Source organism: Stenotrophomonas sp. 22692, assembly GCF_052045015.1.
GTDB lineage: Bacteria > Pseudomonadota > Gammaproteobacteria > Xanthomonadales > Xanthomonadaceae > Stenotrophomonas > Stenotrophomonas geniculata.
Genome location: NZ_JBQEMR010000020.1, coordinates 1 through 54,509, shown reverse-complemented (window position 1 = coordinate 54,509; position 54,509 = coordinate 1). Strand labels below are relative to the sequence as shown.

Here is a 54,509-nt window from a genome sequence, read left to right as displayed (position 1 = left end):
AAGCGCCTGCAGATCGCCGAGGTTGGTCTCGAAGGTGGTCAACAGGCGATTGATGCTGGTCGACAACGTACGCACAAAGCCCTGCTTTCCCTCCAGCGCGATGCGCCCGTGCAGGTCGCCATGTGCGGCGGCGTCGACCAGTGCGGCCACTTCGGTTTCCAACAGGGTTTCCAGCGCACGGCTGCGCCACTCCACCGCCACACCAAGGAACTGACCTTCGTCGATGATGGCGTTGGCAATCAGCTGGTAGCGCACCCCTGCATGGCCGATCTCGCGCTCCTCGCGCTGGCGCACACCGGCCAGGCTGGCCAGTGCCGGATGCAGGCGTACCGCATCGCTGCCCACCAGATCTTCAAGCCGGAGTGCAAGCTGCTCCAGCAGCGCCGGATTGGCGTACGCCACCAGGCCTTCGGCATCGATCACCATCAAGCCGGTCTGCGCACTGTCCAATGCCTGGCGCACCCGGGTATTGCCGCGCGCCACGGCACGCTCGGTCTCGATGCGCGCACGCAGGCGCTGCTGCATGTCGACCAGGCGCTGGGCCAGCTGGCCGATCTCATCATTGGCGTTGTAGACGCGCAGGGTGGTGTCGAGGCGGTCGTCAGCGATATCGCTGGCGAAACGCAGGGTGTCCTGGATCGGCTGGCGCACCGCACGCAGCACCAGCATCAGGCTGGTGATCAGCACGCCGGCCACCAGCAGCAGGGTCAGTGCGAACAGCACGCTCATCGTGCGTGCGCCGGCCTGCTGGCGCGCCTGCGCCGTGGCCAGCGCCGCCACCTGCGCCTGCTGGAAGGCGGCCAGCGCCGGTGCTACGCCCGCGGCGGTATCCAGCAGCGACTGCGCTTCCACATCCAGGCCGACGCGGGCAGCGGTATACCCCAGCAATGCGGCCTGATACGCCTCCATCCCGGTGCGCAGGGTGTCCTGCGCATCTGCGGGAAGGCCCGCCAGCGCGAGGTCGAACGGCAGCTTTTCCTCGCTGGCGCGGTCGGCGTGAGTGGAGTCACCGTCGAGCAGCAGCAGTGCCTCCTGCCTTCGCATCTTCTGCAGTGACAACGCCAACGACGGCCGCTGCAGCGCATCCACCTGTACCTGCAGGGTATCGGCGGCCTGCTGCAGCTGCGCGGCGAGGCCGGCATCACCACGACCCATCTCGTCGACACGTTCGAACAGGGCGGCCACACCCTGCGAGAACGCGTCGGCGGCTTCGGTCAGCGCCTGCAGGGCCTTGCGCCGGCCAGCATCCATCGGCGTCGCGCGCAGCGCCTGCAGATCGGCCTGCAATGCCTTCTGCGTGGCCAACAGCTGCGCGCGGTCGGCATCATCGAAACTGCGTGCATACTGGGTCTGCAGGCGACGCGCTTCGGCCACCCGCGTGGACAGGCTGGCGGCCAGATCGCTGCCGCGCTGGTAGCTGGCCTGGCTGCGCGCAGCCAGTGCGTTGGCATGGCCGGTCCAGGCGTAGACAGCGGCGATCGCGACCAGGCCCAGGCCGCAGACCCACAGGGTCGCCTTGAGCTTGTTGGCCACGCTGAGCCGATGCGGCTGCAGCCAGCGCAGCAGGCCGGGGGACGCCGAGTGCAACGCGGCAAGGCGCGTGCGCAGGGACCGGAGGTGGGGGACAACGGCCGACATGACAGACTCCAGGCGGAAAGACGCACCTGTATCGGCCGGATTCAGGGCAACTTTAGCGCCTTCTTCGTCCGGGTCCCCCCGTCGCGGGTGGACGCGGCCTTTGTACCGGGTGCAAGCGACGGGGGCATGACACGGGCGCCGCGCTTGACCTCAACCCCGGTTGGGGGAGCACAGTGGACGTCCCTCCCCCGCCCGGTGCCTCCATGACGACGCTCGATGTCCCCCGCTACCTGCAACGCCTGCAGCTGGATGCGCCGCCACCGCGGACCCTGGCCGGCCTGACCCTGCTGCAGCAGCGCCACAACGCACTGCTGCCCTTCGAGACCCTCAGCTGCCTGCTGCGCGACGCGGTGCCGATCGACCTGGACAGCGTGCAACGCAAGCTGCTTGACGACCGCCGCGGTGGTTACTGCTTCGAACTCAATGGCGGCCTGCTGGCCCTGCTGCAGGCACTGGGCTTTGATGCGCAGCCGCTGAGTGCGCGCGTGCTGCTGGCAGCGCATGACGGCGAACTGACCGCGCGTACCCATCTGCTGCTGCGCGTGCATGTGGATGGGGACGACTGGCTGGTGGATGCCGGATTCGGCAGCCTGACCCCGACCGTACCGCTGCACCTGCACGATGCGCAGCCGCAGGCCACGCCGCATGAGCGCTATCTGCTGCAGCGTCTGCCTGACGAGGGCGACTTCGTGCTGTCAGCCGAATCCAGCGACGGCTGGCGGGCGATGTACCGCTTCGATCTGCAGGCGCCTGCACCGATCGACAACGTGGTGGGCAACTGGTACGTATGCACCCACCCCGATTCCAGCTTCCCGGGCCAGCTACGCGTGTCGCTGACCGGACCGGACTGGCGCCGCACCATCGGCAGCGGCAACTACACCGAGTACCGCCCCGGGCAGGCGCCGGACAAGCGCCCGCTGCATGATGTGGGTGATGTGCGTGACGTGCTGCAGCAGCGCTTCGGCATGCAGCTGCCGGACGACCCTCGACTGGACCCGGCCATCAATGACTGGCTGCAGCGCTCGCGCGCCGCGACCTTGTAGGGCCGAGCCCATGCTCGGCTGAGCTGGAGCGGCTGGGCCAACAGCAGCCGAGCGTGGGCTCGGCTTTACAGAGCTGCGCGCGCCTGCAGCGCAATGCGGTTGCCTTCGCTGTCGCGGATCTCGGCCACACGCCAGTCACCCGCGTCGGCCGGGCCGAAGCGCAGCTCAGCTCCCGATTGCAGTGCACGGTCGAGGCTCGCATCTAGGTCATCGACGCCGATGTAGATGCGGGCGCCCTGCTCGGAGGGCCGGTAGTCCGCGCCGTGCACCAGCGCAATGCTGGCACCGGCGGCGTCATCGGAGAACGGCAGGTAGGCCATCCGGCAGTCGTGCAGCACGATAGGTTCGTCCACCGCGACCTGCAGCCACCGCTGGTAGAACGTGATGGCCCGGTCCAGGTCACTGGCCGGGATTTCCACATGCAGGATCGGGTTCACTGGCACGCCTTGCTCGGTCCACTCAGATGATGCGCAGGGTAATCGCCTTCAGCACTGCACGGGTGCGATCGCGGGTGCCCAGCTTGTCGAGTATGGCCGACACGTAGTTCTTCACCGTGCCTTCGGCCAGGAACAGGCTGCGCGCGATTTCCTTGTTGCTGTATCCACCAGCCAGCAGGCGCAGGATCGCCACTTCGCGTTCCCCGAAGGTATCGGTGGGCGGTGCTTCGTCGTGGAAGCGGTAACGGGCGCGTACCGGCTCGGTGCTGACCGGCAACAGCAGGGTTTCACCCGCGGCGACGCGCTCGATCGCTTCGCGCAGGTCTGCGGGCACGGCGTCCTTGAGCAGGAAGCCCTGTGCGCCGGCCTCGCTGGCACGCAGCAGCAGATCACTTTCATCGAAGGTGGTCAGCAGCAGGCACGGCGTGGCATCACCGCGCGCGCGCAGCTGGCGCAGTGCCTCGATGCCGTCCATCCCGGGCATGCGGATGTCACTGAGCACCACATCCACGCGCTGGGCAGCCAACGCGTCCAGCAGCGCCTGGCCCTCTTCGGCCTCCAGCACCACGTCTACCCCCAGGCCCTGCAGCAGCGCACGCAGACCCGCACGCACCAGCGCCTGGTCATCGGCCAGGGCAACGCGGATCGCGGCGCCACTCATGCCGGCAACCATGCGGTCAGGTGCATGCCGCCCTGTGCGGTTCGCGCCAGCTCCAAACGCCCCTGTACGGCCGCCAGGCGCTCGCGCATGCCGGCGATGCCATTGCCCTCGCGGATGCGTTCGGCGCGCTGGCCGTCATCGCGGATATCGATACGCAACCGGGAATCCTCTTCACTGATCGTCAGCCAGACGGTGTCTGCATTGCCGTGGCGGGCGGCGTTGGTCAGGGCTTCCTGCACCAGCCGCAGCACGGTCTCGGCCATCAACGGGTCAGCCACGCGCACCCCGTCGCCGATCTGCAGCTGCAGCTTTGGTCGTGGGAAGGGTGCGGCCAGCGCATGCAGTGCGGTGGCCAGATCGAGGCCGCGATCATCGCGCATCGATTGCACCACCTGGCGGATGTCGGCCAGCAACTCGCCGGACAACCGTTCCACCAGCACCAGTCCCTCGCGGCCGGCCAGTGCTGGGTCAGCGGCCAGGGCGCGCAGGTTGAGCCGCATCGCGGTGAGCTTGTGCCCAGCCACATCGTGCAGTTCACGCGCCAGGCGCAGGCGCTCGGCATCGCGTGCGCTGTCGGCCAGCAGCGCGCGGGTAGCCAGCAGGTCGGCGTTGACCCGGGCCAGGTCATCGCGGGCCAGCGCCGTGCTGCGGGCATAGTGGGCGGTCAGTGCGGCGAAGGCCTGGAAGCCGCCATAGAGCAGCACGACCAGCAGCGGCTGGCTGAAGCCGCTGTGGCGCAGCGCGGCATACACCGCCAGGTTGGCCAGCAGCGCAACGCCCAGCACGAAGCGCGGCGGCCAGTGCTCGGCCAGCTGTGCGACCAGCACCACCAGCAGCACCGGAGCAGTTCCGGTACGTGGCTGCAGCGCAACCAGCGCAACCGCCAGCAGCGCCTGCAACACCGCAGCGACGGCGCGCACGCGGGATGGCATCGACGCCCAGCCGTGCACCACGAACAGCAACAGGAACACGGCAAGCAGCAGCAGGCTCAGCCCGGCACCGTTGCGCTGTACAGCGAACGACAGGCCCACCGCCAGCACGGTAACCAAGCCGGCAAGGCTGAGAGGACGCAAGAGATGGCGGAACAGGCTGGGCATGGCCAGATGCTGACCGCCGCACACGCCGGCGGCAATGGGTCCGGCGCAGAAAGTGACTTCTGGCACGTCGAATCGATGACCACTGGCCCTGAACCCCGTGCACCGCGCCACGCAGACTGGCGCCACACCGCCACACACACTTCCGGAGCCACTGCCATGATCCGCACCGCCCTGCTCAGCACCGCCCTGACTGCACTGGCCCTGGCCGCCAGTGCCCACGCCGCCGACCTGGCCGTGACCGTGCACGACGTCCACGCGCAGAGCGGCACCCTGCGCGTTGCGCTGGTCGACAGCGCTGCCGCCTGGGACGGCAAGGCCAAGCCCGTGCAGGCCCAGCAGGCGGCGCCCAGCGGCGACAGCGCTCACTTCACGTTCAAGGGTATACCGGCCGGCAGCTATGCCGTGCTGCTCACCCACGACGAGAACGACAACGGCAAGCTCGACACCAACCTGATCGGCATGCCGGTGGAAGGCTACGGCTTCAGCAACAACCCGCAGGTGATGCGCAAGCCGACCTTCGACGAAGCACGCGTCAACGTGCCAGCCGCTGGCGCCGCCATCGACATCACCCTGCGCTGATTCCGCATCCAGACCCGAGGCCACCATGGACCGTCGCCACTTCCTTCGTACCTTGCTCAGCAGCAGTGCCTGCCTGGCCCTGGGCGCCACCGCGCTGCGCAGCGCTCCCGCCTTCGCCGGCGACCCGGCGCGGTTCGCGCAGGGTATGCAGGAACACCCCTGGCTGCTCGGCTGGCGCAGCGTCGGCAGCGAAAGCCTCGGCCCGGCCACCGTGCAGCTGCAGGGAAAGCTGCCGTCAGGCCTGGCCGGTACGCTGTACCGCAACGGCCCGGCGTGGACCGAGCGCGATGGCTTCCGCTACGACCACTGGTTCGACGGCGACGGCATGGTGCATGGCTGGCGTTTCAATGGTGATGGCAGCCTGACCCATCACGGGCGCATGGTCGCCACGCCGAAATTCACCCGTGAACAGAAGGCCGGCCGCTTCCAGTATCCGGCTGCCGGCACCAGCGTTCCCGGTGCGCTGGCGGTACGCAACAACGATGATGCCAACGTGGCCAACACCTCGGTGACGATGATCAATGGCCGCCTGTTCGCGCTGTGCGAATCCGGTTCTGCGTTCGAAGTGGCCCCCGATTCGCTGCAGACGCTCGGCCCGGTCACCTGGCGCCCGGACCTGGCCGCGCTGCCGTTCTCGGCGCACCCGCTGACCGATCGCGACGGCAGCCTCTGGAACTTCGGCTCGATCAGCCTGATGGGGGGCCATGGCCTGCTGGTCTGGCACATCGGTGCGGACGGCCAGCTGCGCAGCGCCAATGTGATCGAAACACCCGAGCATGGCTACCTGCATGCCTTCGCGATGACCGACCAGCACCTGGTGTTCGTGATGATGCCGTTCGATTTCACCGGCGCAGGTGGCAGCTTCTTCGAGCGCATGCAGTTCGCACCGCAGCGTCCTGTGCGTATCGCGGTGGTCGCCAAGGATGCGCCGGACAAGGCGCAATGGTTCGAGGCCCCGTTCGCGGCGATCTATCACTTCGGCGACGCGTTCACCCGCGATGGCGGCATCGTGCTGCGCGCAGTACGCCATGACGACATCAACGAGGCGCGCTCGCCGATGAAGGAAGCGATGGCCGGTGACGGTGCACATGCGGCCAACAGTGGCGCCAGCCTGGTCGAGCTGCATCTGGACCTGCGTCGTGGACAGGCCCGCTGGGAGACGTTGGGCATCAGCGCGGTGGAGTTCCCGTTGTTCGACCCGCGCTCGACGAACACACGTGGCGCACGGCTGTATGCGCCGACCATCGACGGCCCGGCCACCGCACCGTACTTCAACGCCGTGGCTGCGTTCGACATCGATCGCGGGCGCCGCCAGCGGTGGAACTACGGGCCGGACATCATGGCCGAAGAGCATGTGTTCGTACCGCGCCCGGGCAGCCGCGAAGCTGACGATGGCTGGCTGATCGGCACCCTGCTTGACCCGGTCAACAAGCGCAGTGGCCTGGCGGTGCTGGATGCGCGCCATGTGGATGACGGCCCGCTGGCACAGGCCTGGCTGCCGTATGCGGTGCCACTGGGCTTCCACGGCACTTTCGCCGCGCACGGCTGAGTCCACGCTACGCGGACACCGTTGTTGGCATGCTGGGTCTCCCCTGCCCCGTGGAGTCCTGCATGTCCTTGGCCGACCATCGAAGTACGCTGGCACCGCACGGTTTCCTGCGCGTGGCGATCAACCTGGGCAACCCGGTGCTGGCACAGGGCGATGCGCGCTCACCGCGCGGCCCCTCGCTGGAACTGGCTACCGCATTGGCGCAACGGATGGGGGTGCAGGCACGCTTCACCTGCCACGATGCCGCAGCCTCGGTGGTTGCCGCAGCGGGCGAAGACGGCTGGGACCTGGCTTTCCTGGCCATCGATCCGGCACGCACCGACCGCATCGCCTTCAGTGCCCCGTACGTGGAGATCGAAGGCACCTATCTGGTTCGCGAGGACAGCCCTGCGCAGCAGGTGGCCGACCTCGACCGCGAAGGGCTGCGCATCGCGGTGGGGCGTGGCGCGGCCTATGACCTGTTCCTGAGCCGTGAACTGCGCAACGCCACGATCGAGCGGGCGGAGACCTCGGCGGCGGCCATCACCCTGTTCGATCAGCAGCGTCTGGATGCCGCCGCCGGCGTGCGCCAGCCGCTGGTGGCCTGGGCACAGGCGCATCCCGGCCATCGCGTGCTGGCCGACCGTTTCACCGCGATCCAGCAGGCCGTGGCGGCGCCAGCGTCGCGCCCGGCCGAGGCACTGCAGACGCTGTTCGACGAGGTGGAAGCGATCAAGACCGGTCCCTTGCTGGGCGAAGCGTTCGCCCGTGCCGGGCAGGCAGTCACGCTGGTGCGGTGACTGTAGAGTCGGGCCATGCTCGACTGCTTCTTCGAAAGACCAGTCGAGCATGGTTCGACTCTACAGATGCGAGATCGAGCACCGCGCCACGCTACAGATGCGCGTCTGCCATGTGCCGCACGTGCTCGGCGGCCTGCGCATGCAGCCAGTCGCGGAACGCGAGGAAGCCACGATGGCTGGCCGAGCGCTGTGGGTACACCAGCCAATGTGGCCAGTCGGTCTTCAGGCGCTGGCTGGACAGCGCGACCAACTGGCCCGAATCCAGCAGCAGCCGCGCCCGCGTCACCCGCCCGAGAGCCACGCCCACGCCATCCAGAGCGGCGCGATGGTGCGCCTCCGAATCATCCAGCACCGCCACGAAGCGCGACGGCGGACTCTGCCCGCTCAACGCGAACCAGGCGCCCCATGCCCCGTCCGGATCACCCAGCAGCGGCCACTGGGTCAACGGCACACGGTCGACGCCTCCCATGCGTTCGATCAGCGCCGGGCTCGCCATTGGCAGCAGCCATTCGTCGAACAGCGGCTCCACCACCAGACCTGGCCATTGCCCGCTGCCCAGCCGCAGCGCGGCGTCGAACTGGCGCTGCCGCTCGAAATCAATCAGGCGTTCACTCGACTGCAGGTTGATCTCGATCTGTGGGTGCTCTGCCACGAAGTGACCCAGGCGCGGCACCAGCCAGGCCGACGCCATCGACGGTACTGCGCTGATCGTCAGCACGTGCTCGGCACGTGCGGCATAGGGCTGAAAGGCTTCGTTGATCGCATCCAGATGCGGACCCACCTGGTCGAGCAGGCGCTGGCCCTCCAGGGTGAGGGTGACACCACGCGGCTGGCGGATCAGCAGCGGCTGCCCGAGCCGTTCTTCCAGCTGCCGCATCTGATGGCTGAGCGCGCTGACGGTCAGGTTCATCGACGCCGCCGCGCGCGACAGGTTGCCGAGCCGGGCGGCGGCCACGAAACCCTGCAGGGCATGGAGCGGTGGGCGGGACATCAGGCTTGAATTCCTCTCAAGGCACGCTTGCGGAAATGTCGCTTTTTCCCCGTCCATGCTGCCCGTATCGTGCAATCCACTCAAGTGGAGGCACGCTCATGAACATCTTCGGCGGCTTGTTGTTCCTGCAGGGCCACGTGGCCAGCACCGAGCTGGCACGCCAGCTGGCCAGCCCTACCACACCTGCCCCGCAGTGCGCGCAGCAACCGGCTGCGCCTGTTCAGCCGCCGAGAACCCGTTGAACGCTCCTCACCCTGCGTACCAGCGTTGGACGTGTTCAGGCAGCCACGGGATCGGATCGATATCCAATGCCCGACAACCGTCGAGGGTGTCACGCAGCGCGCGCTCGCCGGGGCCACTGGGCAGCCGCAGGCCTTCCTCCTCCGGAAGTTGCGCCGCTGCCCAGTCGTGCAGCTGGTCCATGCGCAGGCACAGGGCGGCCCGCAGCCACGCCTTCAGTGGATAGCAGCGATAGCCTTGTTCGCCCAACGCGATAATTGCACGCGACAAGGCCTGGTTGGCACCACGTACCCATTCGGTGCGACCTCCAGCCTTGTCCTGGACCGTCATCGGCGCCGGCGCGCGGTGCGCCTTGAACGGCGAACGCAGCTGCAGCTCCAGATCTCGCGCATCGCGCTCGCTTTCCGCTTCCACCAGTGCACCGGCGTCGAGGTCGAAGAACTCGAACCAACGCCGGTGCAATGCGCTGATGCGTCCGAGCGGATCACGTGAGAAACCGATCTTCGCGTAGTCTTCCCACGCACAGGGGAAGACGTAGGCGAAGACACGACCGTCGATGCGGATATCCGACTGCATGTGCGCAGGCTGCCTCGACAACAGCCCGGGTGCAACCGGGCGTTACCGTGGACGCTGCAGCGCCTCCTGCACCGCCGCAGCCACGTCGGTGTTGTCGATGTAACTGCCGTCGTTCCAGCGCACGTGCTGACGGTAGCCGGCATCAACACCGCGCACGCGCTGGCCCAGCAGCTCCGACCCCGCACCCTTGGCCCACAACGGCACCAGTGCATTGGAATGGTTGCCGGTGGGACGGAAACTGATCCCGGGCATGCGGCCGCGGCCGTTGTTGCGCACCGGCGCGAAGGCAACGTTCTGCGCATCCGGGCCCATCGGCATGCTGTTGTCGTGGTCGGTGGTGACGATCAACAGGTTGCGCTTCCAGCCACCGTTACGCTCGATCCAGTCGACCACCGCCGTCACCGCGTCATTGAACTCCACGGTCTCTTCGATCAACCGGCCATACTGCGGCTGATCGCTGCACTGGCCGTAATGCCATTCGGTGCCGCAGGCGCTGGTATGCGCGGCCCAGTCGGTGGCGCCGCCTTCCACCATCAGGAACAGCCCCTTGGACGAGCGCTGCTGCAGGAACTGCAGCGCGCCGCGGGTCATGGTCGCCAGATCGGGCACGCTGTCGATCTTCCTCACTCCCGAAGGCGTGGCTGCATCCTTGCCCAGCACCTGCAGGCGGCGCGCCTGCTGCAGGGTGTTGGCCACGCGCGGTACACCGATCAGCGGCCTGTCGGCCGGCAACCGTCCCTGCGCCAGTGCGGCGAACGCTTCCTTGCTGCGGATCAGGCGCCACGGTCCCGCCGGATTGCCGGCGATGGTGCTGCCCGCTTCCAGCTGCTGCCAATCCTGCTGCGACACCCACTCCCATGGATTCGCGCAGCCCTCTGCGTTTGCGGCGTCCGTGCCTTTGTTGCAGGCGCGGCCGTCGACGCTGTAGCCCGGGCCTCCGGTGCCCATCACCAGGTCCATGTGGCCCTGCGCCAGCATCTGGTGCGCAATGGCGTGATAGCTGCTACGCGATTCGTTCTGCGCTGCGAATGCGGCCGGTGTGGCGTGCGCGAACGGTACCGAAGTCACTACACCGGTCGCCATGCCCAGGCGCTTGGCGCGCAGCGTATTGAACTCGACCGGCTGGCCATCGTTGTTGTAGTTGATGGCGTTGTTGTAGGTCTTGATGCCCGAGGACAACGCGGTGCCCGCCGCCGCACTGTCGGTAGCCACCGCGGCCAGGTACTGGTAGCCGGCAAACGGCAGGTCCTGCGCAGGAACCGGCGTGTCATCCCAGGCCTTGCCCGGGTCGTAGCCAAGCGTCTGTGCGTTGTCGCGGGTCGGCTGGCTGCTGGCATTCAACGGGAAGCTGGTTACCGCCAGGCGCAGCGGGAAATCCGCATAGGGTGCGCCTTCGCGGCGGCCATACTGCCAGTAGGCCGCCGCGTCCCAGGTACCCCAGCCGGCACCGTCGTTGATCATCACGATCACATTGAGCGGACCGGCTTCGGCGGAGTAAACAGCCTCGGTGCGCAGGTTGGGCTGGCAGCCGCCAAGTGCGGCCAGCGCGAGCAGCAACGAAGAATGAAGCCAGTGGCGTGGAATGCGTGCAGTCATCGGATGTCCCGTTGGGCCATCGGCGGCCCGCAATGATGCTACGTTATATCGTTGCAATATTTCAGCTTCGTGCAGCCGCCGCACACTATCCTCCAGGGCCCCCACTGTCATCGTCGTTTCCATGCCGCTTCCTGCTCCTGCGCGTGCACCGCTGTCGTCCATCACCCTCGATGCGGCAACCTTCGCAGTGATTCGCCAGCACAACGCGGACATCGCCAGGCAACCGGCCTCGCTGACCAAGCTGATGACCGCCTACGCGGCTTACGAGTGTGTCGAGGAGCGCGGGCGCTCGTGGGAGGACGAAGTCACCATCGCCGCCGACGACGTGCATGCGGTCGCCGACGATGAAACGCGCATGGGCCTGGTGCCCGGCGAAACGGTCACTCTCGCGCGCCTGCTGGAAGGCTTGATGATCGTCTCCGGCAATGACGCGGCGCTGGCGGTCGCGCGCCACCTGGACGGATCGCAGCCTGCGTTCCTGGAGCGCATGAACCGGCACGCGCGCCAGCTCGGCCTGCGCAGCACCTGGTTCGCCAGCGTCTCCGGCATCACCACGCCGCACCATGCGTCCAGCGCGCGCGACATGGCGGTGCTGGCCGCGTGCCTGTTGAACGATCATCCGCAGATCCTGGCGGTCACCGCGCAGCGCGCGTTCGCGCACGGCAGCTTCAGCCGCAACAACCAGAACGCCCTGCTTGGCGATGACGGCGTGGATGGCTTGAAGACCGGCTACACCCAGGCCGCAGGCTTCTGCCTGGCCGCCACCGCATGCCGGGTGGTACACGGGCGGGACGAGCCTATACGCCTGATCACCGTGGTATTGGGTTCTGAGAGCCGCGACGCGCGCGACGCATGGGTGCGCGATCAGCTGGCGGCAGGATTCGCCACGCTGGCCGGCAGTACCGCCGGGGCCTGACCTTCGAAGCGGCTCAGCGACGCTTGACCGTCGCCACGATCAGCCGCTGCAGCTCGGCCTCGGCGTCGGTCTTGTCCAGCGCGCCCGCGGCCACACCCTCGGACAGGGTTTCAGCCGCACCCAGGATCGCCCAGCGTCCCGCCAGCGGCACCGAGCCGTCGCTGGCGAACGGGCCCAGCCAGGCGTCGCAGTTGTCGATGAAGTCCTGCTGGTAACGCCGCCGCACCTCGTGCAGTTCCGGCGCACCCACCAGCGCGGCGAGGATGCCCTGCACTTCACTGCCCTGGCTGAGGATGCAGTCGATGTAGCCGGAGGCGATGGCTGTCGCACGGTCGGCCAGCTGCGCCCGGGCGCGGCCGATACGCTCGTGGAAGACCACCGTCTGCCGCCCGTCATAGTCATCGTAGAGCGCGGCCAGCAGGCCGTTGCGGGTCACGAAGTGATCGTACGCCACCGGCTTGGTCACGCCCGCCGCCTCGGCCAGCCGTCCCAGCGTCAACGCGTCGGTGCCCTCTTCGCCAACCAGCGCCCAGGCCACGTCCAGCAACTGGCGGGCGCGTTGCTCGCGGGTCAATCGGCGGCGCGTGGGAGCGGCGTTGGCAGGCATCGGCGGAACACGGTGATCAACTCATCGGAGTACCGATTTTACGGCCGATTTCCATGGCGGTCTGCAGATGCGCCTGCGCGGCACCGCTGTCGGCGTCGAGCAGCAGTTCGGACGACAGCACGCGCGCGCCACAGTAGTCGAAGATGCCCATGTCGATCTGGGTCTTCATCGCCGTGCCATAGCCGCGCCGTTCGATCATTTCCGCGCCCGCACCGCCAACGCCGACCAGATGCACGCGCAGGCGCTGCAGCTTCTTCTGCACCTTGCCATCGGCACCGTCCTGGTACGCCCAGCCCTGGGTGAACACGCGATCGATCCATCCCTTCAGCAAGGCAGGGAACGACCACCAGTACAGCGGGTAGACCAGCACCAGCGTATCGATGGCGTCCAGCCGCGCATGCTCGGCCGCCACATCGGGCGGAACCGGGCCGGTCCCGCGGAACAGAGCCTGGTCATCGCGGTTGAAGCGCGGATCGAAGCCTTCGGCGACCAGGTCGGCGTGGGTTACGGTGTTGCCGGCGCCGATGGCCCGGATGGCGTCGCCGATGCGCTGGGCGATGGCATGGGTGAGCGATCCGGTTTCCGGGTGGGTGGTGACGATGAGACTGTGCATGGGTGAATCTCCAGGAATCATTACCTACCAATGGTAAGTAATGATTCCTGGATCACCAGCGCCACCGGTGGGACGCTGTTTTTGCGTTCACCGTATAGTGCGCCGCATCCCGTGGAGGTCCCCGACGATGCACCGACGCCTGCTTGCTCCCCTGCTGTTCCTGCTGCTGGCCACGATGGCGCCGACGGCCGTAGCCGGCGAGCTCACCCCATCCGAATCGGCCGCCCTGCGCCAGGACGTGCAGGGGATGCTGGCCGCGTTCGCCCGCGGCGATGCCGAGCTGATCATCGCCCGCACGCATCCCAGCCTGAAACGCCTGGCCGGCGGTGATGAGGTATACGCCCGATCAACCCGCGACACGGTCAAGGCGCTGCACGAGGCCGGCGTCACCATCATCAGCGACGAAGCTGGGGTACCGACCCGTACCTATGCCGCCGGTGACGAGGAGGTCTGCTTCGTCCCGCGCTACTCGTTGCTGCGCGTACGTGAATCCCCGATCCGCAGCACCTCGTTCATGGTCGCCGTGCGCCGCGTCGGCGCCGCGCAATGGAGCTATCTGGATGGCGCGGGGTTGCTCGACAACCCTGAGCTGCTCTGGCAACTGCTGCCAGCGCTGGAGCCTAGCGTGACGCTGCCCAAGGGTGGAGTGGAAACGCTGTAGCGCGATTGCTGGGCGTCGGTACGCTCCGGCGCATCCATCTACGCATGGCATGGATCTACCGGCTGTCCGTTAGCGGAACAACGCGTTCAACGCGGCCCCGGAAGCCGCCTGCTGCAGCCCATCGAAACGCCCCTCCTGCACGATCGGCTGTGTGGCCTGTATCAGCCCACCCCATGCCGCACGCGCAAGCGCACCGCCCAGGCTGACCCGGCGAACGCCAAGTGCTGCGATGTCCTGCAGGCTCAGCGGTGTCGGTCCACCAACCAGCAGGTTCACCGGTTTTGACCCTGCAGCGGCAACCACCGCGCTGATCTGCTCGCGCGTGCTGATGCCAGGCGCATACAGCACATCGGCACCGGCCTCGGCATAGGCCCGCAGGCGCTGCAGGGTGTCCTGCAGATCCGGCACGCCGACGAAGAAGTTCTCCGCACGCCCGACCAGCAGCACGTCACCGCCTGCGCGGTCGATGGCTGCACGGGCAGCGCGCAGGCGCTCGACCGCCTGGTCGATCGAACGCAGCGGTGCATCGGCGACGCCGCTGGCATCCTCGATCGACAACGCCGCGATGCCGGTGTCGATCGCTGCAGCCACCGCCTCCTCCACCGCCTGCGGCGTCGCGCCGAAGCCATCACCGAAGTCGGCATTCAACGGCAACGGGGTCGCCGCCGCCATCAGGCGCAGATGCGCCAGCGTGGCCGGCAACGAAACCGCGCCATCCGGCCGCCCTTCGCTCCAGGCGCAGCCGGCACTGGTGGTGGCCAACGCCAGGAAGCCTTGCCGCTGCAGGTAGCGCGCACTGCCCACGTCCCACGGGTTGGGCAGCACGAAGCACCCCTGCGCGTGCAGTTGGCGGAAAGACGCGCGCTTGTGCTGTGTGTCGGCATCGGGCGAGGTCATGGCAGGGCTCCGGGGCGGCAGACCTGCACCCTAGCCCGCCGTGCGGTCGCGCTCAATGGCATCGAAGCCGGCCATGCATGAAGTGATGCCCCCTGCTTATTGGACGCCACCGGCAGCCCTGCCCGAGCGTACGTGGTTGTCCACACCAGTGCCGCCACGGAGCCCTTCATGCAGCCTGACCCGCAGCCCCTCATCGACGTCGGCGATGATGACGCCCACTGGGCCGACCTGCTCTCGCCGGCACGGCGCCGCCTGATCGCTTCGGCGGGTCTGGCCGCCGGTGGCCTGGCCAGTGCGTCGACCGGCACCGCAGCACCGCGCGGCAACGACGCGGTGAATACCACCGAGCCTGGCCGCCCCGGCTTCCGTGTCATCGTGCCGCCAGCGCCGGAAGGGCGCAGCCCCTGGGGCCAGGCCACAGCCAGCGAACCGACCCTGCGCCCGGCCAGCGTGCGTCCCGGCGAAGCCACCCTGCCCGCGACCCCACGCGCCTACACCGACATCAAGAGCTATCACGCGCATATCTACTTCGACGAGGACAGCTTCGAGAAGGCTGCGCTGCTGCGACGCTGGGCGGCCGAGCGCTTCCCCGTGGAGCTGGGCAACTGGAACCTGGAGCCACGCGGACCACACGTCACCCCGTCGTTCTATTTCGGCTTCACCAACGACCTGCTGCCGGTGCTGGTGCCCTGGCTGCAGCTCAACAGCCTGGGCCTGACCATCCTGATCCACCCCAATACCGGTGATGGCCGTGCCGACCACCTGTATTACGCGTTGTGGGTGAACCGCGCGCAGCCGGTGAACGCCTACAACTGGCCGGCACCGAAGCCGGGGGAACGGGAGCCGCTGGAGGAGGTGTTCCCGAACGTGGTGCCGACGGTGCCGCTGGAGACCTGACCCGCCTTTCCGGTGGGTGCGTAGCTTGCTGTGCACCTTGAGCCCCCTCCGGTAGGTGCGTAGCTTGCTGCGCACCTTGAGCCCCCCACCGGTGGGTGCGTAGCTTGCTGCGCACCGAACTTCCTTTTTCCACGCGTGGCGCGGCTCCCCCGGCAAGGCTCTTGCCGCCATCGTCGCCCTACGTGCACGCATCCCCCGCCCGCACGGCGTTCAGCGCGCCTTGATCCGCCGCCCCGCGTAGGGCCGCAAGCGCTTCGGCAGGTTTCAAACAAACGATTGAAACGCAGCAAACTTCGCCGAACTGGACAGCATCCGCCGGTTCCGCCAGACTGCCGCCCTTTCCTGTCTTCCGGATCCCATGGCGAAGCTGCTGGTCCTGCACGGCCCCAACCTCAACCTGCTCGGCACCCGCGAGCCGGAGGTCTACGGCCACACCACGCTGGCCGACATCGACCAGGCGCTGGCGGCCCAGGCCTCGGCCGCCGGGCACGCGATCGAGAGCCTGCAGTCCAATGCCGAGCACGTACTGGTGGACCGCGTGCAGGCCGCGCGCGACGACGGAACCGCTTTCATCCTGATCAACCCCGCCGCCTTCACCCATACCTCGGTGGCCCTGCGCGATGCGCTGGCGGCGGTGGCGGTGCCGTTCATCGAGATTCACCTGTCCAATCCGCATACCCGCGAACCGTTCCGCCAGCACAGCTACTTCAGTGACAAGGCCGTGGGCGTGGTCTGCGGCTTCGGCGCCGACAGCTACCGCTACGCGATGGACGCGGCGCTGCTGCGCGTGCAGGCGGCCCGCGCGTGAACGTGCTGCCGCGCGTGCTTGCCGGCGTTCTGGCGTGGGCCGGTCTCTGCGGTGCGGCCACGGCGTTCGACCGCAAGGACGAAGGCATCGACTGCGCACGTCCGACCACCACGATGGAGAGCGACCTGTGCGCCTCGGACGTGGCCGCAGCCGCTGATGTCGAACTCAATGCGGTGTATGCACAAGCCCGGCGCCAGCTGCGCACACCCGCCAACGGCGGCGGCTGCAGCTATTGCGGCGATGCCGAGCAGCAGCTGGTCCTGGCCCAGCGTGCCTGGATGCAGCTGCGCGACCACGACTGCAACGCCGTCTATGCCCTCAATTCCGATGGCACGGCGCGCAACGGCGCACAGATGCGCTGCCTGATCACCCTCGCGCGCGACCGCACACGGCAGCTGCGCGAGTTCTACGAACTGCTTTGACCCGAGCGCGATGCGCTTCCCACCACACTGACATCAAGAGCAAAGAGGCCACCATGGATCTCCGCAAAATCAAGAAGCTGATCGACCTGCTGGAAGAGTCGAACCTGGCTGAAATCGAAATCAAGGAAGGCGAAGAGTCGGTGCGCCTGTCGCGCGCCCCGGTGGCCGGCTATGCCGCCCCGGTCGCCGCCCCGGTGTATGCCGCTCCGGCTGCTCCGGCGCCGCAGGCGATGCCGATGCAGTCGCCGACCGAAGCTTCCACCGGCGGCACCGCCAAGCCGGGCCCGGCACTGCCGGAAGGCCACGTGCTGCGCTCGCCGATGGTCGGCACCTTCTACGCCTCGTCCGCTCCGGACAAGCCGGCCTTCGTCACCGTGGGCCAGCAGGTCAAGGAAGGCGAGACCCTGGCCATCATCGAAGCGATGAAGATGTTCAACCCGATCGAAGCCGACAAGTCCGGCACCATCGTCGCCATCCTCGGCGAGAACGGCCAGCCGGTGGAATTCGACCAGCCGCTGTTCGTGATCGGCTGAGGGGCACGCCATGCTCGACAAAGTCGTCATCGCCAACCGAGGGGAAATCGCGCTGCGCATCCTGCGCGCGTGCCACACCCTCGGCATCCGCACGGTGGCCGTGCACTCCACGGTCGACCGCAACCTCAAGCACGTGGCCATGGCCGACGAGTCGGTCTGCATCGGCCCGGCGCCGTCGCCGCAGAGCTACCTCAACATCCCGGCACTGATCGCCGCAGCGGAAGTCACCGACGCCCAGGCCATCCACCCGGGCTACGGCTTCCTGTCGGAGAACGCCGACTTCGCCGAGCGGGTGGAAGAGTCCGGCTTCATCTTCATCGGCCCCAAGGCCGACACCATCCGCATGATGGGTGACAAGGTCGAAGCCATCCGCGCGATGAAGTCCGCCGGCGTGCCGTGCGTGCCCGGCTCGGGCGGTCCGCTGGGCGAGGACATCGTCGCCAACACCAAGATCGCCCGTGAGATCGGCTACCCGGTCATCATCAAGGCAGCCGGTGGCGGCGGTGGCCGCGGCATGCGCGTGGTGCACGCCGAAGCCTCGCTGAAGACCTCGATCGAAACCACCAAGAGCGAGGCCAAGGCCGCGTTCGGCAATGGCGAGGTCTACATGGAGAAGTTCCTGGAGAATCCGCGCCACGTGGAGATCCAGGTGCTGGCCGACGGCCAGGGCAACGCCATCCACCTGGGTGAGCGCGACTGCTCGATGCAGCGCCGCCACCAGAAGGTGGTGGAAGAAGCGCCGGCGCCGGGCATCACCGCCGAGCAGCGCGAGCAGATCGGCAAGGTGTGCGTGGAAGCCTGCATCCGCATTGGTTATCGCGGCGCCGGCACCTTCGAGTTCCTGTACGAGGACGGCCGCTTCTACTTCATCGAAATGAACACCCGCATCCAGGTGGAACATCCGGTCACCGAAATGGTCACCGGCATCGACCTGGTGGCCGAGCAGCTGAAGATCGCCGCCGGCCAGAAGCTGTCGATCAAGCAGAGTGACGTGGTGCTGACCGGCCATGCCATCGAATGCCGCATCAACGCCGAAGATGCAGAAACGTTCGTGCCGAGCCCGGGCACCATCACCGGCTTCCATCCGCCGGGAGGCCCCGGCGTGCGCGTGGACACCCACATCTACAGTGGCTACCGCGTGCCGTCGAACTACGACTCGATGATCGGCAAGCTGATCGTGCACGGCCCGGACCGCGAAACCGCCATTGCCCGCATGCGCGTGGCACTGAGCGAAATGGTGGTCGATGGCATCAAGACCAACGTCGCCCTGCAGCAGCGGATCATGCGCGACAAGGGCTTCCAGGCCGGTGGCCAGAACATCCACTACCTGGAAAAGCGTTTGGCCGAACGCAAGAACAAGCCGATCGCGCTGACCTGATCGGTGCCCGGTGCTGGACATGAAAAGGGCGGGTATATTCCCGCCCTTTTCTGTTGCTGCAGGGCCGAGTCCCTGCCCGGCTTGCCAGAAGCCCGGCCGAGCGTGGGCTCGGCTCTACAGCAGGCGCATCAGCGCTTGTCGGCCGCTTCGGCCGGAATCTGCGAGTTCGCCAGCGGACGCACGCCATTGGGCGAGGTCGGGTCGACGATCACCATGGTCTCGGTCGAACCATCCGGCCACACCACCTGGAAGGTGCTGCCCGCCGGCAGCGACGCGAACGGCATGCCGCTCTGCGCGCGATAGACCGCGGCCACCTGGCTGGCACCGGCACGGCGCACGTCTTCCTGCGCCTTCACCGTGGTCAGTTCCACCTTCGACAGATGCCGGTAGCGATCTTCATAGGTATCGATCATCAACAGGCCAACCGCGCCAGCCGAGTAGGCCACGAACAGGGCCACCCAGAACCAGAACTTGGCCCCGTGCAGGAATCGGCGGTAGTTCATTGCTCGTTCCTCTTTCCAACCAATCGCTTGATCCATTCCTTCATCTTCCCAGCGCCCTGCCGCGATACCGCAGCGTCATACACGAAATCCCGGAAATCCTGCGTACCATCCTGCGAACAGATCCCTCCGTTCGCACAAAAACTGTTGACCAGCACACTGTCTGCCCCACACGGTAGACCGAGTTCGCAGGCCGCAAGCCGCCAAGCGAGTTCACTGAGCTGCTCGCCCGCCACCAGGCCGTTGAGCGCACGGTCACCCGAGGCGCGCACGCCCATGCCCGGTGCGATCGCCATGAAGGCCTCCGGGTCGCGCGAGGTGCGCACCCGTTCAACCAGGTCACGGCGGTACTCGGGGCTGTCCTGCAGCGGCTCTCCCTCGGCGAACAACGCAGCCTCTGCAGCCAGATTGCCTTGCGCGGCCGCCTTGCGACGTTCGGACAGCACCAGGGCCGTGCCCAGCTTGTCGCCCGGCACGAAACCACCACAACGCTGCGCGACGCGTTCGCGCGCCTGCACCATCGCCGGCGCGGCGGTCAGGCCCAGCCCAGCCAGCACGTTGTTGTCCAGGCGGTAGCCACCCGGATCGACCGCGTACTGCGCGCAATAGTCATAGACACGGCTGAGCATCCAACGCGCCTCGTGGTTGCCTTCGTCCGCCTGCACACGCAACCGCTGTGCATAGGCATACAGGTCGGTGGCGTCTTCGATATCGGCGCGGAGATCCAGGGGCAGCCCGGACGGCAATGCATTGCCACGCTCGAAGGGTGCCAGGCGGCGCGCGAGCGCCTCCGGCATCACCGGCAGCGGCGCCGCACTGTCAGTGGCTGCCACCCCACCTGCCAGATCCGCCGACGCCAGCGAAGAGGTCGCGGCATGGCCGCTGGCCCGATAACCGGCCACGCCCAGCACGGCCACGGCCGGCAGTACGAGCAACCAGGTTTTCAGGGTCGGAGCGAAGGCCATCGGCGGCGGTGAGCGATGCGGCGGACAGGAAAGCACGAAGTTTAGCAAGGCCCGACGGGCCTGTCTGAACGGGCTTCGTTCATCTCGGAGCGGCATCTCAGGCGATACGGAGACGCCCCGATGGTCTAGCATGGCCCCCTTTCCCGCGATTGCCCCCACCGCCATGCCGTTTCTGGAACTGACCCTGCGTTGCACCGAAGCTACCCAGCCCCGCTATGAGAATGCGCTGGAGGACGTCGGCGCACTGGCCGTCACGCTGCTTGATGCCGAGGCCGATACCAGCAACGAACAGGCCATCCTCGAGCCGGGCGTGGGCGAGACCCCGCTGTGGGACACGCTGGTGCTGAGCGCGCTGTTCCCCGCCGACAGCAACGCGCTGTTGCTGCTGGCCGCACTGGAATCCTTCGATCCGGAACTGGACTGGAGCAGCGGCAGCTTCCGCGCGGTCGAGGATGAAGACTGGGAACGCGCCTGGATCGACCAGTTCCAGCCGATGGACTTCGGCAGCCGTACCTGGATCGTGCCGTGGAACCATGAACTGCCCGATGCCGCACAGGCCGCCGATGCCGCCGTGGTGCGGCTGGACCCGGGCCTGGCGTTCGGTTCGGGCACCCACCCGACCACCGCACTGTGCCTGCGCTGGCTGGACCAGTTGGCAGGCGATGGCCTGCTGCAGGGCCAGCGCGTGCTCGACTTCGGTTGCGGCTCGGGCATCCTCGCACTGGCCGCTCTGAAGCTGGGCGCCGCTGAAGCCATCGGCGTGGACAACGATCCGCAGGCCCTGGTCGCCACCGCCGACAATGCCGAACGCAACGGCGAACAGGCCCGCATGCACGTGTACCTGCCGCAGGACGAACCGGTCGCGACCTATCCGATCGTGGTCGCCAACATCCTCGCCTCGGCGCTGGATGCGCTGGCCGAACTGCTGGCCGCGCGCGTCGCTGCCGGTGGCCGCATCGCCCTGTCCGGCATCCTGCATGGCCAGGAAGGTGAACTGCTGCAGCGCTATGCGGCCTGGTTCGACGATCTGCAGGCCACCCAGGATGGCGACTGGATGCGCATCACCGGCGTGCGCCGCGCCTGATCGTGGTTGAATGACCGCTGGATCCGAGCCCGCGCCCTGAGCATGTCCGAGCCGAACCCACCGCGCCGTCCCCTGGCCACCTTCCTGCGCACCGCGCCGGAAGGTGAGCCCGCGCCTGCGACCGATGCGCGCATGCAGGACGAAGCCGGGCACACAGCGCCTGTGGAGCAGATTCCCGTCGAGCCCATCGACCTGGCAGGCCCACCGGCGACAGAAAGGCGACACGACGATGACGTTGTCATCGTTGATGAAGCAGCGGCCATCGAACCGGCGCCGCTCGCGGTGCAAGCAGCAGCGGCCGCCAGTGATGCCCCCAGCTTCCTGGGCAGCACGCGCGCACGCACGCTGCCAGCACCCCGCTGGCACTGGCTGCTGGTCGCCGGGCTGGCATTGCTGCTGGTACTGCAGAGCGTGCTGGCCGACCGCGCGCGGTTGGCCGCCGACGCCGGCAACCGCGCGTGGCTGGGCACGCTGTGCGGCGTCCTGCACTGCAGCCTGCCGGCCTGGCACGAACCCACCGCCTTCACCATGACCAGCCGCGAGATCCGGCCGCTGCCCGGGCAGGCCGGCGTGCTGCAGGTGCAGGCCAGCATCCGTAACGACGCACGTTGGGCACAGGCGTGGCCAGACCTGCGCCTGTCACTGTCCGATGCCGATGGCCGGGTGATCGGCAGCGGCGTGTTCACGCCCACGCAGTACCTGGGTGAGAACCCCGGCACAGCCCTGCTGGAACCGGGCCAGAGCGCGCGCGTCGCGTTCCGGGTACAGGAGCCCGCCGCATCCACCGTCGCATTCACCTTCGACTTCCTCTGACCGGGAGAGGCGACCAGCCGTGGCAGGCCGGGCACGCTCGCGCTAGACTGGCCGCCACCACCTCGTCCGGCCGCGCGCTCCGCGCGCACGGGCCAACCGAATCGGGAACCCCCTTGAACGCTGTCCTTTCTCGTCCTGACAACAGTCGTGGCGCTCCCCGGCCACCGCTGCGTGAACACGTCGCCCAGTCCGTGCGCCGCTACCTGCGTGACCTTGATGGCTGCGATGCGGACGATGTCTACGAGATCGTGCTGCGCGAGATGGAGATCCCGCTGTTCGTGGAAGTGCTCAACCACTGCGAAGGCAACCAGAGCCGCGCCGCGGCGATGCTGGGCATCCACCGTGCCACCCTGCGCAAGAAGCTGAAGGAATACGGCATCAGCGCGTAAGCGCAGCCCGCCGGGCATGGCCCGGCGCTACCGATGCCCGAACCACCCGGCTCCAGTAGATCCACGCCATGCGTGGATGGAGACCCGGCGGGATCAGCCGCCCCCGCCCGCCTTCCAGTAGTACCGCACCACATGGAAGAACACCGGCGCGGCGAAGCACACCGAATCCAGCCGGTCGAGCATGCCGCCATGGCCCTCGATCATGTGGCCCCAGTCCTTGATGCCGCGGTCGCGCTTGATCGCCGACATCACCAGGCCGCCCCAGAACCCCATCAGGTTGATCAGCAGCGACAGACCGAACGCCTGCAGCGGCGTGAACGGGGTGATCCACCACAGCGCCGCACCCAGCGCGCTGGCACTCAGCACGCCGCCCACGAAGCCCTCCACCGTCTTCGACGGCGACAGCTTCGGCGCGATCAGGTGCTTGCCCAGCAGCTTGCCCCAGATGTACTGCAGCACGTCCGAGGACTGCACCACGATCACCAGAAAGGCGAACAGCAACACGTTGCGCGACGGATCATGGCCGGGCACGTGCAGGTTCAGCAGCAGCGGCACATGCGAGATGCAGAACACGCAGATCATCAGCCCCCACTGGACCTTCGCGGTCCGCTCCAGGTAATGCGTGGTATCACCACCGATGGTCGACAGGATCGGCAGGAACAGGAACGCGTAGACCGGAATCAGCAGCGTGTACATGCCGTACCAGTCGATCCACACCAGGTAGTACTGCCACGGCAGGACGATGTAGAACGCGGCCAGCAGCGCGTAGTAGTCGCCCGAGCGGGTCGGCGCCAGGGTGATGAACTCGCGCAACGCGAACAGCGAGATGATCGCGAACAGCACGATCACCCCGGCACGTCCGAAGAACAGCGCCAGCCCGACCACGATCGCCATCACCCACCAGGCGCGGATGCGTGACACCAGGTTGGCGATGACTGCACTGGGCTGGCCGCGCTGGCGCCAGCGCAGGGTCTCGGCCACCAGCGTGGCCAGCACCAGCACCGCGCCGACACCAGCAAACAGCAGGCCGGTCTGCTGGCCGACACTCTGCGTTGCCAGATCGCCAGATACATCCAACACGAAACTCATGCACGACCTCCATTCGGCGCCAGGTCCAGCAGCGCCTGCCGGCTGCGGGCCAGGAAGGCGGCCTTGTCCTCGTCAGCCTGCAGTCGCAGCGGCGTGCCGAAGGTAGCCGTGCACAACAAGGGCAACGGCAGGAAGCGGCCCTTGGGCATCACCCGCTTCAGGTTGTCGATCCACACCGGCACGAACTCCAGTTCCGGCCGCTGCCGCGCCAGATGGTAGATGCCGCTCTTGAACGGCAGCAGCGGCTCGTCGCCGACATTGCGCGTGCCTTCCGGGAACAGGATCAGCGAGCAGTCTTCGTCCACCGCGTCACGCAGGGCCTGCAGCGGATCCTGCTGGCGATGACCGGCCTCGCGCTCGACCAGCACGCCGTTGAACACCGCATCGATCAGGTAGCGACGCAGCCCATCGCGCTGCCAGTACTCGGCAGCAGCAACCGGGCGCACCTGCCGCCGCAATGCCGGTGGCATCGACGACCAGATCAGCACGAAGTCACCATGGCTGGCATGGTTGCCGTAATACACGCGTCGCTCGCTGGACGGCGCGCAACCGATCCACAGCGCGCGGGCGCCAGTCACCACATGGATCGCACCACTGCAGGCGCGGGCAATCAGTTCGGCGAACATTGGTCCCTCCCGTTCACGTCTGCGGCCACAACACGGCCAGCACCAGCAGTGCGAACTGCACCGCGGTCAGCAGGTACTGGCGCAACAGCAGGCGGCGCATGCCGGCCCAGCGCGCGTCCCAGCCGCGCAGGGGCGCATCGGGCGACGCGCGGCGCAGGCCGCTGTCCTGCAGCACCTGATCGGTGCGGCGCGCGGCGGCATCGCCGTCCAGGCCCTCATCGCGCAGCAGCTGCAGCAGGCTGGCGTCCAGCGCCACCCGCCACGCGTGGTACGTCTGAGCCACCCCCGCAAACATGCTGGCCAGCAGCAACCCTGCAGCGATCATCGCCAGGCCCGGCTCGGTGCCGAGCAGCAGCAATGCCACCAGCAGCAGCCCCAGCGACAGGCCTGCCGGCCAACGCCCCTGCCGCAACAGCAGCTGCATGGTCGCCAGATCGGGAACCGTACTCATGTGTGCGTTCCTGCCGCGTTGGTGATGGCAAGCAGATGGGCCGTACCCAGCACGATGCCAGGACGCGCAGAACGCACGATCGCTACCGCCGCATCGGCATCAGCCGCGCGACCACTGCGCAGCAGCCAGGTCGCCACGCTGGCGGCACTGCGCGAATAGCCCAGTGCACAGCACACCAGCAACGGTCCCTGCGCACGCAGGCGCTCGATGGCCTCGGCTGCCTCGCGCAGCTGCTCCGGTTCTGGCACCACCAGGTCCAGCATCGGCACGCTGGCATACCCGGCGCCCGGCGCGCGGCAGGACAGCTCGGCACAGGCATCGACCACGCCCACCAAGGGTGCCGGCAACGCCGCGCAGGGAATCCGCCCCAACCACACGCCGTCCAGCACCGGCACCGGCTGCGGCGCACGCCGCGTCCACAGCCGCGAGTTGATCCAGGCGGCGCCCACGTACGGCGCCAGCAGCCAGCGCGCCGCCATGGTCAGGCGACCATCAGCGCGCTTCTGGAACACCGCCGTACCCAACCCGGCATACGCCAGCGCCACCAGCAGCAACGACACCACCGGCCACAGCAGCCACAACGCCACGCCGCGCAGCATCACCGCCGGCGCCAGCAGCAGCATCGCCCCCAGCAGGTACAGCACTGCCAATCGCCAACGTTTGGCATCACCCGCAGTACGCCAGGCGCGCAGCGGCGGCGTGCCCTGCTCCGGCCACAGCCATACGCACAGCCAGCCGGCCAGCAGCCCGGTCGGGATGTCGATGAAATGGTGCTGGAACGTGGTCAGCACCGAGACACCGATCAGCAGTGCCCACACATGCAGCACCCAACGCCACACGCCGTGCAGGTACTGCGCGAACTTCACCCACAGCACGATCAGCAGCACGATGTGCAGCGATGGCGCCTGGTTGAACGGCTTGTCGAAGCCCAGCAGCACATCGAACAGCCAACCGAACACGCCGCCGATCTCCGGCCGCTCGAAACTGAAGCGCAGCGGCCACAGCAGGAAGCAAGTGACCGCGATCAGCTGTGCACTGAACAGCCGCAGCGCATGCCGGTCCAGTTCCAGACGTTGCCGGCACAGGAAGAAGGAGACCGCGTAGAACAGGTCGATCGACCAGTACGGCACGATCGTCCACGGCACGAAGGGAATGCGCGTCTCCCAGGCGAACGCCATCACCGGCAGTTCGGGATGGCGACCAGCCATCCAGTTGGCGAAGCCGTAGCTGGCGAAGAAGAACGGACCCAGCAGAGCCAGCCACAGCAGGGCGCGCCGCCAGGGGCGCCCTTCCGCGGCCAGTGGGGTTGCGGCCAGCGTCGCCATCACGCGGTCCGGCGCGCCAGCGACACGGTGAAGATGCCGAAGTCATCGATGCGCTGCGCCACCTTCTCGAACCCGGCCAGGCGCACCAGCTCATCCATCTCCTGCTGGGTACGGCGGCGCATCACCCACGCGGCGCCACCACGATGGCTGGTCAGTGCGCGCGCGATGAACTCCAGCTGCGGGTGCCAGGGTTGGCCGGTGTAGGCCAGGTAACCGCCCACCGGCACGGTTGCGGCAATGCCCTGCAGCGAGCGCAGCACCGCATCGTTGTCGGGGAACAGTTCGTACAGGCCCGATACCACCGCCAGCGTCGGCGCTGGATCGACCTTGGCCAGCTGTGCCGGATCGAACGCATCGCCCTGCTCGAAGTGGGCGATGTCGGCTGCACCGAGGCGCTCGATCAAGGCCTGGCCCTGGGTCACGTTCAGATCGCTGAAATCACGCAGCACGATGCGGTCGGCGCGCTGTTCGCCCTGGCCCAGCGCTTCCAGCACATAGCGGCCATGGCCGGCGGCCACGTCCAGCACGCGCACCGGCGTGCCCTGCCCGCGCAGTCGCTGCGCAGCATCGCGCAGCAGTTCCTGCAGGTGCTGGCCGCGCACACGGATGCCGCGCCAGCCGATTGCATCCAGATAGTTGCGGTCGACCATGCGGCCCAGCGGGCCCTTGCCACGCGCTTGGTCGCGATAGATGTAGTCCAGCGTGCTGCCGGAATCGAAACCGGTCTGCAGGCCCAGCGCGATGCCTTCGGACAACGTGCCACCGAAACGCAGGCCGCCACGCACCACGCGCCAGCGCAGGTCGGCCAGGCTGTTGCGTTCCAGTGGCCAGGCCAGGATCTCCGATTCCTCGAAGGTCGGACCATGCCGGTGTGCGTCACGACGCGACAACTCGCGCAGGGGTTCGGCGAAGCGCGTCTGGATGAAACTGCGGATGCGCGCCAGTGCCGGCGCGCGATCACGTTCGCCCAGCGTGTCGTGGAAGAAGCCCGGCAGGTGCACGCGCTCCTTGATCGGGCTGGACAGGCGCTCGTAGAAGCGGTCCTGCGGGCCACGATGCACGACGAAGTCCGAGCCGGACACCAACAGCTGCACCGGCACGCTGATCGCCTGCGCATCGGCGACGATGCGGTCGGCCGCTTCGTACAGGCCCAGCAGCACGCGCACCGAGATCGGGCGGGTGATCAGCGGATCGGTACGATAGCTTTCCACCCGTGCCGGGTCGTGGGTCAGCCACTGCGGCTTGACGTAGCTGTTGACGAAGAAATTGCCGCGCAGCTTCTGCATCAGCGCCAACCCAGCGCGTGCGAACGGCACGTACAGCTTCACCTTGAAGGCGGGCGAAGCCATCACCAGCGCACGCAGGCGCGGCGCGTAATCGTGCACCCAGGTCGCGGCGACCACCGCCCCCACGCTCTGCGCGATCACCACGATGTCTTCCACCGCGATACCGTGCTCGGCGCCGATGTGGGCAATGAAGCTGTCCAGGTCACGCACCAGCGCCGGGAAGCCCGGTGCATCGCCACGTGCGCCCGGCGAACGGCCATTGCCGCGCGCATCCCAGGCGAAGAAGGCGGTGTCGGGCAGGTCCAGCTCATCGACCAGGTGGGTGACCCGGCCGGAGTGCTCGTGGCCGCGGTGCAGCAGCACGATGGCCCTGGTGGCCGGGGTTGCGGTGGTGCCCGCCCAGTACCGGTAGAACAGCGGTACCTGGTCGAAGCTGTGGAATTCCCGTTCCTGCGCCTGACGCATGCAATCTCCTGATTGTCTTTTTGTATCTGCTTGATTAATTCGGCGAAACCGCCGCTTCCCGCAGTCCGCGACGGACGCGGTTGATCATCGTCAGCACGCACAACACTGCCATGGCTGCAGCCACGCCGCTGACCGTCAGTGCACCGCCCCAGCCGAAGGCCAGCAGCAAGCCCAGCGCACCGATCACGAAGGCGCGGTCGCTCTTGCCCATCGGGCCGTCATAGCGGCGGCTGGCACCGACCATCAGCCCCAGCACGCCGGCGTACTCGCTCAGCGCCGCCGTCCAGGCCAGCAGCCACAGCGCCTCCGGGCGCACGCCGGGTACGCTGAGCAGGCTCAGGTACAGCGCCGCATCGGCGATCACATCGCACAATTCGTTCAGATAGGCGCCCAGCCGCGATTGCTGGCCGAATTCGCGCGCCAGCATGCCGTCCACCGCGTTGAGCGCCATGCGCAGCAGCATCCACAACGGCAGCAGCAGATACAGCAGAGGCTGGGCAGGCGCGCAGCACCACACGGCCGCGGCCACCAGCAGCGAGACCACGGCAGCGGCCACGGTCACCGTATTGGCAGTGATCCCCATGCGGAACAGACCGCGTACGGCTGGACGCAACAGGTCCTGGAAACGTCCCTTCAATGCATAGATCGACATGATCCGTACCCGCTGATCCTTGGCAGTGCGGGCACAGCCTACCCCATCGTCGGCAGATTCCGACAACCCGGCTCTGGTCCGCAGCCCAGACTCCGGATCGGGCCGGATCGGTGTGCCCGACCCGGCCTTACGCCGATTGCCACGGCAAATTACCCCTTCCAGCGCCCGCCACGGGCCCCCACCGCCTACAATATCGACCCCGCTCCGCTGCCGATTCTGTCCCATGACTGCTGATCTGTTGCCCGTCCGCCGGGCCCTCCTCTCCGTTTCCGACAAGACCGGTCTGGTCGAGCTGGCCACTGCGCTGGCGGCACGCGGCGTGGAGCTGCTGTCCACCGGCGGCACCGCCAAGGCGATCCGCGATGCGGGCCTGGCCGTGAAGGACGTGGCCGAGGTCACCGGTTTCCCGGAAATGATGGACGGCCGCGTCAAGACCCTGCACCCGATGGTGCACGGTGGCCTGCTGGGCCGTTCGGGCCTGGATGATGCGGTGATGGCCGAGCATGGCATCGGCGCCATCGACCTGCTGGTGCTGAACCTGTACCCGTTCGAGTCGGTCACCGCCAAGGCCGACTGCACCCTGGCCGACGCGGTCGAGAACATCGACATCGGCGGCCCGGCCATGCTGCGCTCGGCGGCCAAGAACTTCGCCCGCGTGGCGGTGGCCACCGATCCGTCGCAGTACGCCGAACTGCTGGCCTCGCTGGCGGCCAACGACGGCCAGCTGTCGGCCGCCACCCGCTTCGCGTTCTCGGTGGCCGCGTTCAACCGCGTCGCCCAGTACGACGCGGCGATCAGCAACTACCTGTCGGCGGTCACCGCCACCGACGCCGCCGTGCCGGCCCGTGCCGAGTACCCGGCGCAGATGAACTCCACCTTCGTCAAGGTGATGGACCTGCGCTACGGCGAGAACCCGCACCAGAGCGGCGCGTTCTACCGCGACCTGTACCCGGTGCCGGGCACCCTGGCCACGTTCCAGCAGCTGCAGGGCAAGGAACTGAGCTACAACAACCTGGCCGATGCCGATGCGGCGTGGGAGTGCGTGCGCCAGTTCGACGCGCCGGCCTGCGTCATCGTCAAGCACGCCAACCCGTGCGGCGTGGCCGTCGGTGCCGGCAACGGCGATGCCTACGAGCTGGCCTACGCCACCGACCCGACCAGCGCCTTCGGCGGCATCATCGCCTTCAACACGCCGCTGGACGCTGCCACCGCCAAGGTCATCCTGGACCGCCAGTTCGTGGAAGTGCTGATCGCCCCGGATTACGAGCCGGCCGCGCTGGAATACGCGCAGAAGAAGGCCAACGTGCGCGTGCTGCGCATCCCGCATGGTGATGGCCTGAACAACTTCGACAGCAAGCGCGTCGGCTCGGGCCTGTTGCTGCAGTCCTCGGACAACCGCGGCATGACCCGCGATGAGCTGAAGGTGGTCAGCAAGCTGGCGCCGACCGACAAGCAGTTCACCGACCTGCTGTTTGCCTGGAAGGTGGCCAAGTTCGTGAAGTCCAACGCGATCGTCTATGCGAAGGACAACCGCACCATCGGTGTCGGCGCCGGCCAGATGAGCCGCGTGTACTCGGCGCGCATCGCCGGCATCAAGGCCGCCGATGCAAACCTGGTGGTCGAGGGTTCGGTGATGGCTTCCGATGCGTTCTTCCCGTTCCGCGACGGCATCGATGCCGCTGCTGCCGCCGGCATCAAGGCGGTCATCCAGCCGGGCGGTTCGATGCGCGATGCCGAAGTGATCGCCGCCGCCGACGAACACGGCCTGGCCATGGTGTTCACCGGCGTGCGCCACTTCCGCCACTGATACTGGAGCGACACGGATGTCCGCAGTCTCACTGAAATCGCTGGCCTTGCTCGCCCTCGCAGGCGCGGCCGCGCTGGCCGGCTGCAAGCCTGCGGCCGCCCCGGTGCCTGCGTCGTCGCCGCAGGCCGCCACGTCGGCCCCCGCCGAGCCGACGGCGCACGTGAGCCGCACCGCACGACTGCAAGCCTTCCTGGTCCAGCGCTACGGCAAGAACGCCAGGCTCTCCGGTGAATGGCACGGCAGCTGGAACGACGACGGCGAAACCCGCCCGATGGACTGGCACGTCTGCGCCGAGCAACCGGTGGTGAACGGTGACAGCTGGCAGCAGTTGCTGGCGGTCTGCGGTGCTTTGTCCGAAGGCGCGCACATCGACGCAGGCATGATCGACTTCTTCGTGCTGCGTCCGAAGGGCGAGGGCTTCGACGTGACCAGTGAACTGACTGGCGAACGCTTTGGCAGCGGCGGCCAACCCGGCACCGCCAGCATCATCCGCGCGGGCAGCGACTTCTATGGTTTCCGCGTCGAGGACGGCTGGTTCGGGCAGGGCTTCTCGCTGCTCTCGCAGTCGCTGATCCTGCCAGGCCCGAACGGCCTGGTGTCCAGTGGCAGCGTGCGCAGCCATATCGACAATGACGCCCAGTACGAGTGCGACAACATGGGGGCCAGCAGCGACCCGGAGACTGTCGAGGACTGCCGTACCCGTCGCTTCAGCATCGATTTCGCCCTGCGTTTCGACGACAGCGATCGCAGCGCGCGCATCTGGCCGCTGCTGATCGAGGAAACCGGAACCACCTGTGGTGGCAAGCAGGTCCGGCAGGAAAACCGCTTTACCCTGGACCCGAAGACCTGGGCCTATTCCTTCCCCGAATCACTGCGACGCGAAGGCTGCGAGTGAGCCACGCGCGCCGCCGGGGATATCGATCTTCCCTTCCCACGCAATCTGGAATCTCGTGATGAACGTACTTGTCATCGGCTCTGGCGGCCGCGAACACGCCCTTGCATGGAAGCTGGCCCAGTCCTCCCGTGTCACCGAAGTGATCGTGGCGCCCGGCAACGCCGGCACCGCCAGCGAAGACAAGTGCCGCAACGTGGCGGTGAAAGTGACCGACATCGACGGCCTGCTGGCGCTGGCCCAGGCCGAAGGCGTGGCGCTGACCGTGGTCGGCCCGGAAGTACCGCTGGTGGCCGGCGTGGTCGACCGCTTCCGCGCCGCCGGCCTGCGCATCTTCGGGCCGACTGCCGCCGCCGCGCAGCTGGAAGGCAGCAAGGCCTACGCCAAGGACTTCCTGGCCCGCCACAACATCCCCACCGCGTTCTATGCCGTGCACACCGAGGTGGATGCCGCCCTGGCCTACATCCGCGAGAAGGGCGCGCCGATCGTGGTCAAGGCCGATGGTCTGGCTGCCGGCAAGGGCGTGATCGTGGCGATGACCCTGGCCGAAGCCGAAGATGCCGTGCGTGACATGCTGTCGGGCAACGCGTTCGGCGATGCCGGTGCGCGCGTGGTGATCGAAGAGTTCCTCGATGGTGAGGAAGCCAGCTTCATTTCGATGGTGGACGGCGTGCATGCGCTGCCGATGGCCACCTCGCAGGACCACAAGCGCGTCGGCGACGGCGACACCGGCCCGAACACCGGTGGCATGGGCGCCTACTCGCCCGCGCCGGTAGTGACGCCGGAGGTGCATGCACGCGTGATGCGCGAGGTGGTGAACCCGACCGTGCAGGGCATGATCGCCGACGGTATCCCGTTCACCGGTTTCCTCTACGCGGGCCTGATGATCGACGCCAGCGGCGCGCCGAAGGTGATCGAATTCAACGTGCGCTTCGGCGACCCGGAAACCCAGCCGGTGATGTTGCGCCTGCAGTCGGATCTGGTCGAACTGGTGGAAGCCGCCATCGATGGCCGCCTGGACCAGGTGCAGGCGCAGTGGGACGCACGCCCGTCGCTGGGCGTGGTGCTGGCCGCGAAGCCCTACCCGGAAGCGCCGATCACCGGTGACGTGATTTCCGGCCTGGACGACGTGCCGGCCAGTGCCAAGGTGTTCCATGCGGGGACTGCATTGGACGCGCAGGGCCAGGTGGTCAGCGCCGGCGGCCGCGTGCTGTGCGTGGCGGCGCTGGGTGACAGCGTGCGCGACGCGCAGGCCAATGCCTATGCCGGCGTGGCCAAGGTGACCTGGGCCAACGAATTCCACCGCAACGACATTGGTTGGCGCGCGATCGCACGCGAGGGGTGAGGCTCCCCCGCTCCCATGCATGGCGCGGATTGAATACCACGGTAAAGCAAAGGCCCGGCATTGCCGGGCCTTTGCTTTACAGGACTGCTTCGAGACCCTTCCGATCAATCAGGTTAAGCAACTTCAGTGACGGTCCGCTGGGTTTCTTTTCGCCCTGCTCCCAGCTGCGTACGGTGGAAACGCTGGTATTGAGAACCCCCGCAAAGACCGGCTGACTGAGCTGCAGTGACGTACGCAGGGCACGGATCTGGGCACTGCTGTACTCAGGGACCGGCTCAAGGCAAAGTGCTTCGTAGCTGCTCAACCGACGTTTATCGATGAAGCCATGCGCGTGCAGACTCACAGCAGCATCATGCACCGCTTCAAGAAGCGCACTTTTCGCGCGCCGTCGCTCAGGGGTCTTCGTCATGGCCGATCTCCTGTAGATCCCCGTACTCCACGGCGCGATTCAGCTGCGCCGTACTCATTCTCAGGAACTCCGATGCGTACAACTGCAGCGCATCCCGTTCCGCATTCGTGATCGCAGCACGTTCATTCTTCTCGTAGCCGAAAAGGAAGAACCAATGCCCGCCTCGCTGTGTGGCGACGATGATTCGAACGCTCCCACGCTTTCCTCGCCCCGGCAACGGAACGCGCTTCTTGAAGATTCCGCCGCCAAGATCAGCATCCACCAGACCCGCTTCCATTTCACGTACCGACCGGTACAGCGCAGCGTCGGACAGGGTGGTCCTACGCATACTGCGATTGAAACTTCGTGTGCGGAAGACGCGTGGCATGATCATACCGTGCCACTGCGTGGTACGGCGTGAACATCAGCATCCAGCACATGACCCGGTCGGCACAATCACCGCTCTGGCGTCAGAGTAGAGCCACGCCATGCGTGGCTAAGCCCCACAAACGAAAAAGGCCCGGCAGTGCCGGGCCTTTTCATTGCTTCAACGCCATCCCGCCTTACGCGGTGAACAGCGCCTTCATCTTCTTCAGCGCGTTCGCCTCGACCTGGCGGATGCGCTCAGCCGACACGCCGTACTCGTCGGCCAGTTCCTGCAGCGTCACCTTGCTGTCGGCATCCAGCCAGCGGCGGCGGATGATGTCGCGCGAACGCGCATCCAGCTCGGCCAGGCCTTCGCGCAGCAGCTGCATCTGGTTGTCTTCGCTGTCGGCACGTTCGTAGGCCATCGACGGATCTTCGTCGTTGGCAACCAGGAACGCGGCCGGCGACGGCGGCGCGTGTTCGTTGTCTTCGTCGGTCGGCGCATCGAAACCGATATCGCGACCGGACAGGCGCGATTCCATTTCCATGACCTCGCGCTCGGACACGTTCAGGTCCTTGGCGACGGCGCTGACTTCCGCCGCGTTCATCCAGCCCAGGCGCGTCTTCGACTTGCGCAGGTTGAAGAACAGCTTGCGCTGCGCCTTGGTGGTGGCGACCTTCACGATGCGCCAGTTCTTCAGGATGAACTCGTGCATCTCGGCACGGATCCAGTGCACGGCGAAGGAGACCAGGCGCACGCCCATATCCGGGTCGAAGCGCTTGACCGCCTTCATCAGGCCGATGTTGCCTTCCTGGATCAGGTCGCCCAGTGCAAGGCCGTAGCCGTTGTAGCCGCGGGCTACGTGCACCACGAAGCGCAGGTGCGAATGCACCAGCTCGCGGGCGGCGTCCAGATCGTTGCCGTCGCGGAAGCGACGGGCCAGGTCCTGTTCGTCATCGACCGACAGCACCGGGATCTGGTGCACGGCACCGATGTAGGCGTCCAGCGAACCGAGCGCACTGGGAATCGGGAGATTGTTTGCCACAAGGGCAGTAGAGGTGTTCTGGCTCATAGGCACCCATCTTAGCAGTCCGGGATTTGGACTGCTAAAGGAGGAAAAAGTTCCAGCATCCTATTGATGCAACACTGGTCCCAAACAGAGCCCTACCGTAGCGCGATTTGATGACAGTGGCGAGCGCGCTTTTCGGGATTCACAATCCCTTGGAATTCAAGCAATTACCTGCCGGAAACCGGCCGATTCCGGTCAAGGTTAGCTGAACAGGCCGTCCCCGGACGCCCATTCAGGGCCGGAAACGTTGCCCGGCGTTCAGCCCCGGACCGGCACCGCCGCTCAGAGCGCCGAACGGGGCGGCAGCGACCAGTCGATCGGAGCCTGGCCGCGGCGCTGCAGGTACTCGTTGGCCATCGAGAAATGGCGGCACCCCAGGAATCCACGGTGGGCCGATAACGGCGACGGGTGCGGCGACTTCAGCACGCGATGGCGACGGGTATCGATGACCTTGCCCTTCTTCTGCGCGTACGCGCCCCAGAGCATGAACACCAGACCGTCGCGTTCGCGGTTGAGCACATCCACCACGTGGTCGGTGAAGCCTTCCCAGCCTCGCCCCTGGTGGGCACCGGCCTGGCCCTCTTCCACCGTCAACACGGCGTTGAGCAACAGCACGCCGCGCTGCGCCCACGGAATCAGGCAGCCGTGGTCCGGACGCGGGATACCCAGATCGCTCTCGATCTCCTTGTAGATGTTCAGCAGCGACGGCGGCACCGTTACGCCCGGCGGCACCGAGAAACTCAGGCCATGCGCCTGGCCACGGCCGTGGTACGGGTCCTGGCCGAGGATCACCACCTTCACCTGCTCGAATGGCGTGGCATCGAACGCGGCGAAGATCTGCGGACCGGGCGGGAACACCGCCGCACCACTGGCCTTGCGCTGGCGCAGGAAGCTGGACAGCTCACGCATCTGCGGCTGCATCAGGTAATCGCCGACATGCTGTTTCCAGCTCGGTTCCAGCTGGATCGTCGGGGCGCCGGCTACTTCATCCATCATCGAATCAGGGGTCCATCGTTCAATCGGGCCAGGCGCAGCTGGAACAGCACCTTGGTGACCAGCAGCCGTTCTTCAATCGGCTTGAGCACCAGGTCGTTGGCGCCGGACTGCAGCAGCCCGGTCTGGTTGTGCGGGTTGCCATCGCCGGTCATCACCAGCACCGGCAGGCGGCGCTTGCCGTAGCCGAAGTCCACGCGCACGCGCTGCACCACGTCGCGGCCGCTCAGCTCGCCCTTCAGGGTGACGTCGGTCAGCACCAGGTCGATGCGATGGCGGCTGCGGCCCAGCGACTCGGCGGTGAGCAGGGTGAACGCCTCTTCGGCGCTGACCACGTGCAGCACGTTCAACTGCTGTCGCTCAAGCATGCGCTTGGTGGCCTCGGCGACCACGCGGCTGTCCTCGATATAGAGGATGGTGGCGCCGGGAATGGTCTGCGGCTGCACATAGCCACGGACGAAGGTCGCCAGTGCCTCGTGGCCCAGCGCCTTGTCGAAATAGTCGGTGACGTACTCGGTGAAGCGGCGCTGCTCCAGGTGCTGCTGGGCATCGCCGGAGACCACGATCACCGGCACATAGGCCTGGCCCGCCGCTTCGCGCACCATCCGCGCCAGCGCCAGGCCGTCGCCATCGCGCAGGGTCAGCGAGGTCGTCACCAGGTCGACCGGGCCCTGCGCCAGCGCCTGCTGCGCGTCTTCGATGCTGTCGCAGCCGATCACCTCCACGCCAGGCAGGTCACGCTGCAGGACGTCGGCGATCAGCTTGCGGACCAGCTTCGACCCGTCGACCACCATCACCCGCGTCGCGGGCCCTTCAAGGTGCTTCAGCGCTTGCGGTTGCATGCCGGTCTCAGGTGTCGGTCGGGCGGGTCTGGCGCAGGAAATGGCCGGTCACCAGCCACGCGCCCAGCCAACCCAGCAGCAGCGTGCCGAGCAGGACCAGGCTGCCATGCAGCAGGTCCAGGCCATGCAGCACGAACGGGCTGCCGTAGCTGCGCGAGAGTTCGGCCAGCGGCACGCGCAGGGCGGCGCCGGCCGCAGCAATCAGGGCCAGCGCCACCGCGCCGGCACCCAGTCCATACCACGCGCCCAGGTACAGGAACGGGCGGCGAATGAAGCCATCACTGGCGCCGAGCAGCTGCAGCACGCCGATCTCTTCGCGACGCGCCTGAATATCCAGGCGCACGGTGTTGCCGACCACCAGCGCGGCGCCCACGCCGAGCAGTACCGACAGCACCTGCACCAGCCGTGCGCCGAACGCCAGCCAGGCATCCAGACGCTGGCGCCACAGTGCGTCGTGCTGCACCAGGTCGGCCTCGGGCAGGCTCTCCAGCGCGCGCGCCAGGCGTGCGTCGTCCTTGCCCTGGCCCGGGGTGATCACCAGCAGCGAGGGCAATGGATTGTCGTTGAGTGCGTCGATCGCCTCACCGAGGCCGGCATCGCGCAGTTCCTGCAGGCCCTGCTCGGGCGTGCGCACGTTCACTTCGGCCACGTCGTCGCGGTCGCGCAGCTGGCCGGCCAGGCGCAGTGCGCCGGGACCATCGACGTTGCCCTTCAGGAACACGTTGATGTCGCGCGACTGCTGCACGCTGCCGGCGAACTGCTTGAGGTTGTCCAGCGCGATCGACAGGCCAAGCGGCAGGGCCAGTGCCAGCGCCATGACCATCACCGTCAGCAGGGTCGCCCACGGCTTGCGGCAGGCGCGGCCAAGGCTGAACACCACGCTGTGCACGTGGTGCTGGAACCAGACGCCCACGCGCGAGGGCGCGGCGGCTTCGCTGTTTTCGTTCTTCGCCATGCGTTACTCCGCCAGGTCCTGCGGCGAGATGTCATCCACCAGCCGGCCGTGGTCGAGGATCAGCACGCGCTTGCGCATGCGACGCAGCAGCGGCAGATCGTGGCTGACCACCAGCACGCTGGTGCCGCGCGAGGGCAGCTCGGCGAACAGGGCCATGATCTCCGCGGCCAGGGTCGGGTCGAGGTTGCCGGTCGGCTCATCGGCCACCAGCAGCTTGGGTTCGCCGACGATGGCGCGGGCGATGCCGACGCGCTGCTGCTCGCCGGCCGACAGCTGCGAGGGCAGCGCCTTCTCGCGATGGCCCAGGCCCATCCGCTCCAGCACCGAGCGCACGCGCTTGTTGATGTCGCCACGGCGGGTGCCGCGCAGGATCAGCGGCAACGCCACGTTCTCGGCGATCGAGCGGTCCATCAGCAGGCGATGGTCCTGGTAGACCGCACCCACCGCGCGACGGTGGCGGGGCACGTCGCCGCCACGCACCTTCAGCAGGTTGCGCTCGTCGAACACCACCGCACCGCGGCTGGGCCGCTCGTCCAGGTGGATCAACTTGAGCAGGGTGCTTTTGCCCGCACCGGAATGGCCGGTGACGAACAGCATCTCGCCCGGCGCGACCTCGAAGCTGACATCGGTCAGTGCCTCGTGGCCACCGGCGTACTGTTTGCTGACATTGTCGAAGCGCAGGACACTCATGCCCCGATTATGCAGGAGCGGCGCGACGGCGTGGAGATGGTGGGGCGATTGGTGGCAGCCGCGAGAGCAGCCGAGCGTAGGCTCGGCTCTACAGGGCGGCATGGGGGCTGTAGAGCCGAGCCCATGCTCGGCTCAGTGCGGACCAAGGTCCGCACCCACCCCCGGCCGATCAGTTGCCCGACAGCATCCGGCGGATCTTGCGGCCGATGCGGGTCAGGAACGAATCACCGGTATCAGCGGCGGTACGCACCGGCTTGGCCACCACCTGCACCGGGGTGACCGGGCTGGCGCCATTGCCGGCAGCGCTCTGCACGCCCTCGGCACCTTCGACCGGACGGCCGTGGCGACGACGACGGCGCTTGCGCGGCTTGTGCTCGCCGTCCACCGCACCTTCCGGTGCGCCTTCGGCGCGCGGCGGGCGCGGCGGACGCGGGGCCTGGGCAACGGCGCCTTCGGCACCGGCGGCCGGGGCGGCAGCGCCCTGTTCGCCCTCCACGCGCGGCTTGCGCGGGCCACGCGAACGGCGCTCGCCGCTGCGCTCACCGTCGCGACCACCACGGCCACCACCGCCTGAACGGCCGCCACTACGGCCACCGCCCCGACGCTCTTCCTCGGCGGCGCGGGCTTCGCGCGCTTCGCGGAAGATCTGGCCGACGCTTTCGTTGTCCTCGCCTTCCTCGCCTGCTGCGGGGGCCGGGCGTTCCGGGCGCGGCAGCGGGGTCAACAGTTCCTTGGTCACCGGCTCGGACGGAATCTTCTGCTCGATATAGGCCTCGATGTCCGGCAGGCCCATTGCATAGCGCTCACAGGCGAAGCTGATCGCGTCTCCCTCTTCACCCAGGCGCGCGGTACGACCGATGCGGTGCACGTAGTCTTCGGCATCGAACGGCAGGTCGTAGTTGTAGACGTACTTGATGCCGTCGATATGCAGGCCGCGCGCAGCCACGTCGGTGGCCACCAGGATTTCCAGCTGGCCCTTCTGGAAGCGGTTGAGCAGGCTCTCACGCTTCTTCTGCGGCACGTCGCCGGACAGCACGCCCACGCGGTAGCCGGCCTTTTCCAGCGAACGCGCGACACGCTCGACGAACACCTTGGTGTTGACGAAGACCATGGTGCGCGCGCCTTCGCTGCGCGACAGCAGGCCCAGCAGCAGTGGGATCTTCTCGTCGTCGGCCGGGAAGTAGATGCGCTGGCGCACGCGCGCGGCGGTGATGGTCTCGGCTTCGACCACCAGCTTCTGCGGCTCGTTCATGTGCTCGTAGGCCAGCTCCAGCACGCGATGGCTGAGGGTGGCACTGAACAGCAGGGTCTGGCGGGTGGTGCGCTCGGGCATGCGGCGCAGCAGGAAGCGGATGTCCTTGATGAAGCCCAGGTCGAACATGCGGTCGGCTTCGTCCAGCACGCAGATCTCGCAGGCGTGCAGCGACACCACCTTGTGCTGCTTGACGTAGTCGATCAGGCGGCCCGGGGTGGCGATGATCACGTCCACGCCCTGCTGCAGCAGTTCGCGCTGCTTGTCGTAATCCACGCCGCCGTAGACCAGCGCGAAACGCAGGCCCAGGTCGGAACCGAACTTCACTGCATCCTTGTGGATCTGGATGGCCAGTTCGCGGGTCGGGGCGAGGATCAGCGCGCGCGGATCTTCCGGCTTGCGGTCGGCCAGGGCCGGACGCGTCAGCAGGCGGTTCACGACGGCGACCAGGAAGGCCAGAGTCTTGCCGGTGCCGGTCTGGGCCTGGCCGGCAACGTCACCACCGGGCAGCGCGACGGGCAGGGTCAGCGCCTGGATCGGGGTGCAACGGGTGAATCCGGCTCCTTCAAGGCCGGCCTGCAGGGCCGGGTGCAACTCAAAGGAGGAAAAGGTCAAATCGGTCAGCGGTTTGTCGCTCATGAGTCCGTCTTGGTATGGCCGCCGGCCCGTGGGGCGGCTGGCACTTCAGCGTCTAGGGGCACCGTCGCAAACTGCGGCCCCTGCGGCGGGTTGGCAGGCTGGGACCACCCGGTCCGCGCGCCGCACAATGCCCCAGTTTAACGCACTCGGGCCAGCAAACCGGAATGACCTGTCTCATAAAGTCAAGAGACGGCGCCCTTCACCCAGCCACACCGGACTTGAACGGCCCTGCCAGGCCCGCTGGTGTCGCCCACTGCCAGCCCCATGTACAGGAAGACAGTGAAATCCGACACATACCAGGCATCGAAGCGATCACGATACGCTGGGTTCCAGCCGGCGCCTGTCCCTGCCCTGCGATAGGGGTACACTGCCGGCCGTGAGCGTCCAGGCATCCCGCCGAACGCACCGCGGCAGTGCGCCGCGAGGCAACGACGAGGGTCGCGCCACCGGGCATGGCCCAGTTCACCCACCTCCGGCATGGCCGGGTGCAATCCAAGACGAGAAACCAAGATGAGCGACAAGGTTGTACATGTCGGCGACGCCGACTTTGATAGTGCAGTGCTGAATTCCAAGGAACCGGTGCTGGTCGATTTCTGGGCCGAGTGGTGTGGCCCGTGCAAGATGATCGCCCCGGCGCTGGACGAGCTGGCCGATGCCTACCAGGGCCGCGCCAAGATCGCCAAGGTCAACGTCGACCACAACCGTGCGCTGGCCGCCAAGTACCACGTGCGTTCGATTCCGTACCTGGTCGTGTTCAAGGACGGCGAGAAGGTTGGCGAGCAGATCGGTGCGGTGGGCAAGGCCCAGCTGGCCGGCCTGCTGGACAAGGCCCTGGCCTGATTGCTGCTGTTCTCCGGCAGCCGCCGACCGCGGCTGCCGGCGGGCGCCCCGCGCCCATGATGAATGCTGTTCCCGGCAGCCCTTGCACGGCGCCGCAGGCCGATGATAGTGTCGGCATATCCGGCCGCGTTCGCGTGCCGCACCCTCTGGACGCAGTTTCCTCCAGACCCATTCCCAACGTTCGCCGCCCCAGCCGGGCGCTCGCACCTTCAAGCGAGGAATAACGCTCTTGTCCGATAACACTTCCGAAACCGGCAGCGCCGATGCGCCCGCCGAAAAGCGCGTGCGCAAGCCCCGCGTGAGCAAGGCCGCCGCCCCGGCAGCCGCCGAAACCAGCGCCGCTCCGGCGCAGCCGACCCTGCCGCTGGCCGCCGCGCCCGAGGCACCGGCTGCTGCCCCCGCACCGAGCGCGCCCGCCGCCGAGGCCCCTGCCAGCAGTGGCGGCGGCGAAGGCGGTGAGGGTCGCGAATCCGGCCAGCCGCGCCAGCAGAACCACCAGGGGGGCGGCCAGAACCAGGGCCAGAACCCGTACAACCAGAACGGCCAGCAGGGCCAGGGGCAAGGCCAGGGCAACCGCCGCGACCGCTTCCGCAACCGCCGCGACCGTGACCGCAACAACCGCTTCCGCGACGACGGCCTGCCCAACGATGGCGGCGAGCAGCAGCCGTTCGTGCCGCGCCCGCACGCCAACGTGCCCGAGGGCTTCCCGGTCTATTCGCTGAGCGACCTCAAGCGCATGCCGGCGCAGAAGCTGCTGGAAATCGCCGAGCAGCTGCAGATCTCCGAAGGCGTGGCGCGCGCCCGCAAGCAGGATGTGATCTTCGCCCTGCTGAAGGTGCTGACCCGCCACGGTGACGGCGTCGCCGCCGATGGCGTGCTGGAAATCCTGCCGGACGGCTTCGGCTTCCTGCGCGCGGCCGAAGCCAGCTACCTGGCCGGCCCGGACGACACCTACATCTCGCCCAGCCAGATCCGCCGCTTCAACCTGCGCACCGGTGACCACATCTCCGGCCGCATCCGCTTCCCGAAGGACGGCGAGCGCTACTTCGCGCTGAACATCGTCGACACCATCAACGGTGAGCCGATCGAAGCGTCGAAGAACAAGGTGCTGTTCGAGAACCTGACCGCGCTGTTCCCGCGCCGCCGCTTCACCCTGGAGCGTGGCAACGGTTCGTCGGAAGACATCACCGGCCGCATCCTCGACCTGATGGCCCCGCAGGGCAAGGGCCAGCGCTCGCTCATCGTGTCGCAGCCGAAGGCCGGCAAGACCATGATGATGCAGCAGGTCGCTACTGCCATCACCACCAACCACCCGGACGTGCACCTGATCGTGCTGCTGATCGACGAGCGCCCGGAAGAAGTGACCGAAATGCAGCGCACCGTGCGCGGCGAGGTCATCAGCTCGACCTTCGACGAGCCGGCCGCGCGCCACGTGCAGGTGGCCGAAATGGTCATCGAGCGCGCCAAGCGCCTGGTCGAGCACAAGAAGGACGTGGTGATCCTGCTCGACTCGATCACCCGCCTGGCTCGTGCCTACAACAACGTGGTGCCGAGCTCGGGCAAGGTGCTGACCGGTGGCGTGGACGCCAACGCCCTGCACCGCCCGAAGCGCTTCTTCGGTGCCGCGCGCAACGTGGAAGAAGGCGGCAGCCTGACCATCATCGCCACCGCGCTGGTCGACACCGGCTCGAAGATGGACGAGGTGATCTACGAAGAGTTCAAGGGCACCGGCAACAGCGAAGTGCACCTGAGCCGCCGTATCGCTGAGAAGCGCGTGTTCCCGGCCATCGACATCAACCGTTCGGGCACCCGCCGCGAAGACCTGCTGATCGAGCCGGAACTGCTGCAGAAGATCTGGATCCTGCGCAAGCTGCTGCATCCGATGGATGAAATGGCTGCGATGGAGTTCCTGCTCGACAAGATGAAGAACACCAAGTCCAACGACGAGTTCTTCGGTTCGATGAAGCGCTGATCCACGGCGCTGCATCGGAAGAAACCTGCCGCTCGCTGCGGCAGGTTTTTTTTTGCCTGCAGGGCGACGCACTTCACTTCGCCGCCGCCCACTTTTGGCGATAATCCGCCGGCCCCTGCCCGGCCCTGACGGCCTGGCCACCGATTCCCGCTGTCGCCCCTTCCGGAGAACCGGTCGGGTCCAGCCTCCTGCCGGATCCGTCGACGCATGCGAACGCTGTCTCCCCGCCTCAACCTGGGCAAGCTGATCCTCGCCCTGGCCCTGCTCAGTGCCATCATCGCCCTGGCCAACACCCTGCTGGCCAGCTACCGGGTGCAGCGCGACCAGCTGGTCGGCAACACCCTGGAAGCCAACCGCGTCTATGCCACCAAGCTGGCCGAGACCACCCAGAACTTCCTGCTGGCTGCGCAGCAGCAGCTGGCCTATGCCGCAACCCGCCTGGGCGAGCACGACCTCGATCCGAAGCAGGCCCAGGATGAAGCCAGCCGCCTGCAACTGCAGTCCAGCAGCTTCAACTCCTCGCTGGTGGTGGACGCCGACGGCCTGGTGATCGCCACCTCGCCGCAGACCCTGCAGCTGCAGGGTGAGGTGCTGCACAGTGTCGGCAACAACGCGGCACTGGCGGCGCGCCAGCCGATGATCAGCGATCCCTACCAGTCGGCCACGGGCAAGCTGCTGGTGTCGCTGTCGCACCCGATCTTCGACCGCCAGGGTCGCTATCGCGGCTATGTAAGCGGCACCCTGTACCTGCGCCAGCGCAGCGCACTGCACACGCTGCTGGGCAAGCACTACTACCGCGACGGTTCCTACCTGTACGTGGTGGACCGCAATGGCCGCCTGCTGTACCACGCCGATGGCAAGCGGGTGGGTGACTACGTGGTCGGCAACCCGGCGGTGAAGGCCGTGGTGCGCGGGGAGCGTGGCGCACAGCAGGTACGCAACAACCGTGGTGTGTCGATGCTGGCCGGCTATGCGCCGGTGGCGGCCACTGGCTGGGGCATCATTGCCCAGCGCCCGACCGAGGCCACCCTGCAGCCGCTGTCACGGTTGATGACCGCGGTGATCTGGAATGCGATTCCGCTCGGCCTGCTGTCGCTGCTGGTTACCTGGTGGTTCGCGCGCCGCATTTCGATGCCGCTGTGGCAGCTGGCGCGCAATGTGCAGGGCGGCGAGGACACCGGCAATGCGATCAACCATGTCAGCGGCATCCGCGCCTGGTACTTCGAGGTCGCCCAGCTCAAGCAGGCCGTGCTGCACAGCTTCAATGCCCTGCAGGATCGTATCGGCACGCTCAACCGTGCCAGCCGCACCGACCCGCTGACCGGCCTGCTCAACCGCCGCGGGCTGCAGCAGGCGCTGGACGCGCTGCAGGTGCAGGGCATTCCGTTTGCGATCCTGGCGCTGGACATCGATCGCTTCAAGTCGATCAACGACAGTTACGGGCATGACGTCGGCGACAACGCCATCGTCCACATCGCCGACCAGATGCGCCGCTACTCGCGCGACAGCGACATCCTCTGCCGCGCTGGTGGCGAGGAATTCCTGCTGCTGCTGCCGGGCATCAGTACTGAATCGGCCCGTCAGGCCGGTGAACGCCTGCGCCAGCACATCGCCGACCATCCGTTCGAACCGGTCGGCACCATCACCGTATCGCTGGGCGTGGCCCACTTCCCCAGCTTCCATGTCGACGCCGAGCAGGCATTGCGGCTGGCCGACAAGGCGCTGTACATGGCCAAGGAACAGGGCCGCAACCGGGTGGTGGTCTACCCGTACGCCGACTGACGCGGAGCCGGGCTGCCCGGCTCCGCAGCGGGTCTCAGCTCTGTTGCAGCGGGGTCAGCAGGCGCAGGCCGCGCTTGGCGGCGTCCACCATGTAGACGCCGCCTTCCGGCAGCAGATCGCTGCCGGCCTGCTCGACCGGGTCGGCCTCGTGCCACGGCACGCTCTGCCGCGGCCCCGGAATGAAAGCGCGCCAGCGGCCATAGCGTTCCGCCTCTGCATTGGGATCATGGTTCAGGGCGAAGTTCACCGGGATGCGAACCGTCCAGCTGTCCCGGGTGCTGTCCTCGCCGGTGGTCGGTGGCTTGAAGGTCCAGGTGCGGGCGGTGCTGACGCTGGCTCTGGCCAGGATGTCGCGCATTTTGGCCAGGGTCCGCTCGGATGCGACCACGGCCATGTTCACCTGCTCGGCGGCCACGTCGGCCACTGTTCCGTCGCGCGCCACCTTGACCAGCAGCAGCACCTCACCCTGGCCACCGTTTCGGTAGGCCGCCTCCGGGTAGCGCGGCGGTGTCATGTGCAGCGGGGTCACCGAACCAGTGGCCTCAGGATCGTACTCGCTGAAGTCGACACTGGTCATGCTGATTTCATAACCGCCGTCGGCCGCAGCCTTGCCGCGCAGGCGAACGCGCAAAGGGGCCCGCGTGGCCACCGCCTGGCCATCACGCAGCGTGGGCTCGAAGCGCCAGCCACCGATGGTGCCTTCGACGAAGGAGGCGATGCTCGGGGCGACCATGGCTTTCTGGTCCAGCACCAGCGAACTGACCGCGCCCTCCGGCGTGACCTCGATATGACCGGACAGCACCATGCTCATTTCCGCAGTCGCACGTACAGCGCGTGCGGTCTGCGCAGTGGCGTCACCTGCAAGCAGGGGGGCGCCGGCACCGACGGCCAGCGCGAGGGCGAGAAACAGTGGAGAACGCATCATTGCCGGATCCTTGGTGATGAACAGCGAGCGTACCTCAGTCCCAATACCCATGACAGCCGGCTCAGGCCAGCCGGTGTGCACCCGCATAGGGCGGCGTATCCGGATAGTCCCCTCGTGCGAAGCGTTCCTGCAGGCCCTGCCACCAGCCCGGGTCGAACAGGTGCCGGTAGTGCTCGCGCACGGCTGCCAGCTCCGCAGCCGGCAGGCCCATGAATGGACCGAAGCGCTCGGGAAACACATCGCGCGGGCCAACATGGAACCAGGGCTCGTCGGCCATGGCCTCCTCCGGCGTACGCGGCTGCGGCCACGCACGGAACACGCAGTCGCTGACCAGGCACAGCTCGTCATAGTCGTAGAACACGGCCCGGCCGTGCCGTGATACACCGAAGTTCTTCGGCAGCATGTCACCGGGGAAGATGTTGTTGCGCGCCATGTCGGTGATCGCCTGCGCGTAGTCGAGTACCGCCGCGCGCACCGCCTCACCGCCCTGCTCGCGCAGGTACAGGTTCAATGGACGGAAACGGCGCTGCACGTAGCACAGTGCGATCTCCACCTCATCGCCATCAGCGCGTACGCTCTGCGCGCACTGCTGCAGCAGTTCGTCCAGCAGGGCCGGCGCGAAACGCGCGCGCGGAAAGCGCAGATGACGATAGGGCTGCGCATCGAGCAGGCGGCCGACACGATCGAGATTGAACACCAGCGCGTACTTCTCTTCCACCTGCTGCCGCGACATCGCCTTGGGCCACGCGAAACGGTCGCGGATCAGCTTGAACACCAGCGGATAACTGGGCAGCGTGAACACCGCCATGACCATGCCCGGCGTGCCTTCGGCATGCACCAGCCGCTCCTGCGGGTGCTCGTTGAAGTGGCGGAAGAACGTGCGGTAGCGCTCGGTCTTGCCCTGCTTGGCACGTCCCAGCACGGTGTAGATCTCATCGATGGGCTTGCCCGGCAGCAGGCTGCGCAGGAACACCACGGCATCGCCCACCGTACCCAGATCGGCCTGGAAGTAGCTGCGCGACACGCCAAACAGATGGGCAACATCACGGCGCCGGGTCAGCACCGCATCGGCACGCAGGCCGCGCGCGTCGTTGACCAGGGCAATCACGCAGGGTGAGAAGCGGTGCTCGCCGAATACACGTCCAACCAGATAGGCGCGGCGCTCGCGGTAGAACACGGTGTCGAGCAGTTCGATGCTGCGTACCGGCGTGTCCCCCCAATGGGCGAGGTCGTCCTGCAGGCGAACGGCGATGGCCGCCGCGCAGCGCAGCTGGTGCGCATACGGAATGTCGAAACGATAATCGGCCAACACGCGTTGCAGGGCCTCCACCGGCCGCGTCGGCGAGACGGCATAGGTATGGCGCGCGACGGGATGGGTGATTGCATCGGAAGGCTCGACGTCGAAAGCAATGAATTCCAGCGCCGGGTCCACGCCGCGGGTAGCGAACAGGCGCCGCGACAGCGTGTTGTAGAAGGTCTTGTACAGCTCGGCGTCGATCAGGCCCTGCAACAGCGCGCTGTAGCCAGCGTGCACCTGCAGCCACAGCGCGCGCTCGCCGATCGCGTCACCGGCGAGGCGGCGCAACGCATCCATCTGCTCGGCGATGCACAGGTCGTAGAGGGCGATGCGCTCAACCGCATCCTGTCGCGCACCGGCCCAGTCGCGCTGCTCGAAGCGCTGCCGCGCCCGCGCGGTGATCGCCGCGAAGCGGGCATGGTACTGCTCGAAACCATCGCGGATGGCACCGGCGATACGCGGCGCCAGCTCGGTAGCGATGTCAGGCTTGGACATGCATGGCTCACCCGGGAAGACCGGCTTTACCATACGCTGGCGTGGGGTTGCTTGTGTAGAGCCGAGCCCATGCTCGGCTGATCCAGGCAGAAGCAGCCGAGCATGGCTCGGCTCTACAGTAGCAAAGAGCAGTCGGGCGGGCTCGACTCTACCGAAGCCAATGGCTCAGATCGCCAGTTCGGACTCCACGTCCTGCACCTTGCGCCGGGCCAGCGCCAGGTTGGACTTGGTACGGTCCAGCACGATGTAGAAGAACAAGCCCTTCTTCTTCGCCACCGGGCGCATGATGTGGTACGCCTTGCCCAGCGAGATCAGGATGTCCTCGATGCTGTCATTGAGGTTCAGCGACGCGGCGGTCTTCATCTTGGCGCGGATCACTTCGGTGTTGCCGGCGGCGGCCACTTCCATGTCCATGCCGGCACCGGCCTCGCCCAGCAGCATGCCGCTTTCGTAGTCGACCAGCGCCACTGCCTGCGCGCCGTCGATGCCCATCAGTGCGTTCAACGATTCATTCAATCCAGCCACGTCGCACCCCTTGTCGATGTTGGTTCGAGCCCCTCGTTCCCCTGCGGCCGGGCTCACGATCCGCCGAGTTCGGCCAGGATCGCCTGGCCACATTCCCTGCTCTGCCACAGCACCTGGCCGATCACGCTGCGCTGGTCGCAGGCCGCCATCAGCAGCAGCGGTGCACGTCCCTCGGCCTGGATCGCCAGCATCAGCACCTTGCCGCCGGCCGCCTCCAGCATCAGCGTCTGCAGATCCCCCAGCAGCAGTTCGCGCCCGACCGCCGCGGCCAGCGCCAGCATCGCGCTGGTCATTGCCGCCAGCCGTTCGCCGCGCCCTTCGACACCAGCGCTGACCAGGGCAAAGCCATCGACACTGGCCAGCACTACCGTGCGCACGCCTTCCACCCGCTGCTGCAGGTCCTGCAGCAGCGGCTGCAGGCGCGCACGCTGGCCGGCATCGGGCAGCACCGCCATCTGCCCGTCAGCCATGCGCGGCCACCAGTGCGTGCGCTTCCATTTCGCTCATCAGTACATCCATCAGCAGCAATCCCTGTTCGCGATCGCGGGCATCCACCGCCAGCAAAGGCAGCGGTTGATCATCCAGGCTGGCGCGTGCAGCCCAGTCGTCCAGCGCAGCGTGCGGCGCCTGGTCGAGATGGGTGACCGCCACCACCAGCGCCAATGACGCTGCGAACGGCTGCAGCACCTGCAGGTAGTCCTCCAGCTCGCCGGCCAACCCGGCACGGCGCGCGTCCAGCAGCAGCACCGCACCACGTGCCCCCTGCAGCAGGATCGGCCACAGGAAATCAAAGCGCTGCTGGCCGGGTGTCCCGTAGAGCCGCAGGCGTTCGCCGTTGGGCAGGTCGATGTCTGCGTAGTCCAGCGCGACGGTGGTGGAGGCCTTGTCGGCACCGAGGCGATCACTGTTGGCCACATCGGTGTCGATCACCGCACCTGCCGCGATGCTGCGCACGAGTGTCGACTTGCCGCTGCCCATGCCACCGAGCACGACCACCTTGTGCTCACGCATTGCGCTCGCTCCCACGCAGGTGGCGCCACAGGCGGGCAAGCAGGCCGTTGTCAGTGCCATTGCCGCGTAGTGCCGTCATCGGTGCCGCCGGGGCGCTCTGCAACTGTGCGTAACCGCAGAGATAGGCGGCATGGATGAAATCACGCACCGCCGCAGCCGGCAACTCGAGCAGCATCGCGCATTCTTCAACCGTGCACGCGCGCTTGAGCAGCAGCGAACACAGGCGGAAGCCATCGTGGTCGTGACCCAGCACGCGGAAATCCGGCCAGCGCAGCACCTTCACCGAGGCGCCACGCAGGCGTTCGTCCAGTGCCTGCCAATGTCGGCTGCGCTGTGCCCACTGCCACAGCAGGGGCCGCAGTGGCTGGCGCGGCCGCTCACCGGCCAGGGCCTGCAGGCGAGCCGGCGTGAGCGCATCCAGCTGCAGGCGCTCGAAGGCATCGGCCAAACGCTCCACCAGCGCGCTCGCGGGCTCCTGCAGCAGCACGGCCTGGTCATGCTCGAGGTCCATCAGCAGGACGGGGTCACCCGCGTCACTCAGCAGTGCCTGCCCCTGTCGCAGCGGCAGCCGCTCGCGCAGCAGACGGGTGATGGCATGCGCACCATCGGCCAGGCGGATCGGTGCGGGTGCGTGCATGGTCAGGGGCTCCACTGCCAACTGCATCCCGCGCAGGGCGCGGCCGATGGCACCGTCATCAAGTATGTCCTGAGGGCCATCGCCGTCGCGCAGCTGGCCCCCCAGATCCTCGATCCAGCACTGCAGTCGCGGGCGTTGCTGGCGCATGCGCAGGGCCGCGTTGCGCAGCGCCGGCGTATCGCGGATGACCAGCAGGTCGCAATCGTCCAGATCCTGGCTGCGGCGGATCTGGCCGTCCGGCAGCGCCGATGCTACGCGTAGCCGCTGCAGCAGGGCCTGCTCGCCCTGGATGTCGGTTCCCACTACCAGCACGCGTGCCATCCGTGTTCCCCGTGCGGCCACCTCCCCGGTGGCCTCGCGTCGCCAAGGCTAGGACATCGCCAGCGGCAGCCGTCGTGATCGACTGCTCAGATCGGGAGCGGTTGCAGACGGTGTCCGATCGGTTCTGCGACGGCCATCGCGGGCAAGTTTCATGCCGCTTTGACGGCATTCCGACAGCCAACGGATGTCACGGTTCTGGACGCGGGTCGAATGGGGCCGCCCAAAAAGAAACCCGCGCCGAAGCGCGGGTTCCGGGGTCACGACCGAACGGCGACGGATCAGCCGCGCAGCTGCTCCAGCGCGGCGTTGAAGGTCGCGCTCGGGCGCATCGCCTTGCTGGCCTTGGCCACGTCCGGGCGGTAGTAGCCGCCGATGTCCACGGCCTTGCCCTGCACCGCGATCAGCTCTTCAACGATTTTCTGCTCGTTGTCGGTCAGTGCCTTGGCCAGCGGAGCGAAGCGCGCCTTCAGTGCAGCATCTTCGTCCTGCGCGGCCAGGGCCTGGGCCCAGTACAGCGCGATGTAGAAGTGGCTGCCACGGTTGTCGATGCCACCCAGCTTGCGCGACGGCGACTTGTCGTTGTCCAGGAACTGGCCGTTGGCTTCGTCCAGGGCCTTGGCCAGCACACGGGCGGCAGCGTTGTCGTAGCGGTTGCCCAGGTGTTCCAGCGAGGCGGCCAGGGCCAGGAACTCACCCAGCGAATCCCAGCGCAGGTAGTCCTCTTCGACGAACTGCTGCACGTGCTTCGGCGCCGAACCACCGGCACCGGTCTCGAACAGGCCACCACCGGCCATCAGCGGCACGATCGACAGCATCTTGGCGCTGGTGCCCAGCTCCATGATCGGGAACAGGTCGGTGAGGTAGTCGCGCAGCACGTTGCCCGTCACCGAGATGGTGTCCTCGCCCTTGCGGATGCGGGCCAGCGAGAACGAGGTCGCTTCCACCGGTGGCAGAATGCGGATGTCCAGGCCGTTGGTGTCGTGGTTCTTCAGGTACTGCTCGACCTTGGCGATGACCTGCGCGTCGTGGGCGCGGGCGGCATCCAGCCAGAACACGGCCGGGGTGCTGCTCAGGCGGGCGCGCTCGACGGCCAGCTTGACCCAGTCCTGGATCGGCGCGTCCTTGGTCTGGCACATGCGCCAGATGTCACCGGCTTCCACAGCGTGCTCGAACACCACGGTGCCAGCGTCGTCGGTGACCTTGACCACGCCATCGGCGGCGATCTGGAAGGTCTTGTCGTGCGAGCCGTACTCTTCGGCCTTCTGCGCCATCAGGCCGACGTTCGGCACCGAGCCCATGGTGGCCGGGTCGAAGGCCCCGTGCGCCTTGCAGTCGTCGATGACGGCCTGGTACACGCCGGCATAGCAGCGGTCCGGAATGACGGCCTTGGTGTCCTGCAGCTTGCCTTCGGCATTCCACATCTTGCCGGAGTCGCGGATCATCGCCGGCATCGAGGCGTCGACGATCACGTCGCTCGGCACGTGCAGGTTGGTGATGCCCTTGTCCGAGTTGACCATGGCCACGCCCGGACGCTGTGCGTACTCGGCAGCCAGGTCGGCTTCGATCGCAGCGCGGGTGGCTTCGGGCAGCGACGGCAGGCGCGCAGCCAGGTCACCGATGCCGTTGTTGGCATCGAAACCGGCCTGCTTCAGCACGTCGGCATGCTTGGCCAGCACGTCCTTGTAGAACTCGTTGACCGCCACGCCGAACATGATCGGGTCGGAGACCTTCATCATGGTCGCCTTCAGGTGCAGCGAGAACAGCACGCCCTGGGCCTTGGCATCGGCGATCTGCTCAGCGATGAACGCGGCCAGCGCCTTGCGGCTCATCACCGCGGCATCAACGATCTCGCCGGCCTTGACCGCGGTCTTTTCCTTCAGCACGACGGTGCTGCCGTCCTTGCCGTGGAAAGTGATCTTCAGCGCACCGGCGTTGGCCAGGGTGGCCGACTTCTCGCTGCCGTAGAAATCACCGGCGGCCATGTGCGCGACGTGCGACTTCGAATCCGACGCCCAGGCGCCCATGCGGTGCGGATGCTTGCGCGCGTAGTTCTTCACCGACAGCGGTGCGCGGCGGTCGGAGTTGCCTTCGCGCAGCACCGGGTTCACCGCACTGCCCTTGACCTTGTCGTAGCGCGCCTTGTAGTCGCGCTGCTGGTCGTCGGCCGGGGTTTCCGGGTAATCCGGCAGCGGATAGCCCTGGTCCTGCAGTTCCTTGATGGCCGCCTTCAGCTGCGGCACCGAGGCGGAGATGTTCGGCAGCTTGATGATGTTGGCGTCCGGGGTGGTCGCCAGCTGGCCCAGCTCGGCCAGGTCGTCGCTGACCTTCTGCGCGTCACTGAGCAGTTCCGGGAACTGCGACAGGATGCGGCCGGACAGCGAGATATCACGGGTTTCCACCACGATGCCGGCCGTGCCGGTGTAGGCGTCAACGATCGGCAGCAGCGACTGGGTGGCCAGGAACGGGGCTTCGTCGGTCAGCGTGTAGAGGATCTTGGACATGGGGGACTTGGACTCTGTAGCAATGCTCAGGGGAAGGCCGGCGCCAGCGCCGGGCCACGTGCAACCGTGTCGCGCGCGAGGCGGAGCCCCACGCTTTCCCCCGTCGCCGTCAGGGTGGGCGCGCGGCGGGGAAACCCCTGCATTGTCGCGTTTTCAGTCGCGCGGGGCAAAGCCACGCCATACGCAGTGGTACTGCATGCCGGCAACGCTGTGATCCATCCGCACACCGTGTGGGTGAAGCGCGGCCCGCTTGTCAGTAGATCCACGCCATGCGTGGATGGGGCCAACCGTCGCCCAATAAAAAAGGACGCAGCCTCGCGGCTGCGTCCATCGTGAGCCCTGCCGGGAGAGAGTCGGCTGGACTTACTTGACCTCGAACTCCTGCGGCGTTCCGGCCGCCTTGCCATCGACGGTGACTTCGGCGCGGTACTTGCCGGCCGGCCAGCCCTTTGCATTCTTGAAGGTGACGTTGGTGGTTTCCGCACCGCTGGTGTTCAGCGTGGCATTCTGTTCGCCGGCCACCTGGCCGTCCTGGTAGGTCAGCTTCGCGCCAACGGTGACGTTGTTGGCGGCACCGTCGGTCTTGACCGAGACGATGATGTCGTCCTTCGGCGCGAACAGAGCCGTCGTCGCAACCGACTTGTCGGCGGCTGCGGTCTTGCCGACGGTGACCGCCGAGACGCTGACAGCAGCGGCTTCGGCCATCGGCGGCGGCGCGCCGGTCATCGGTGCGGGTGCTGCCGGTTCGGCCGGAGCGGTCGCTGCCGGAGCGGCGTTGCTGTCGGTCGACTCTTCTTTCTTCTTGCAACCGACCAAGGCGACGCTGCCCAGCAGGGCGGCGATCAGGGCGGTCTGGAGCGGGGTGGTCTTGATCATTCGGGGTTCCTCCCAGGGATTGTCGGACGACGTTCGGCCGGCTTACTTCGGCGGCAATTTCAGGGTCTGGCCCGGGAAGATCTTGTCCGGGTCATCAAGCACATCGCGGTTGGCTTCGAAGATCTTCTTCCAGGCATTGGCGTCGCCCAGATGCTGCTTGGCGATCTTCGACAGCGAGTCACCCTTCTGCACGGTATAGGTGCCGCCGCTGACAACGTCTGCGGTGCTGTCCACCGAGGCGCTGACGCCGGAGAAGTCCGCCTTCGGCACCTGCTCGGCGGTACTGTCGACGCTGCCACTGACGCCGGAGAAATCGGCTTTCTTCTCGGTACTCATCCACAACTCCCGTCTGCATGACTACGTGGTTCGCACGGTGCCATGGAGGTTGTTAAATGGGGATGGTGCAGATGTGAAGCCGCCCCCGGGGGCGGCTGAACAATCGGGAGAGAAGGTGTCCGGTCGTGCCGGCCGCTGGCCGGCTTGCCCTGGACACCGGTTCCACGTGGTTGCCGGCCAGCGGCCGGCACGACCGGTAACCGCCTGCTGGGTTACTGCCGCAGTTCGCGGTAGGTCGCAGCCGGGGCGGCGATGCCGGGACTGGCGCGCCAGGGATTGATGTCCAGGCCACCACGGCGGGTATAGCGGGCCTCCACTTCCAGCCACTGCGGCTGGCAGCGCGAAGTCACCTCGCTGAAGATCCGCTCAACGCACTGCTCGTGGAACTCGGCGTGCTCGCGGTAGCTGACCAGATAGCGCAGCAGGCCAGCACGATCGATCTTCGGCCCGCGGTAACGCAGGCTGACCGTGGCCCAGTCCGGCTGGCCGGTGACCGGGCAGTTGGACTTCAGCAGCGACGAGACCAGGGTCTCTTCCACCACCTCACCCGCATCGGCGGCGAGGAAGTCCGCCTGCGGCGGACCGTAGCAGTCGATCTCCACGTCCAGCCCGTCGATGGATTCACCGAGCGGCGTCTCACGCAGGCCCGGCAGGCCGAACTCGACCTGGACCGGCGCACCGGCGCAGGCCGACAGATCCGCCACGATGCGCGCGCGCAGAGCCTCGGCGCTGTCGATGCGGGTGCTGTTGAGGGAATTGAGGTATAGCTTGAACGACTTCGATTCGATCAACCGCGGCGAGGTGCATGGCACCTGCACGGTGGCGACGGCGACCTGCGGCTTGCCACGCGGGTCGAGCCAGCTCAGCTCGAAGGCGTGCCAGCGGTCGTGGCCGACAAACGGCAGCGCGGCGTCATCGAGGCCGATCTCGGCGCGGGCGCCGCTGCGGGGGATGGGGAACAGCAGGCCGGGATCGTACTGCGACGGGTAACTGACCTCGCGACCGAGGCTGGAATCCTGTGGGGTGTTCATGGGCGTCATTGTATCGCGCGGACGGCGGGCCTTCGGCCGGGCCGGCCAACGGCGGAGCCCCTCCGTGGTGGTTGTGTTGGCTGGTCGCGAAAGGCGGTCTATCGGCTTGGGGGGGGGGGGGGGGGGGGGGGGGGGGGGGGGGGGGGGGGGGGGGGGGG

General features: G+C 67.3%; 57 protein-coding genes (1 of these 57 running past the window's edge). 21 read left to right on the top strand and 36 right to left on the bottom strand.

Annotated elements, in window-relative coordinates; translation table 11 throughout:
• Nucleotides 1-1,638, bottom strand: partial view of a methyl-accepting chemotaxis protein gene (locus ACTJJM_RS14410; protein ID WP_241888746.1) — the 5' portion only. The gene continues 903 nt to the left of window position 1, outside the view; 1,638 of the gene's 2,541 nt are visible here — the first part of the coding sequence; the start codon lies at nt 1,636-1,638; the stop codon falls past the left edge of the window.
• 203 nt (nt 1,639-1,841) lie between these two features.
• Between ACTJJM_RS14410 and ACTJJM_RS14405 the strand changes: the two genes are divergently transcribed.
• Nucleotides 1,842-2,681, top strand: coding sequence for an arylamine N-acetyltransferase (locus ACTJJM_RS14405; RefSeq protein ID WP_049452955.1), 840 nt, complete (start codon nt 1,842-1,844; stop codon nt 2,679-2,681).
• Between the two features lie 65 nt (nt 2,682-2,746).
• Here ACTJJM_RS14405 and ACTJJM_RS14400 read toward each other — a convergent pair whose 3' ends face one another.
• Genes ACTJJM_RS14400 through ACTJJM_RS14390 form a run of 3 tightly spaced genes read right to left on the bottom strand, consistent with a single transcriptional unit; the run spans nt 2,747 to nt 4,876 of the window.
• Nucleotides 2,747-3,118, bottom strand: a complete 372-nt coding sequence (locus ACTJJM_RS14400) for a VOC family protein (protein WP_019338950.1) — start codon at nt 3,116-3,118, stop codon at nt 2,747-2,749.
• Nucleotides 3,119-3,140: 22 nt separating this feature from the next.
• Nucleotides 3,141-3,779, bottom strand: coding sequence for a response regulator transcription factor (locus ACTJJM_RS14395; protein WP_029550907.1), 639 nt, complete (start codon nt 3,777-3,779; stop codon nt 3,141-3,143).
• Entirely contained in the window at nt 3,776-4,876 is a 1,101-nt protein-coding gene (locus tag ACTJJM_RS14390; protein ID WP_010481109.1) for a sensor histidine kinase, read from the bottom strand. The genes ACTJJM_RS14395 and ACTJJM_RS14390 overlap by 4 nt, the downstream gene beginning before the upstream one ends.
• A gap of 156 nt (nt 4,877-5,032) precedes the next feature.
• On the opposite strand from ACTJJM_RS14390, the gene ACTJJM_RS14385 reads away from it, so the two are divergent.
• The 3 genes from ACTJJM_RS14385 to ACTJJM_RS14375 all read left to right on the top strand — a co-directional run bounded on the left by ACTJJM_RS14385 (nt 5,033) and on the right by ACTJJM_RS14375 (nt 7,783).
• Nucleotides 5,033-5,455 (top strand): DUF2141 domain-containing protein, encoded by a 423-nt coding sequence (locus ACTJJM_RS14385; protein ID WP_049453030.1) that lies wholly within the window; start codon nt 5,033-5,035, stop codon nt 5,453-5,455.
• A gap of 25 nt (nt 5,456-5,480) precedes the next feature.
• Nucleotides 5,481-7,004, top strand: a complete 1,524-nt coding sequence (locus ACTJJM_RS14380; RefSeq protein ID WP_235650910.1) for a carotenoid oxygenase family protein — start codon at nt 5,481-5,483, stop codon at nt 7,002-7,004.
• A 62-nt stretch (nt 7,005-7,066) separates the two neighbouring features.
• On the top strand, nt 7,067-7,783 hold the full coding sequence (locus ACTJJM_RS14375) for an ABC transporter substrate-binding protein (RefSeq protein WP_019338955.1): 717 nt from the start codon (nt 7,067-7,069) through the stop codon (nt 7,781-7,783).
• A gap of 91 nt (nt 7,784-7,874) precedes the next feature.
• Here ACTJJM_RS14375 and ACTJJM_RS14370 read toward each other — a convergent pair whose 3' ends face one another.
• A complete protein-coding gene (locus ACTJJM_RS14370) occupies nt 7,875-8,774 on the bottom strand; it encodes a LysR substrate-binding domain-containing protein (protein ID WP_010481100.1) in 900 nt (299 codons plus the stop codon).
• Between the two features lie 98 nt (nt 8,775-8,872).
• Between ACTJJM_RS14370 and ACTJJM_RS14365 the strand changes: the two genes are divergently transcribed.
• The gene (locus tag ACTJJM_RS14365) at nt 8,873-9,016 is read left to right on the top strand and encodes a hypothetical protein (protein WP_167345302.1); all 144 of its coding nucleotides are present in this window, start codon (nt 8,873-8,875) and stop codon (nt 9,014-9,016) included.
• Nucleotides 9,017-9,023: 7 nt separating this feature from the next.
• Here the strand turns inward: ACTJJM_RS14365 and ACTJJM_RS14360 are convergent, their stop codons facing one another.
• Nucleotides 9,024-9,590: a GIY-YIG nuclease family protein gene (locus ACTJJM_RS14360; RefSeq protein ID WP_099559913.1), complete on the bottom strand. Its 567-nt coding sequence runs from the start codon at nt 9,588-9,590 to the stop codon at nt 9,024-9,026.
• A 42-nt stretch (nt 9,591-9,632) separates the two neighbouring features.
• Nucleotides 9,633-11,186 carry an alkaline phosphatase gene (locus ACTJJM_RS14355; RefSeq protein ID WP_241888744.1) on the bottom strand — a complete coding sequence of 518 codons (1,554 nt, stop codon included), beginning with the start codon at nt 11,184-11,186 and terminating at the stop codon, nt 9,633-9,635.
• A 121-nt stretch (nt 11,187-11,307) separates the two neighbouring features.
• Between ACTJJM_RS14355 and ACTJJM_RS14350 the strand changes: the two genes are divergently transcribed.
• Entirely contained in the window at nt 11,308-12,102 is a 795-nt protein-coding gene (locus ACTJJM_RS14350; RefSeq protein ID WP_224328650.1) for a D-alanyl-D-alanine carboxypeptidase family protein, read from the top strand.
• A gap of 13 nt (nt 12,103-12,115) precedes the next feature.
• Here the strand turns inward: ACTJJM_RS14350 and ACTJJM_RS14345 are convergent, their stop codons facing one another.
• Nucleotides 12,116-12,709, bottom strand: a complete 594-nt coding sequence (locus ACTJJM_RS14345) for a TetR/AcrR family transcriptional regulator (RefSeq protein ID WP_440865776.1) — start codon at nt 12,707-12,709, stop codon at nt 12,116-12,118.
• Nucleotides 12,710-12,725: 16 nt separating this feature from the next.
• Nucleotides 12,726-13,322 (bottom strand): NAD(P)H-dependent oxidoreductase, encoded by a 597-nt coding sequence (locus tag ACTJJM_RS14340; protein WP_057502407.1) that lies wholly within the window; start codon nt 13,320-13,322, stop codon nt 12,726-12,728.
• A 127-nt stretch (nt 13,323-13,449) separates the two neighbouring features.
• On the opposite strand from ACTJJM_RS14340, the gene ACTJJM_RS14335 reads away from it, so the two are divergent.
• Nucleotides 13,450-13,983 (top strand): hypothetical protein, encoded by a 534-nt coding sequence (locus tag ACTJJM_RS14335; protein ID WP_440865775.1) that lies wholly within the window; start codon nt 13,450-13,452, stop codon nt 13,981-13,983.
• 69 nt (nt 13,984-14,052) lie between these two features.
• On the opposite strand, the gene ACTJJM_RS14330 is transcribed toward ACTJJM_RS14335, so the two are convergent.
• A complete protein-coding gene (locus ACTJJM_RS14330; protein WP_010481084.1) occupies nt 14,053-14,880 on the bottom strand; it encodes an isocitrate lyase/PEP mutase family protein in 828 nt (275 codons plus the stop codon).
• A gap of 168 nt (nt 14,881-15,048) precedes the next feature.
• Between ACTJJM_RS14330 and ACTJJM_RS14325 the strand changes: the two genes are divergently transcribed.
• From ACTJJM_RS14325 to accC, 5 genes are all read left to right on the top strand, one after another.
• Nucleotides 15,049-15,777, top strand: a complete 729-nt coding sequence (locus tag ACTJJM_RS14325; RefSeq protein WP_126560180.1) for a DOPA 4,5-dioxygenase family protein — start codon at nt 15,049-15,051, stop codon at nt 15,775-15,777.
• Nucleotides 15,778-16,135: 358 nt separating this feature from the next.
• A complete protein-coding gene (gene aroQ / locus ACTJJM_RS14320) occupies nt 16,136-16,585 on the top strand; it encodes a type II 3-dehydroquinate dehydratase (RefSeq protein WP_049452975.1) in 450 nt (149 codons plus the stop codon).
• Nucleotides 16,582-17,007, top strand: coding sequence for a lysozyme inhibitor LprI family protein (locus ACTJJM_RS14315; protein ID WP_049452977.1), 426 nt, complete (start codon nt 16,582-16,584; stop codon nt 17,005-17,007). The genes aroQ and ACTJJM_RS14315 overlap by 4 nt, the downstream gene beginning before the upstream one ends.
• A gap of 53 nt (nt 17,008-17,060) precedes the next feature.
• The gene (gene accB, locus ACTJJM_RS14310) at nt 17,061-17,540 is read left to right on the top strand and encodes an acetyl-CoA carboxylase biotin carboxyl carrier protein (protein ID WP_010481080.1); all 480 of its coding nucleotides are present in this window, start codon (nt 17,061-17,063) and stop codon (nt 17,538-17,540) included.
• A gap of 10 nt (nt 17,541-17,550) precedes the next feature.
• A complete protein-coding gene (gene accC, locus ACTJJM_RS14305; protein WP_010481079.1) occupies nt 17,551-18,918 on the top strand; it encodes an acetyl-CoA carboxylase biotin carboxylase subunit in 1,368 nt (455 codons plus the stop codon).
• A 128-nt stretch (nt 18,919-19,046) separates the two neighbouring features.
• Here accC and ACTJJM_RS14300 read toward each other — a convergent pair whose 3' ends face one another.
• Together ACTJJM_RS14300 and ACTJJM_RS14295 are read right to left on the bottom strand one after the other, a co-directional pair.
• Nucleotides 19,047-19,421 (bottom strand): hypothetical protein, encoded by a 375-nt coding sequence (locus ACTJJM_RS14300; RefSeq protein ID WP_010481078.1) that lies wholly within the window; start codon nt 19,419-19,421, stop codon nt 19,047-19,049.
• On the bottom strand, nt 19,418-20,383 hold the full coding sequence (locus tag ACTJJM_RS14295; RefSeq protein ID WP_010481077.1) for a hypothetical protein: 966 nt from the start codon (nt 20,381-20,383) through the stop codon (nt 19,418-19,420). The genes ACTJJM_RS14300 and ACTJJM_RS14295 overlap by 4 nt, the downstream gene beginning before the upstream one ends.
• A 163-nt stretch (nt 20,384-20,546) precedes the next feature.
• On the opposite strand from ACTJJM_RS14295, the gene prmA reads away from it, so the two are divergent.
• The 3 genes from prmA (at nt 20,547) to fis (ending at nt 22,669) form a co-directional block, all read left to right on the top strand.
• Entirely contained in the window at nt 20,547-21,467 is a 921-nt protein-coding gene (gene prmA, locus ACTJJM_RS14290) for a 50S ribosomal protein L11 methyltransferase (RefSeq protein ID WP_049452982.1), read from the top strand.
• Nucleotides 21,468-21,509: 42 nt separating this feature from the next.
• A complete protein-coding gene (locus ACTJJM_RS14285) occupies nt 21,510-22,280 on the top strand; it encodes a DUF3426 domain-containing protein (protein WP_054172618.1) in 771 nt (256 codons plus the stop codon).
• 113 nt (nt 22,281-22,393) lie between these two features.
• Nucleotides 22,394-22,669, top strand: coding sequence for a DNA-binding transcriptional regulator Fis (gene fis, locus ACTJJM_RS14280; protein WP_005419706.1), 276 nt, complete (start codon nt 22,394-22,396; stop codon nt 22,667-22,669).
• A gap of 93 nt (nt 22,670-22,762) precedes the next feature.
• Here fis and ACTJJM_RS14275 read toward each other — a convergent pair whose 3' ends face one another.
• Genes ACTJJM_RS14275 through ACTJJM_RS14250 form a run of 6 tightly spaced genes read right to left on the bottom strand, consistent with a single transcriptional unit; the run spans nt 22,763 to nt 28,563 of the window.
• Nucleotides 22,763-23,758 carry a phosphatidate cytidylyltransferase gene (locus ACTJJM_RS14275; protein ID WP_010481069.1) on the bottom strand — a complete coding sequence of 332 codons (996 nt, stop codon included), beginning with the start codon at nt 23,756-23,758 and terminating at the stop codon, nt 22,763-22,765.
• A complete protein-coding gene (locus tag ACTJJM_RS14270) occupies nt 23,755-24,384 on the bottom strand; it encodes a lysophospholipid acyltransferase family protein (RefSeq protein ID WP_005411260.1) in 630 nt (209 codons plus the stop codon). Before ACTJJM_RS14270 ends, ACTJJM_RS14275 begins: the two co-directional genes overlap by 4 nt.
• A 13-nt stretch (nt 24,385-24,397) precedes the next feature.
• Entirely contained in the window at nt 24,398-24,835 is a 438-nt protein-coding gene (locus ACTJJM_RS14265) for a hypothetical protein (RefSeq protein ID WP_043397407.1), read from the bottom strand.
• Nucleotides 24,832-26,136: a phosphatase PAP2/dual specificity phosphatase family protein gene (locus ACTJJM_RS14260; RefSeq protein ID WP_440865777.1), complete on the bottom strand. Its 1,305-nt coding sequence runs from the start codon at nt 26,134-26,136 to the stop codon at nt 24,832-24,834. The genes ACTJJM_RS14265 and ACTJJM_RS14260 overlap by 4 nt, the downstream gene beginning before the upstream one ends.
• Before the next feature lie 23 nt (nt 26,137-26,159).
• A complete protein-coding gene (locus ACTJJM_RS14255) occupies nt 26,160-27,911 on the bottom strand; it encodes a class I SAM-dependent methyltransferase family protein (RefSeq protein WP_262102371.1) in 1,752 nt (583 codons plus the stop codon).
• Between the two features lie 34 nt (nt 27,912-27,945).
• Entirely contained in the window at nt 27,946-28,563 is a 618-nt protein-coding gene (locus tag ACTJJM_RS14250) for a CDP-alcohol phosphatidyltransferase family protein (protein WP_010481057.1), read from the bottom strand.
• A 223-nt stretch (nt 28,564-28,786) separates the two neighbouring features.
• On the opposite strand from ACTJJM_RS14250, the gene purH reads away from it, so the two are divergent.
• From purH to purD, 3 genes are read left to right on the top strand one after another with little or no spacing between them, the layout of a single operon-like run.
• Complete coding sequence (gene purH, locus ACTJJM_RS14245; RefSeq protein WP_049452987.1) at nt 28,787-30,370, top strand: bifunctional phosphoribosylaminoimidazolecarboxamide formyltransferase/IMP cyclohydrolase; 1,584 nt, start codon at nt 28,787-28,789, stop codon at nt 30,368-30,370.
• Between the two features lie 16 nt (nt 30,371-30,386).
• On the top strand, nt 30,387-31,265 hold the full coding sequence (locus ACTJJM_RS14240) for a hypothetical protein (protein ID WP_197598071.1): 879 nt from the start codon (nt 30,387-30,389) through the stop codon (nt 31,263-31,265).
• Between the two features lie 58 nt (nt 31,266-31,323).
• Nucleotides 31,324-32,607, top strand: a complete 1,284-nt coding sequence (gene purD, locus ACTJJM_RS14235; RefSeq protein ID WP_010481051.1) for a phosphoribosylamine--glycine ligase — start codon at nt 31,324-31,326, stop codon at nt 32,605-32,607.
• Nucleotides 32,608-32,683: 76 nt separating this feature from the next.
• Here purD and ACTJJM_RS14230 read toward each other — a convergent pair whose 3' ends face one another.
• The 8 genes from ACTJJM_RS14230 to rhlB all read right to left on the bottom strand — a co-directional run bounded on the left by ACTJJM_RS14230 (nt 32,684) and on the right by rhlB (nt 39,802).
• Complete coding sequence (locus tag ACTJJM_RS14230; RefSeq protein ID WP_019338970.1) at nt 32,684-33,016, bottom strand: helix-turn-helix domain-containing protein; 333 nt, start codon at nt 33,014-33,016, stop codon at nt 32,684-32,686.
• Nucleotides 33,000-33,389 carry a type II toxin-antitoxin system RelE/ParE family toxin gene (locus ACTJJM_RS14225; RefSeq protein WP_100064745.1) on the bottom strand — a complete coding sequence of 130 codons (390 nt, stop codon included), beginning with the start codon at nt 33,387-33,389 and terminating at the stop codon, nt 33,000-33,002. Before ACTJJM_RS14225 ends, ACTJJM_RS14230 begins: the two co-directional genes overlap by 17 nt.
• Nucleotides 33,390-33,558: 169 nt before the next feature.
• A complete protein-coding gene (gene rpoH / locus ACTJJM_RS14220; RefSeq protein WP_006473441.1) occupies nt 33,559-34,434 on the bottom strand; it encodes an RNA polymerase sigma factor RpoH in 876 nt (291 codons plus the stop codon).
• Between the two features lie 279 nt (nt 34,435-34,713).
• The gene (gene ung / locus ACTJJM_RS14215; RefSeq protein ID WP_313311513.1) at nt 34,714-35,427 is read right to left on the bottom strand and encodes a uracil-DNA glycosylase; all 714 of its coding nucleotides are present in this window, start codon (nt 35,425-35,427) and stop codon (nt 34,714-34,716) included.
• Nucleotides 35,424-36,266, bottom strand: coding sequence for a response regulator (locus tag ACTJJM_RS14210; protein WP_019338974.1), 843 nt, complete (start codon nt 36,264-36,266; stop codon nt 35,424-35,426). Before ACTJJM_RS14210 ends, ung begins: the two co-directional genes overlap by 4 nt.
• A gap of 7 nt (nt 36,267-36,273) precedes the next feature.
• On the bottom strand, nt 36,274-37,221 hold the full coding sequence (ftsX, locus tag ACTJJM_RS14205) for a permease-like cell division protein FtsX (protein WP_010481047.1): 948 nt from the start codon (nt 37,219-37,221) through the stop codon (nt 36,274-36,276).
• 3 nt (nt 37,222-37,224) lie between these two features.
• Nucleotides 37,225-37,911, bottom strand: a complete 687-nt coding sequence (gene ftsE, locus ACTJJM_RS14200) for a cell division ATP-binding protein FtsE (RefSeq protein WP_005419728.1) — start codon at nt 37,909-37,911, stop codon at nt 37,225-37,227.
• A 169-nt stretch (nt 37,912-38,080) separates the two neighbouring features.
• Nucleotides 38,081-39,802, bottom strand: a complete 1,722-nt coding sequence (gene rhlB / locus ACTJJM_RS14195; RefSeq protein WP_010481045.1) for an ATP-dependent RNA helicase RhlB — start codon at nt 39,800-39,802, stop codon at nt 38,081-38,083.
• 510 nt (nt 39,803-40,312) lie between these two features.
• Here rhlB and trxA point away from each other — a divergent pair.
• The 3 genes from trxA (at nt 40,313) to ACTJJM_RS14180 (ending at nt 44,396) form a co-directional block, all read left to right on the top strand.
• Entirely contained in the window at nt 40,313-40,642 is a 330-nt protein-coding gene (gene trxA, locus ACTJJM_RS14190; protein ID WP_005411275.1) for a thioredoxin, read from the top strand.
• Nucleotides 40,643-40,871: 229 nt separating this feature from the next.
• Complete coding sequence (rho, locus tag ACTJJM_RS14185; protein ID WP_029379723.1) at nt 40,872-42,614, top strand: transcription termination factor Rho; 1,743 nt, start codon at nt 40,872-40,874, stop codon at nt 42,612-42,614.
• Between the two features lie 207 nt (nt 42,615-42,821).
• Nucleotides 42,822-44,396: a sensor domain-containing diguanylate cyclase gene (locus ACTJJM_RS14180; RefSeq protein ID WP_010481036.1), complete on the top strand. Its 1,575-nt coding sequence runs from the start codon at nt 42,822-42,824 to the stop codon at nt 44,394-44,396.
• Between the two features lie 34 nt (nt 44,397-44,430).
• Here ACTJJM_RS14180 and ACTJJM_RS14175 read toward each other — a convergent pair whose 3' ends face one another.
• The 10 genes from ACTJJM_RS14175 to queF all read right to left on the bottom strand — a co-directional run bounded on the left by ACTJJM_RS14175 (nt 44,431) and on the right by queF (nt 54,351).
• Entirely contained in the window at nt 44,431-45,321 is an 891-nt protein-coding gene (locus ACTJJM_RS14175) for an energy transducer TonB (RefSeq protein WP_241874393.1), read from the bottom strand.
• Between the two features lie 61 nt (nt 45,322-45,382).
• Nucleotides 45,383-47,113 carry a bifunctional isocitrate dehydrogenase kinase/phosphatase gene (aceK, locus tag ACTJJM_RS14170; protein WP_241874394.1) on the bottom strand — a complete coding sequence of 577 codons (1,731 nt, stop codon included), beginning with the start codon at nt 47,111-47,113 and terminating at the stop codon, nt 45,383-45,385.
• A gap of 165 nt (nt 47,114-47,278) precedes the next feature.
• Nucleotides 47,279-47,638 carry a hypothetical protein gene (locus ACTJJM_RS14165; protein ID WP_043397376.1) on the bottom strand — a complete coding sequence of 120 codons (360 nt, stop codon included), beginning with the start codon at nt 47,636-47,638 and terminating at the stop codon, nt 47,279-47,281.
• 53 nt (nt 47,639-47,691) lie between these two features.
• Nucleotides 47,692-48,108 carry a roadblock/LC7 domain-containing protein gene (locus tag ACTJJM_RS14160; protein WP_241874395.1) on the bottom strand — a complete coding sequence of 139 codons (417 nt, stop codon included), beginning with the start codon at nt 48,106-48,108 and terminating at the stop codon, nt 47,692-47,694.
• On the bottom strand, nt 48,101-48,649 hold the full coding sequence (locus ACTJJM_RS14155) for a GTP-binding protein (protein ID WP_010481027.1): 549 nt from the start codon (nt 48,647-48,649) through the stop codon (nt 48,101-48,103). The genes ACTJJM_RS14160 and ACTJJM_RS14155 overlap by 8 nt, the downstream gene beginning before the upstream one ends.
• Complete coding sequence (locus ACTJJM_RS14150; RefSeq protein ID WP_019660846.1) at nt 48,642-49,607, bottom strand: hypothetical protein; 966 nt, start codon at nt 49,605-49,607, stop codon at nt 48,642-48,644. Before ACTJJM_RS14150 ends, ACTJJM_RS14155 begins: the two co-directional genes overlap by 8 nt.
• Before the next feature lie 278 nt (nt 49,608-49,885).
• Entirely contained in the window at nt 49,886-52,108 is a 2,223-nt protein-coding gene (locus ACTJJM_RS14145) for an NADP-dependent isocitrate dehydrogenase (protein WP_312719484.1), read from the bottom strand.
• 363 nt (nt 52,109-52,471) lie between these two features.
• A complete protein-coding gene (locus tag ACTJJM_RS14140; RefSeq protein WP_010481024.1) occupies nt 52,472-52,984 on the bottom strand; it encodes a hypothetical protein in 513 nt (170 codons plus the stop codon).
• Nucleotides 52,985-53,026: 42 nt separating this feature from the next.
• On the bottom strand, nt 53,027-53,320 hold the full coding sequence (locus ACTJJM_RS14135; RefSeq protein WP_005419771.1) for a LysM peptidoglycan-binding domain-containing protein: 294 nt from the start codon (nt 53,318-53,320) through the stop codon (nt 53,027-53,029).
• Between the two features lie 212 nt (nt 53,321-53,532).
• A complete protein-coding gene (gene queF, locus ACTJJM_RS14130) occupies nt 53,533-54,351 on the bottom strand; it encodes an NADPH-dependent 7-cyano-7-deazaguanine reductase QueF (RefSeq protein ID WP_057502420.1) in 819 nt (272 codons plus the stop codon).
• Between the last annotated feature and the right edge of the window lie 158 nt (nt 54,352-54,509).

What these genes read in the sequence shown, in the direction of transcription:
- ACTJJM_RS14405 (WP_049452955.1), top strand. Translation starts at nt 1,842, where the DNA reads ATGACGACGCTCGATGTCCCCCGCTACCTGCAACGCCTGCAGCTGGAT.
- ACTJJM_RS14395 (WP_029550907.1), bottom strand. Translation starts at nt 3,779, where the DNA reads ATGAGTGGCGCCGCGATCCGCGTTGCCCTGGCCGATGACCAGGCGCTG.
- ACTJJM_RS14390 (WP_010481109.1), bottom strand. Translation starts at nt 4,876, where the DNA reads ATGCCCAGCCTGTTCCGCCATCTCTTGCGTCCTCTCAGCCTTGCCGGC.
- ACTJJM_RS14385 (WP_049453030.1), top strand. Translation starts at nt 5,033, where the DNA reads ATGATCCGCACCGCCCTGCTCAGCACCGCCCTGACTGCACTGGCCCTG.
- ACTJJM_RS14380 (WP_235650910.1), top strand. Translation starts at nt 5,481, where the DNA reads ATGGACCGTCGCCACTTCCTTCGTACCTTGCTCAGCAGCAGTGCCTGC.
- ACTJJM_RS14375 (WP_019338955.1), top strand. Translation starts at nt 7,067, where the DNA reads ATGTCCTTGGCCGACCATCGAAGTACGCTGGCACCGCACGGTTTCCTG.
- ACTJJM_RS14370 (WP_010481100.1), bottom strand. Translation starts at nt 8,774, where the DNA reads ATGTCCCGCCCACCGCTCCATGCCCTGCAGGGTTTCGTGGCCGCCGCC.
- ACTJJM_RS14365 (WP_167345302.1), top strand. Translation starts at nt 8,873, where the DNA reads ATGAACATCTTCGGCGGCTTGTTGTTCCTGCAGGGCCACGTGGCCAGC.
- ACTJJM_RS14360 (WP_099559913.1), bottom strand. Translation starts at nt 9,590, where the DNA reads ATGCAGTCGGATATCCGCATCGACGGTCGTGTCTTCGCCTACGTCTTC.
- ACTJJM_RS14355 (WP_241888744.1), bottom strand. Translation starts at nt 11,186, where the DNA reads ATGACTGCACGCATTCCACGCCACTGGCTTCATTCTTCGTTGCTGCTC.
- ACTJJM_RS14350 (WP_224328650.1), top strand. Translation starts at nt 11,308, where the DNA reads ATGCCGCTTCCTGCTCCTGCGCGTGCACCGCTGTCGTCCATCACCCTC.
- ACTJJM_RS14345 (WP_440865776.1), bottom strand. Translation starts at nt 12,709, where the DNA reads ATGCCTGCCAACGCCGCTCCCACGCGCCGCCGATTGACCCGCGAGCAA.
- ACTJJM_RS14340 (WP_057502407.1), bottom strand. Translation starts at nt 13,322, where the DNA reads ATGCACAGTCTCATCGTCACCACCCACCCGGAAACCGGATCGCTCACC.
- ACTJJM_RS14335 (WP_440865775.1), top strand. Translation starts at nt 13,450, where the DNA reads ATGCACCGACGCCTGCTTGCTCCCCTGCTGTTCCTGCTGCTGGCCACG.
- ACTJJM_RS14330 (WP_010481084.1), bottom strand. Translation starts at nt 14,880, where the DNA reads ATGACCTCGCCCGATGCCGACACACAGCACAAGCGCGCGTCTTTCCGC.
- ACTJJM_RS14325 (WP_126560180.1), top strand. Translation starts at nt 15,049, where the DNA reads ATGCAGCCTGACCCGCAGCCCCTCATCGACGTCGGCGATGATGACGCC.
- aroQ (WP_049452975.1), top strand. Translation starts at nt 16,136, where the DNA reads ATGGCGAAGCTGCTGGTCCTGCACGGCCCCAACCTCAACCTGCTCGGC.
- accB (WP_010481080.1), top strand. Translation starts at nt 17,061, where the DNA reads ATGGATCTCCGCAAAATCAAGAAGCTGATCGACCTGCTGGAAGAGTCG.
- accC (WP_010481079.1), top strand. Translation starts at nt 17,551, where the DNA reads ATGCTCGACAAAGTCGTCATCGCCAACCGAGGGGAAATCGCGCTGCGC.
- ACTJJM_RS14300 (WP_010481078.1), bottom strand. Translation starts at nt 19,421, where the DNA reads ATGAACTACCGCCGATTCCTGCACGGGGCCAAGTTCTGGTTCTGGGTG.
- ACTJJM_RS14295 (WP_010481077.1), bottom strand. Translation starts at nt 20,383, where the DNA reads ATGGCCTTCGCTCCGACCCTGAAAACCTGGTTGCTCGTACTGCCGGCC.
- prmA (WP_049452982.1), top strand. Translation starts at nt 20,547, where the DNA reads ATGCCGTTTCTGGAACTGACCCTGCGTTGCACCGAAGCTACCCAGCCC.
- ACTJJM_RS14285 (WP_054172618.1), top strand. Translation starts at nt 21,510, where the DNA reads ATGTCCGAGCCGAACCCACCGCGCCGTCCCCTGGCCACCTTCCTGCGC.
- ACTJJM_RS14275 (WP_010481069.1), bottom strand. Translation starts at nt 23,758, where the DNA reads ATGAGTTTCGTGTTGGATGTATCTGGCGATCTGGCAACGCAGAGTGTC.
- ACTJJM_RS14270 (WP_005411260.1), bottom strand. Translation starts at nt 24,384, where the DNA reads ATGTTCGCCGAACTGATTGCCCGCGCCTGCAGTGGTGCGATCCATGTG.
- ACTJJM_RS14265 (WP_043397407.1), bottom strand. Translation starts at nt 24,835, where the DNA reads ATGAGTACGGTTCCCGATCTGGCGACCATGCAGCTGCTGTTGCGGCAG.
- ACTJJM_RS14255 (WP_262102371.1), bottom strand. Translation starts at nt 27,911, where the DNA reads ATGCGTCAGGCGCAGGAACGGGAATTCCACAGCTTCGACCAGGTACCG.
- ACTJJM_RS14250 (WP_010481057.1), bottom strand. Translation starts at nt 28,563, where the DNA reads ATGTCGATCTATGCATTGAAGGGACGTTTCCAGGACCTGTTGCGTCCA.
- purH (WP_049452987.1), top strand. Translation starts at nt 28,787, where the DNA reads ATGACTGCTGATCTGTTGCCCGTCCGCCGGGCCCTCCTCTCCGTTTCC.
- ACTJJM_RS14240 (WP_197598071.1), top strand. Translation starts at nt 30,387, where the DNA reads ATGTCCGCAGTCTCACTGAAATCGCTGGCCTTGCTCGCCCTCGCAGGC.
- purD (WP_010481051.1), top strand. Translation starts at nt 31,324, where the DNA reads ATGAACGTACTTGTCATCGGCTCTGGCGGCCGCGAACACGCCCTTGCA.
- ACTJJM_RS14230 (WP_019338970.1), bottom strand. Translation starts at nt 33,016, where the DNA reads ATGACGAAGACCCCTGAGCGACGGCGCGCGAAAAGTGCGCTTCTTGAA.
- ACTJJM_RS14225 (WP_100064745.1), bottom strand. Translation starts at nt 33,389, where the DNA reads ATGATCATGCCACGCGTCTTCCGCACACGAAGTTTCAATCGCAGTATG.
- rpoH (WP_006473441.1), bottom strand. Translation starts at nt 34,434, where the DNA reads ATGAGCCAGAACACCTCTACTGCCCTTGTGGCAAACAATCTCCCGATT.
- ung (WP_313311513.1), bottom strand. Translation starts at nt 35,427, where the DNA reads ATGATGGATGAAGTAGCCGGCGCCCCGACGATCCAGCTGGAACCGAGC.
- ACTJJM_RS14210 (WP_019338974.1), bottom strand. Translation starts at nt 36,266, where the DNA reads ATGCAACCGCAAGCGCTGAAGCACCTTGAAGGGCCCGCGACGCGGGTG.
- ftsX (WP_010481047.1), bottom strand. Translation starts at nt 37,221, where the DNA reads ATGGCGAAGAACGAAAACAGCGAAGCCGCCGCGCCCTCGCGCGTGGGC.
- ftsE (WP_005419728.1), bottom strand. Translation starts at nt 37,911, where the DNA reads ATGAGTGTCCTGCGCTTCGACAATGTCAGCAAACAGTACGCCGGTGGC.
- rhlB (WP_010481045.1), bottom strand. Translation starts at nt 39,802, where the DNA reads ATGAGCGACAAACCGCTGACCGATTTGACCTTTTCCTCCTTTGAGTTG.
- trxA (WP_005411275.1), top strand. Translation starts at nt 40,313, where the DNA reads ATGAGCGACAAGGTTGTACATGTCGGCGACGCCGACTTTGATAGTGCA.
- ACTJJM_RS14180 (WP_010481036.1), top strand. Translation starts at nt 42,822, where the DNA reads ATGCGAACGCTGTCTCCCCGCCTCAACCTGGGCAAGCTGATCCTCGCC.
- ACTJJM_RS14175 (WP_241874393.1), bottom strand. Translation starts at nt 45,321, where the DNA reads ATGATGCGTTCTCCACTGTTTCTCGCCCTCGCGCTGGCCGTCGGTGCC.
- aceK (WP_241874394.1), bottom strand. Translation starts at nt 47,113, where the DNA reads ATGTCCAAGCCTGACATCGCTACCGAGCTGGCGCCGCGTATCGCCGGT.
- ACTJJM_RS14160 (WP_241874395.1), bottom strand. Translation starts at nt 48,108, where the DNA reads ATGGCTGACGGGCAGATGGCGGTGCTGCCCGATGCCGGCCAGCGTGCG.
- ACTJJM_RS14155 (WP_010481027.1), bottom strand. Translation starts at nt 48,649, where the DNA reads ATGCGTGAGCACAAGGTGGTCGTGCTCGGTGGCATGGGCAGCGGCAAG.
- ACTJJM_RS14150 (WP_019660846.1), bottom strand. Translation starts at nt 49,607, where the DNA reads ATGGCACGCGTGCTGGTAGTGGGAACCGACATCCAGGGCGAGCAGGCC.
- ACTJJM_RS14145 (WP_312719484.1), bottom strand. Translation starts at nt 52,108, where the DNA reads ATGTCCAAGATCCTCTACACGCTGACCGACGAAGCCCCGTTCCTGGCC.
- ACTJJM_RS14140 (WP_010481024.1), bottom strand. Translation starts at nt 52,984, where the DNA reads ATGATCAAGACCACCCCGCTCCAGACCGCCCTGATCGCCGCCCTGCTG.
- ACTJJM_RS14135 (WP_005419771.1), bottom strand. Translation starts at nt 53,320, where the DNA reads ATGAGTACCGAGAAGAAAGCCGATTTCTCCGGCGTCAGTGGCAGCGTC.
- queF (WP_057502420.1), bottom strand. Translation starts at nt 54,351, where the DNA reads ATGAACACCCCACAGGATTCCAGCCTCGGTCGCGAGGTCAGTTACCCG.